The sequence below is a fragment of the Streptomyces sp. NPDC001156 genome, from assembly GCF_053598275.1.
Window position 1 is genome coordinate 1 of record NZ_JBSFJX010000056.1, and the last position, 50,742, is coordinate 50,742.

Sequence of the window (50,742 nt, forward strand, 5' to 3'; positions counted from 1 at the left end):
GGACCCTGACTCCGGCCACACCATGAAGCACGGAGGGCGGCCCCGCCACCAGCGGAACCACCCTCACAGCAAGATTTTCAGTGATCTTCTAGGCGGCAGTGCGGCGCCGAAGGAAGAGCACCGTCGGGACGGTCATGGCGAGCGGCACGATTCCGGCCACGAGCCACCCCAGGTGGAGGGCGTCGGTGAAGGCCTGCGGGAAGGCGACGGAGACCGTATGCGCCAGCGAGGCCGGGAGGTGGCTCGTGCCGCCGTGGGTGATGCCCGCCACGACATCGTCGACCCGGCCGGCCGGAACCCCGGCCGAGGCCAGCCGGTCGTGCAGGAGGTGCGGGAAACGGGTGGTGACCAGGGTGCCGAGGACGCTGGGACCGAGGACGCTGCCGAGCTGGCGGAACATGTTGACCGACGCGGCCGCCATGCCGGCCTGCAGCGGCGGCACGCTGTTGACCGCCGCGGCCGTCGACGGCGCCACCAGCAGGGCCGAGCCCACCCCGGCGACGAACAGGCCCGGCCACATCGCGCCGTACCCGCTGAAGGGCCCGGCCGCCAGAAGCGCGAAGGCTCCCCCGCCCATGAGGACGAGGCCCGCGGTGAGCGTGGCGCCGATGCCGAGCCATCGCACCACGCGGGCGGCGAACGCGCTGATGACGATGTAGGCGGCGAACATCGGGAGCAGCTTCACCCCGGTCATCAGGGCGTTTTCGTGGGCGACCCGCTCCAGATAGAGAACGGTGAGCAGCGAGATGCCGACGAAGGACAGCATGGTGATGGCGCCGATGCTCATCACGGTCGTGAACGAGGCGCTCCTGAACAGTCGCAGCTCCAGCATGGGATCGCGGTGGCGAAGCTCGACCCGTACGAAGGCCGCCAGCGAGACGGCGAAGACCACGTACGCGGCGATGATCACGGGCTTCCCGTAGCCGGTGGCGCCGCCCTCGATGATCGAGTACGTCGCCGACGCGACCGCCAGGGTGCCGAGCACCACGCCCGCCGAGTCGAACCGGCGCGTCGGATGCTTGCTCTCGCTCACCAGCAGCGGGGTGAGGACGAGGGTGATCAGGCCGATGACGACGTCGGTGAGGAACACCGCGTGCCACGACACCTGATCCAGCAGCACGCCCGCCACCAGCGGTCCGACGGCCAGCCCGAGGCCGGCGCAACTGGCCCAGACGCTGATGGCCCCGGTGCGCTCATGGGGATCGGTGAACGTGTGGCTCACGATCGACAGGCTCGAGGGCAGTACGGCCGCAGCGCCGACGCCCATCAGGGCCTGGGCGGCGATGAGCAGGCCGGCGTTCCCCGCCAGGAAGGCGATGAAGCTTCCCAGTGTGAACAGCGAAACGCCCGCCCAGAACACCCGTCGCCGCCCGACGAGGTCGCTCAGGGTGCCGGCGGACAGCACCAGGCTGACCACGGCGAGGCTGAAGGCGCTGCTCACCCAGACCACGGTGCTGGGCGATATATGGAGGTCGTCCTGGAGCGGTGTCAGCGCGGAGATCGTCGAGGACACGTTGACGAAGGTCATCATCACGCCGAGGCAGAGGACCAGGAGAGCCCACCACCTCCGTCTGTTCGAGGCGGTGGGCGGCACAGAGCGCTGTGCTGCAAGGGCATTATCCTGGCTAGTGGAGACCATAGTCAGAACGTAGCATGCTGGCTATACCAATGCGCAGTCAGAGGAGCGTGATCGACATGAAGGAATCCACGGGAGAGCCGGAGCCCGGCTTCGAGGCCGTGATCACGCGATCCGGCCGGTTCGCCGACCGTGGCGCCTGGAGCGCCGAGGGCTGGTGCCATATGGAGAGCGCACTGGAACTGGTCGGCACCCGTTCCGCGATGATCCTGATGCGCGAGATCTACTACGGCGGCCGACGCTTCGACGAACTCGCCCGGCACACCGGCCTGACCGAAGCCGTCACCTCCCAGCGCCTCAAGCGCCTCGTCGACGCCGGCCTGCTGCAACGGCACCCCTACCGGGAGCCCGGCCAACGGACCAGGTACGAATACGTCCTCACCGATCTGGGCCGGTCACTGTTCCCGGTGTTCGTCGCACTGATGGATTGGGGCGCACGCGTGGGCAGGGAAGGCGGCGTCGAACTCGTCCACGCCGACTGCGGAAGCCCGCTCAACGCCGTGGTGCAGTGCACGAAGGGCCATCACGTGGGACTACCGGACACAGTCGCCCGTATCGCATCGGACGGAAAACGCCAGAGTCTCTCGCAACCTGACGCCCCGTCCGAGCCTGCGTCCTGACCGACACGTGGTGGGTCCCGACTGGAGCACCCATGGTGCGGTGGAGCTTTCCCCGCCTCACCAAGGCCCGCGCACGGAGCGGGCCCGCGCCGCCTCTGCGGCGCGGCCTGTCTTCCGTCTTCGCCCCGGCTGGGCCGTGCCTGGCGGCACGCTGTGTGCGGCGGACAGAGCAAGTCACAGGCGCCGCCGAGCAGTTGTGGCTGGCCAGGCGCGAATGGGCCCCGACGGGGAGATCACTGATGCGGGCAGCAGCTCGGGACGCTGCCACCTCCACGTGGAGATCGAGGCCCTCCGCGTCGACCCGCTCTTCCCTGACTGTCAGGCGCAATCCCTCCAGCCGGACGACGCGGCCTCGAACGCGGCACGGTCCTGCAGACCCACCTCCCGCAGGGCCGCACCGCCGCAGCCGGAGGGAATCGCGCAGCAGATGCACCCGCCGGGACCAGTCCTCGGCGTGGACCCGCCCCGCGATGACGAAGCCTTCGAACCGCACGGCGTCGACGGCGTCGGGCTCCACTCCACCGTCGACCGGTGGCCGCCTGTCGGACTCTCGACGTCAGGACCGGAGAGCATCGACCGGCTCCATACGGGAGGCCCGCAGTGACGGGTAGAGGCCGGCCAGGAGTCCGACGAGGGCTCCGGCGACCGGGGCCCCGAAGGCAAGACGGACGTCCAGGACCGGAGTCCAGTCCCTGACGGCGGAGACGGCCACCACGACGACCATGCCCAGGACGGCACCGACGACGCCGCCGAGGAGTCCGATGGTCGTCGACTCCACCAGGAACTGGCCGGCGACCTGCCGTCGCGAGGCGCCGAGGGCGCGGCGCAAACCGATCTCCCCGATCCGCTCCATGACGGTCACCAGCGTCACATTGGCGATGCCGATGGCGCCGACCACCAGCGACACCAGTCCCAGCACCAGGAACAGGCCGTTGACGTCGCCCTGTACTCCCTTGCGTGCCTTGGTGGATCTCGGCAAGATCAAGCGTCTCCTTCAACACGGCGTTGATCAGGAGTGGTGGCACATGGAGGAGGGCCGCATCACGGATGCTTGGCGGAATTCCGAGGCTGACTAACACCTCAACCTCGCGGTGCCCCTTGCGTGCCCGATCAGATGGCGGGTGGCAGCGCATGACGGCAATAGAGCCGTAGGCTCGAGGACCTTGGCGGTAAGAGGGGGCAGCCCCGAGCCCTTGCAACCACCGACCGCGCTTGTTGTCCAGCCCGGTTGGCGACCGGCTCAGTGTCCCGGTGTTCCCAAGATGCTGGTGCCCGCAAGGATGCAGGCCGTCACATAGCTGACCAGGGCGGGTATGCCGAACGACGCCATCATCATCCAGAATGCCCAAAACCTGTGCACTCCTTCGGGGAGGCGGGAGCGCGGCTCCAGACCAAGACCGGTGCGGGCATGACGGGTTACCGCGATCGCGCAACCAGGACGTGATTCCGTACGCCGGATGGCCTGGCGAACCTGCGTACTGACCGGATGTTTGTTGTCGACGGTAAGACGGACCTGCTTCTCGTCCCGCATATGCAGTTCGTCGATGTAACCGACGCGAGCAATCGCGGTGTAGCGGCGCACGCTGACCATGCTGTCCAAACGAAGCGTGCGCACCCCGGTCATGGTCCTGGCGGAGACGAAGTACCGACCGTCTTGGACGACTATGGACGGTCGACCCGCGAATCCGTACCAGATCGCGAGCAGGATGGGGCCGGCAATGGCTCCAGCCAAGGTAGAGATTCCCGTGTATGTGCCCTTGAGCACGTGGGATCGGATCAGCCCCGCGTCAACAAACACGATCGCCGCCCAAAGGGACGACACGACCCACGACCCGCGCAGCATCCGTCGCCGCGCATACGACGCCTTTACGGGACCGGGGGCTCCTCGGGAACCCAGCCGCCGCTGGGTGCGCCGTGCCCTTCGAGCGGGCCGACGCAGCTCACGCGTCAGGTCTGCCATCGGATCCGCACCGTCACCATCCCGCGCCGCCACCGGCCGATCATATGCCCGAACGATCCCGTGTTCGCCGAATATCCGCTGTCTCGTCATGACCGTGCCGGGCTGAGCCAGGCGTGCAGACCTAAGCGGTAGTGGTGTTGACGGTTCGGGTCGAAGAGGCCACGTGCCTACTGCTCTCCTCATGCGGGTGTGAGGCTCCCATGGACTGCCCCGTGATGGACCCTGATCGACCGGGCATCGTCAGGTACCTGACTAAGTGTTAGCCCTGAGACTCAGAGGCCCGGTGTGCGCGAAGCCGCATGATGGTCTGTATGACCCACGATTCAGGCAGCGCCCCAATGGAGAACACCCAAATCACGGCCGTGACCGATGGTGTCGCGCAGGTCTACACGTGGGAGGAGGACGCACGGATCGAGGTACGAAACCTCGGTGGTGAGGTCGTCATCGAGGCGAATGCCGCAGGTCTCAGGACGCTCGCCGGCCATCTGCTCGTGCTCGCCAAGAACGACGTTCCCGACGGAAGCCACCTGCACCTTGAGGACAGCAACGGTCTGGAGGACGGGTCCGTCGGCTTGGTTGTGGAACGCAGCGACGCCGAATGACGCACACCGTGCAGCTAGCAGCGCGTGCCCCCGACTGACCCTGTCGAAGCATGTCGAAGTAGCCCAACCAAGCCCGCGATCACAGTAATTGGCGCAGGTCACGTGAGTACAGCAGCGCAAGTATCCAGGCGCCTTCCAAACGCTTGGCCGCTGGTTCGAGTCCTGCCGGGGGCTCCACTGAGGGCCCTCCCTCCGAGAGGGCCCTTTTGCTGGTCAGAACAGGTAACACTCCGATGCGGCGAAGCCCAGGCACTTCCCCGACGCTCAAAGGAAGGCTCCAGGGCCGTGCGGCTGTCACTGGCTTCCTGCGGGTGGCTGCGGTGGATACGCGGGCGAGTTCTCGTCTGCGAGGATCAGCCGACCTCGAGCCGCTCAGGCAGATCCCCAGATCGCCATCCGCCCCCTCAAGGCTTTGGGACGGCACCGGCCCCACGTGAGAGCCACGGCGGGCGGCAGTTCATCCCTTCGGCGCCGGGGGCCCGACCCATGGGGCCGCAAGCGAGTTACGGCCCTGAGTGGAGACCTAGGGCCGAAGGCATTGCAGTTCCGTTCTGGTCCACGGCCGCGCGCACGAACCGAGCAGCCAAGCTTTGGGGCGGAAACCTTCGAGTCGAGTGCCTGACGTTGGACCACTGGCGCAATGCCGAGCTTCCTGACCTGGCCGACGAACAATTGCTCGTCGGGATCAACTGGTCAGGCCCGCGATTGGTCGGATGGAGCTTCACCGTCCCCGAGGTGATCAATCCCCTCACCCGCGCGCTCGGCGAATCTTCCCCCGGGCCAGCATCGGCCTTCGGTTAGGCGAGCGACCCGTGCGTGCCCCCTCCGTGCCCGATCGTCGGAGAAGAGCGGAAAACGACGGGAAACCACGGCGTCGTAGCCGTTACCCAACGTCCTTGATCGCCATCGGGCCAATGAGGCACCACCACGTTCGCTTGATCAAGCAGTTCCTCCACAGCATTCGCTGCGGAGGAACTGGCGATGTCGATGATCTCCGCCCAAGAGGCCGGCTCGTAACGCGCCAGTTTCGACAGGCCAAAGAGAACCGCCCATCAAGCCAAGAGCGGGTCAACGGGACCAGCCATGCTGCCGAGCGCCGGGAAGGCATAGGCATCGCTCGGACCGCGGTGCAACGTCGCCCGCTTGAGAGCCTCAAGGCGCCTGTCGGGCGTTGAAGCGCCACGTCGGCCATTTGTCACGCATGCGGTCGAGTCTGGGATGCAAGGGGGGCGCGGCTGTGGCCTGCGCATCCCGGGAGGTCGGGCCGCCGCCCTGCCGGATCTGCGGTGCCCGCGTGTTCCACCCCTCCCGCGGACCTGCGGCGGCCGGGGTGGACCGCGTTGGCATCAGCCCCGGCTGCAGTCCTGTCACAGATCGGAGCCCTGCCCTGTCGACCACCCAAAAGGTACAAATCTAAACGACTTGATCTCAGTAGGACCCGGCCGAGGTCGTCCACGTCCTGCCAGGACACATGCTGCTCCAGTCGCCCACCCCGCCGTGGTCCTGGTCGACGCAGCCGACCCGCGTGAGAACGAGTCAGCCAGGTGAGGACAAAAACTCGATGACCAGCACTGACAGGGTGACCCTTGGTAAGCGATCGACCACGAGCGATATATCCGAGTCGGCGGTCGCGATGCTCGACGAGCGTGGCACGGTGATCGCCTGGACGCAGGCCGCCGAGCAGCTTCTCGGGTACTCCGCCAGGGACGTGGTGGGCCGGTCCGCCGCACTCGTGCTGCCGCCTTCCGAGGAAACGCCGACGATATCGGCGTTCATCGAGCAGTACCGTGCCCACAATGACTGGTTGGGCACGATGACGGTGCGCCACCGCGATGGCCGCATGCTCGACATCAACCACCGGATCTCGATGTTGGGGGGGCAGGACGGAACATTCCGGTGGCTTGTGTCCGTCACCGACATCGGCACGCTCTCCCGGGAAACGAGAAACGGATCGGTGCGGGAGTCGCTCCTCACCCACGCGCCGATCGGCATCGTCGTTCGCGACCCGAAGCTGCGCTGCGTCTGGGCGAACGACACGATGGAGAGCCACGACGGCATCTCCCGTGACCGGCGGCTCGGCCGGCGAATCACCGATGCACAGCCCGGCTTCGAGGCCGAAGCCCTGGAAGCGGTGATGCGGCAGGCGCTGCGGAACGGCACCACGGCGGTCCACGAGTACCGGGCGTGGCCGACGGAAGATCCGCGCCGGGAGCACGCATTCTCGGTCTCGTACTTCTGCCTCCAGGACGCGGACGGCAAGACACTGGGGGTGTGCGGCATCAGCGTGGATGTCACCGGCAGTCAGCGGGCGCGCGAGCGCCTTGCCATCCTCAGCCAGGCCGCCACGCGTATCGGCAGCACCCTGGACGTCATGCGGACCGGGCAGGAACTGGCCGACCTTGCCGTGCCCCTGCTGGCCGACTTCGCCTACGTCGACCTGGGGGAGTCCGTCCCGTTCGGCGAAGAGCCCTCGACCCGAATCGACACGATGAGCGGTCGCCCTTCCGTTTTCCTCCGTGCCGGACAGGCCTCGATCCACCCAGGAGTCCCAGAGTCGGCGTTTGCGCGAGGGGAGACGGTTTTCGTTCCCCCGACCTCGCCGCTCGCCGGCGTTCTGGGCACGGGGAGGTCCCATCTGGAACCGGTGCTGGACGCCTCTCCTGGGACATGGGTCGACCACGACCCGGCGCGGGCGCAAAAGATACGTGAGTACGGGGCGCACTCCGTGATGGTCGTGCCCATCATTGCGCGGCGCTCCGTCCTGGGTATCGCGGTGTTCGTCCGCACCGAGGACCCCGTTCCGTTTCACGAGGATGACCTGCTGCTCGCCGAGCAGCTCGTCACCCGGGCCGCGCTGTCCTTGGACAACGCCCGCCAATACACGCGCGAACACACCACGGCCCTCGCCCTGCAACGCAACCTGCTCCCCCACCGCTTGACGGGCGGCGCGGCGGTCGAGGCGGCCTGGCGCTACCTGCCGGCCGACACGGAAGCCGGTGTCGGAGGCGACTGGTTCGACGTGATCCCGCTGTCCGGCGCCCGGGTGGCCCTCGTCGTCGGCGATGTCGTCGGACACGGCATCAACGCCGCCGCCACCATGGGCAGGCTCCGCACCGCCGTACGCACGCTCGCCGACCTGGAGATGCCCCCCGACGAACTGCTGACCCACCTCGACGACACCTTCCAGCGACTGGCCGAGGCGGACGTCGACGCCGCGGACCAGGCCCCCACGGTGGTAGGCGCCACCTGTCTGTACGCCGTCTACGACCCGGCCACCCGGAAGTGCACCATGGCACGGGCCGGGCACCCCCCACCCGCCATCATCGACCCGCAGGGACAGGTCACCTTCCCCGACCTGCCCACCGGAAGCCCACTCGGCATCGGCCTGGGCATCCCCTTCGAGGCCGTGGAACTGGAACTGGCCGAGGGAAGCCTCCTCGCCCTCTACACCGACGGCCTGATCGAAACCCGCGACCACGACATCGACGTGGGAATGCACCGCCTGGCCACCGCCCTGGCACAACCCAGTCACTCCCTGGAAGACCTGTGCACCCGAGCGACAGAGACCCGCCCGCGGCAGGCACCATCCGACGACGTCACCCTGCTTCTGGTGCGGACCCGCTCCCTCAGCCCCGCCCAGGTCGCCTCCTGGACGCTGCCGAACGACCAAACTGCTGTCCGCAGCGCCCGGCACATGGCAGCCCGCCAGCTCACCGAATGGGGCCTGGAAGGTCCCCAGGACCCCACACAACGGATCGTCAGCGAACTGGTCACCAACGCCGTCCGCCACAGCACCGGCCCGATCGGACTGCGTTTGATCCACCACCAAGCCCTGACCTGCGAAGTATTCGACACCGACGCCAGCTCCCCGCGTCTGAGTCACGCGCGCGCCATCGACGAAAACGGCCGCGGCCTCTTCCTGGTCACCCAGCTGTCCCGCAGATGGGGCGCCCGCCCAGCGTCGGGCGGCAAAGTCATCTGGGCCGAACAAGACCTGGACTCCGCACCCTCACTCGCACGGGCCTCCGGCACACCCTCCGCGCGCAAGAAGTAACCGAGCCATCCCCCTCCGTCGCGAGCATCCGGCATGCACGCTCCTGCCTACGGGCCGCACCGCGCAGGCTGCGCCGACGCGCGCCCACACGTGGACAGTGCCGGTGGGGATGAGTCGATCACCGCGTAGCGCGGCCCGATCAAGAGCATGCCTCCGGCGGGGGATCGGCCGGCACCGGGATGGAGAGGGCGCCGTTCCCGGGTGCGGGTCCATAGTGACGTGCGCGGGGCTCCCATCCCGTCCACCGTCGCGTTGAGCTTCGCCCCCGCACCCTGCCTACGGCTGGAAGTACTCCGACATCAGGCGGCTGACCCATTCCGGCTGCTTGATGTTCACGGGGCAGAACTCCGCCATCGTCGGCTTCAGGTCGATGACCGGGGTGCCCGAGACCGCGTCGAGGCCCACCACCGTCAATTCGCGGCTGTGGACGGATTCAATGGCGCAGGACGTCACTCCGATGCGGTTCGGTCTGCGGGGGCCGCGGCCGGCGAATACGCCGACGGGCGGGAGGTCGGAGCGGCCGCGGTAGGGGCGGGGTTCGCGGTAATCGTCTTGTTCCGGGAACTGGTCGAAGACGAAGAGGACCTCCACGTGGGAGAAGCCCTCCAGACCCTGGAGGCACGCCTCGCCGAAGCGCTCGTCGATGGTGATCGTGCTGCGGACGGCACCCCAGTTGTCCGTGTGCTGGACATCCGTCCGGTCGTTCCGGACCGTACCTATCGGTGTGATCTCGAAGCTCGGCATGGCTAGAGCCTATCCACGCCATGCCGCGCCCATACAAGCGCCGAGGCCACCGGCACTGAGGCTGTGTGACGCGCAGGAGGAGATCCGTCAGGGCCAAACGACGCGTACCCATACGCGGCGCGCCACCGCTTCGCGAGAAGCTTGTCAGTTCCATTGGACGGCAAAAAAGCAAAGGCAAGGAGAGCCATCTCCTTGCCACTCTCAACGTATAGCGCCCTGGGGGGCTTGCCGCAAGACCCGGGTCACGGCGCACAATCGTCGGCCGAGCCCACAGCCTGCGGAAACGGGGGCACAACGTGCGTGTGTTGTCGTCGACGTATGGGGTTGCGGGCGCTCGCCGCGGAGGTGCGGGGTGCGCGCCGCCCGAGAGGGCTGAGCGGTCGGCCGACTCATCGATGGGAAGGCAACCAGAGATGTGGACGCGCCCGACAAGAGGTTCGACAGAGTTGGAGGCGCCGGTGATTCGATCGGCCACCGCAGGGCAACGGGGCATGGCTGCCTCGGAGGTATCGCAATGATCAAGCAGTACGTGTTGGGTCTTCAAGAGGTTGACGAGACGCAGGTCACCGTCGTCGGCGGCAAGGGCGCGCACCTGGGCGGGCTGTCGCGGATCGAAGGCATCCGCGTGCCAGGGGGCCTTTGCGTGACGACGGACGCCTTCCGGCGGATCATGGCGGAAGCGCCGTCGATCGACGGTCGGCTCGATCAGCTGTCGCGCTTGGACCCGGACGACCGGGAGGCAATCCGCACGCTCAGCGCGCAGATTCGCCGGACCATCGAAGAGATTGCCATCCCGGGCGATCTCGCGGCGGCGATCACCCGCGCGCTCGCCCGGCTCGGCGAGCAAGCCGCCTATGCCGTCCGATCCAGCGCGACGGCAGAGGACCTGCCGACGGCCTCCTTCGCCGGCCAGCAGGACACGTACCTGAACGTCGTGGGGCCGACGGCGATCCTCCAGCACGTCAGCCGATGCTGGGCCTCCCTGTTCACCGAGCGGGCCGTGACCTACCGTCAGCGGAACGGCATCGACCACCGTACGGTTCACATGGCCGTGGTCGTGCAGCAGATGGTCTTCCCGCATGCGGCCGGCATCCTGTTCACGGCCGACCCTGTCACGGGCAACCGGAAGGTCGCCACCGTGGACGCCGGCTTCGGCCTCGGCGAGGCCCTCGTCTCCGGCCTGGTGAACCCGGACGTCTTCAAGGTGCGACACGGCGAAGTCGTCGCCAAGGCGATCGCCGCCAAACGGCGTGCCGTTCACGCCCTGCCGGCCGGCGGTACGCAGGAAGTGGCGATCGACTCGCAGCAGCAGGAGCAGCCGGCGTTGACGGATGCGCAGGTCGTGCAACTCGTGCAGCTCGGGCGGCGGATCGAAGCGCACTTCGGCCGCCCGCAGGACATCGAGTGGTGCCTGGTCGATGATGGCTTCCGGATCGTCCAGAGCCGGCCGATCACGACGTTGTTCCCCATTCCCGAGGCCGGCGACCAGGAGAATCACGTCTACGTCTCCGTAGGCCATGGGCAGATGATGACCGACCCCATGAAGCCCCTGGGGCTCTCCATGTGGCAGCTGACGGCCATGGTGCCGATGCACGAGGCGGGCGGGAGGCTGTTCGTCGACGTCACCCGGCGCCTGGCCTCGCCGGCGGGCCGCGCCGGCCTCCTGGACGCCATGGGGAGAGGCGATCCGCTGGTCAGGGACGCTCTGGAGACCGTCCTCGACCGCGACGATTTCGTCCCGTCGCTCCCGGACGCGGGTCCCGGCGGGCCGCCGGCCAGAGGCGCGTTCGCCACGGTCGAGACCGATCCGGCCATCGTCACCGGGCTGATCGAGCGCAGTCAGGCGTCCATCGCCGCCCTGGAGCGCGACATCCGGACGAAGACCGGACCGGCGCTGTTCGACTTCCTGCTGGATGCCTTCGAGGAGCACAAGCGGGTCCTCGGTGATCCGCTGAACATTCAGGCGATCATGGCGGGGATGGAGGCCACGTGGTGGCTCAACGACAAGCTGCAGGAGTGGCTGGGCGAGAAGAACGCGGCTGACACGCTCACGCTGTCCGCCCCCGACAACGTCACCTCGGAGATGGGACTGGCGCTGCTCGACGTCGCGGACGTGATCCGCCCGCAGCCGGAGGTGGTGGCGTTCCTACAGGGCGTCGAGGACGAGGACTTCCTGGACGAGCTGGCGAAGCTCGCGGGCGGGACCGAAGCGCGCGACGCCATAGAGGCCTACCTCGACCGGTATGGCATGCGCTGCGTCGGCGAGATCGACATCACAAGGCCACGTTGGCGCGAGCGCCCCACCACGCTCGTGCCCGTGATCCTCGACAACGTCAGGAACTTCGAGCCGGGCGCCGCCGAGCGGCGCTTCGAGCAAGGAAGGCAGAAGGCGCAGAAGAAGGAACAGGACGTGCTGTCCCGCTTGCGGGCCCTGCCGGACGGGGACCGGAAAGCCGACGAGACCAAGCAGATGATCGATCGGGTCAGAACCTTCATCGGGTACCGGGAATACCCGAAGTACGGCATCATCAGCCGCTACTTCGTCTACAAGCAGGCCCTGCTGGCGGAGGCCGAGCGCCTCGTACAGGCCGACGTGCTGCCTGAGAAGGAGGACATCTTCTACCTCACGTTCCAGGAACTCCACGAGGTCGTGCGCTCGAACCAGGTGGATGCCCAGCTCATTCGGCAGCGCAAGGACGTGTTCCGGTCGTACCACGCGCTCACACCGCCCCGGGTGCTCACATCGGATGGTGAGGCCCTGACCGGGGCGTACCGGCGCGACGACGTGCCGGCCGGCGCCCTGATCGGCCTACCGGTTTCCGCCGGGACCATCGAGGGACGGGCCCGCGTCATCCTTGACATGGCGGAGGCCGATCTCGAAGCGGGCGACATCCTGGTCACGACCTTCACGGACCCCAGCTGGTCGCCGCTGTTCGTCGGAGTCGCGGGCCTGGTGACGGAGGTGGGCGGCCTGATGACCCATGGCGCGGTGATCGCCCGGGAGTACGGCCTGCCGGCCGTCGTGGGCGTGGAGCAGGCCACCCGGCTGATCCGGGACGGGCAGCGGATCCGCGTGCACGGAACCGACGGGTACGTCGAGATCCTGCCTTGACCGACCACACACCGAGAAGCCGCATCCGTAGCTTCCGACTGAACAACGCTCTCGGGGCGAAGCAGTCGCATGCCACAGCCGTGCCACATCGTGCGGTCAACCACGGTCCACGACGGCTCGCCGCAGTTGAGATGCGCCGTTCGCCTGGGTTGCCGCTCCAGCCGGACTGACCTGGAGTTCCACGCCGCCGATCACGTCCGGCCTTGCAAGGCGGTTGTCTCCCTCACCGCACGAGCGCCCTCCCGGGCCGTCCTGGGGCCGTGGAAGGGCGCTCGATGGTGACCGACCTCGACAACTGCTGACAGCTCAGCGGCACAGGCCAGAGCGGTGATCGATGAGGCGGCCGCACGTCACGGCCGCCGATGGTCAGTTGTGGCTGTGCAGGATCTCGTTCAGGCCGCCCCACACCGCGTTGTTCGGGCGGGCCTCCACAGCGCCGGTGACCGAGTTGCGCCGGAAAAGGATGTTGGAGGCGCCGCTGAGTTCGCGGGCCTTGACGATCTGGCCGTCGGGCATGGTGATCCGGGTGCCCGCGGTGACGTACAGGCCGGCCTCGACGACGCACTCGTCGCCGAGCGCGATGCCGACACCCGCCTCGGCGCCGATCAGGCAGCGCTCGCCGATGGCGATGATGACGTTGCCGCCGCCGGAGAGCGTGCCCATCGTGGAGGCGCCGCCGCCGATGTCCGAGCCGTCGCCGACCACGACGCCCGCCGAGATGCGGCCCTCGACCATCGAGGTGCCGAGAGTGCCCGCGTTGAAGTTCACGAAGCCTTCGTGCATGACCGTCGTGCCCTCGGCGAGGTGCGCGCCCAGCCGGACCCGGTCCGCGTCGGCGATACGGACGCCCTTGGGCGCGACGTAGTCCGTCATGCGCGGGAACTTGTCGATCGAGGTCACCTGGAGGTGCAGACCCTCGGCGCGGGCGTTCAGCCGCACCGTCTCGACGTCGTCCACGGCGACCGGGCCGAGCGAGGTCCAGGCGACGTTGGCGAGGAAGCCGAAGATGCCTTCGAGGCTCTGGCCGTGCGGCTTGACCAGGCGGTGCGAGAGCAGGTGGAGGCGCAGGTAGACATCGTGCGCGTCGATCGGCTTCTCGTCGAGGGAGGCGATGACCGTGCGGACCGCGACCACCTCGACACCGCGGCGGGGGTCGGGGCCGATGGCCTTCGCGGCACCTTCGCCGAGCAGCTCCACGGCACGCTCGACGGACAGCCGCTCGGTGCCGGAGGGGCCGGGCTCGGCAGCCAGTTCAGGCGCGGGGAACCAGGTGTCGAGAACGGTGCCGTCGGCGGCGACCGTGGCGAGTCCGGCGGCCACGGCACCGGTGGTACGGGGAGCAGTCGTGTCGGTCATAGGGGAAACCTAACGTGGCGGGGCCTGCGCGGGCGAACCGGTGAGCGAGCGTCTCGGCAGGCGGGCCCGGGTACGGCGCAGCACGGCGAACGCCGGGTCAGGCGATCACCCGTGCCAGCGCCTCCCGCGCGTACCGCTCGTCGTACGGCGCCCCCGTCAGCAGCACCTGGAGGCAGATCCCGTCCATCAGCGCGAGCAGGGCCCGTGCGGTGACCGGGTCGGTGCGCCGGGCGAGCCGCTCGGCGGTCTCCTCCGTCCACTCGGCGGCGACGGGACGCAGCGCGGGCCTGCGCAGGGCAGCGAGGTAGAGCTCGTACTCCAGCTCGACGCCCGTGCGGTCGCCGCCCAGCCACTCTCCAAGGGCCCGGGCGAGGTCGGCCGCCAGATCGCCCTCCCCGTCCTCCAGGCCACTGGTGGCGAGCACCTTGGCGAAGCCCTCGTTCGTCTGCCGCAGCGCGGCGACCATGAGTTCGTCGAGGGTCTTGAAGTGGTAGGTCGTGGAGCCCAGCGGCACATCGGCCTCGGCGGCCACGGAGCGGTGGCTCAGTCCGGCGATGCCGTTACGGGCCACGACCCGGATGGCCGCGTCGATGATCCGCTGGCGCCGCTCGGGGTCGTACCGGCGGGCCATCAGTGCGCGCCTCCCAGGTTCAGAACCACCACCCCGCCGATGATCAGCACGATCCCGGCGATCTTCGCGAGTCCCAGCCCCTCGCCGAACAGCACCAGCCCGAGGGCGGCGATGGTCGCGGTGCCGATCCCAGCCCAGATCGCATAGGCCGTACCGATCGACACGGTCTTCAGGGTCTGCGCGAGCAAGGCGAAGGAGAGGACATAGCCGAGGAGGGTCACCAGCGAGGGCCAGAGCCGGCTGAAGCCTTCGCTGTACTTCATGGCGGTCGTGGCGACGACTTCCGCGGCTATGGCCCCGGACAGGAAGGCGTATCCCATATGTACGAGTGTACGCATCGATGCGTACGGCTGTACACACATCGGCGGCCCGGCCTTCGAAGCCCCCCGCCGACCGGCCCACTGCGTCCACGCCCGCCACGACCTGGAGATCGGTGCGTTCGGTCAACTACCCGGACCGCTACCGGCATGTGAGCGGCGACTGCGTGAAGCTCGACCCGATTGGCTCCGCCTCCGCCCGGCGGGACGCCACCTTCAAGCTGGTCGAGGGCCTGGCCGACGCCTCCTGCTACGCCTTCGCCACGGCCGACGGGACCTATCTGCGACACCGCGCATTCCTGCTGCGCGCCGAGCAGAGCGACGGCTCCGCGCTGTTCGAGCAGGACGCCACCTTCTGCCCGCGCTCGTCCTCGTACTCTGGCGCCGTCATGCTGGAGTCCGTCAACTTCCCCGGGCGCTTTCCGCGCCACCAGGACTTCCAGCTCAAGCTGGACCCGTACCAGGACTCCGGCCTCTACCGGGCCGACTCGGCGTTCCGGCTGGTGGCCGGAGCGGCCTGAGCACGAGAAGTACGAAAGCGGCGGCACCCGTCGGGTGCCGCCGCTTTCGTCTGCCGGGAAAGCCGGCGGGTCTCAGACGTTGAACCCGAGCGCCCGGAGCTGCTCGCGGCCGTCGTCCGTGATCTTGTCGGGGCCCCACGGCGGCATCCAGACCCAGTTGATCCGCAGCTCGCTGACGAGACCGTCCGTGGCGGACTTGGCCTGGTCCTCGATGACGTCCGTCAGCGGGCAGGCCGCCGACGTCAGGGTCATGTCCACGGTGGCGATGTTCGCCGACTCGTCGATGTGGATGCCGTAGATCAGGCCGAGGTTGACGACGTCGATGCCCAGCTCGGGGTCGACGACGTCCATCAGGGCCTCGCGGAGCTCCTCCTCCGAGACCGGCTTCATCTCCACGGTGTCGCTCATGCCGTCTTCCTTTCGGCGTCGGCTCCGCCCAGCGCCTGGGCCGTCGCGTCCTTCCACGCCATCCAGCTCAGGAGGGCGCACTTCACCCGCGCCGGGTATTTGGAGACACCGGCGAACGCCACCGCGTCCTCCAGCACCTCCTCCATCGCGTCGTCGGGCTCGATCCGGCCCTTGGACTGCATCAGCTCCAGGAAGGTCTCCTGGATCTTCTGCGCCTCGGCCAGTTCCCTGCCGACGAGCAGTTCGTTCAGTACGGAGGCCGAGGCCTGGCTGATGGAGCAGCCCTGGCCCTCGTACGAGACGTCCTTGATCGTCGTGCCGTCGTACTTCACACGCAGCGTGATCTCGTCGCCGCAGGTCGGATTGACGTGGTGCACCTCGGCGTCGCCATCCCGCAGACCGCGCCCGTGCGGGTGCTTGTAGTGGTCCAGGATGACTTCCTGGTACATCGAATCCAGCTTCACGGTTTCAGCACGCCCTTCAGCCGAAGAAGTTCCGTACGTGCTCCAGCCCCTCGACCAGTGCGTCGATCTCGGCCGGCGTGGAGTACAGATAGAACGACGCCCGCGTGGTCGCAGGAATTCCGTACCGCAGGCAGACGGGGCGGGCGCAGTGGTGGCCGACCCGGACCGCGATGCCCTGCTCGTCGAGGACCTGGCCCACGTCGTGGGGGTGAATGTCACCGAGCGTGAAGGAGATCGCCGCGCCCCGGTCCTCGGCCGTGGTGGGGCCGATGATCTTCAGATCGGGGACCTCGCTCAGCCGCTGCACCGCGTACTCGGTGAGCGCGTGCTCATGGGCGAGGATCTTGTCCATGCCGATCGCGCTCAGGTAGTCGATCGCCGCGCCGAGGCCGACCGCCTGCGCGATCGGCGGGGTGCCCGCCTCGAACTTGTGCGGCGCCGGAGCGTACGTCGACGAGTGCATCGACACGGTCTCGATCATCTCGCCGCCGCCCAGGAACGGAGGCAGGTCCTCCAGCAGCTCCTGGCGGCCCCACAGCACGCCGATGCCCGTCGGGCCGCACATCTTGTGGCCGGTGAAGGCCACGAAGTCGGCCTGCAAAGCCTGGACGTCCAGCGGCATGTGCGGTGCGGCCTGGGAGGCGTCGATGCAGACGAGTGCGCCGACCTCCTGGGCGCGGCGGACTATCGCCTCGACCGGGTTGACCGTGCCCAGGATGTTGGACACCAGCACAAAGGAGACGATCTTCGTCTTCTCGGTGATGATCTCGTCGATGTTCGACAGGTCGAGCCGGCCGTCGTCCGTGAGGCCGAACCACTTCAGTTTCGCGCCGGTGCGCTGCGACAGCAGCTGCCACGGAACGATGTTGGAGTGGTGCTCCATCTCCGTGATGACGATCTCGGTGTCGTGGTCGACCCGGTAGGGCTCGTCGGCCCAGCCCAGCATGTTCGCCACGAGGTTGAGCGACTCGGAGGCGTTCTTGGTGAAGATCACCTCGTCGCGGCTCGGCGCGTTGATGAACGCGGCGACCTTGTCGCGCGCGCCCTCGTACAGCGCCGTGGCCTCCTCGGCGAGCACATGCACACCGCGGTGGACGTTGGCGTTGTAGCGCTCGTAGTACTCGGCGAGGACGTCGAGCACCTGGCGCGGCTTCTGCGAGGTCGCCGCGTTGTCCAGGTACACGAGCTTCTTGCCGTCGTGGACCAGCCGGTCCAGGACGGGGAAGTCCTTGCGGATCGCCTCGGTGTCGAGGAGGCCCGGCAGCTGTGTCACGCGGATACGCCACCCTTCGTGTACGCCTCGTAGCCCTCGTCCTCCAGCTTGTCGGCGAGCTCGGCACCGCCGGACTCGACGATCCGCCCGCCGGAGAAGACGTGGACGAAGTCGGGCTTGATGTAGCGCAGGATGCGCGTGTAGTGCGTGATCAGCAGCGTGCCGACCTCGCCGGTCTCGCGGACGCGGTTGACGCCCTCGGAGACGATGCGCAGCGCGTCGACGTCCAGGCCGGAGTCCGTCTCGTCGAGGATCGCGATCTTCGGCTTGAGCAGCTCCAGCTGGAGGATCTCGTGGCGCTTCTTCTCACCGCCGGAGAAGCCCTCGTTCACGTTGCGCTCGGCGAAGGAGGGGTCCATGTTGAGACGCTCCATGGTCTCCTTGACCTCCTTCACCCAGGTGCGCAGCTTGGGGGCCTCGCCGCGGATCGCGGTGGCGGAGGTGCGCAGGAAGTTGGAGACGGAGACGCCGGGGACCTCGACGGGGTACTGCATCGCGAGGAACAGGCCGGCGCGGGCGCGCTCGTCGACGGGCATCGCGAGGACGTCCTCGCCGTCGAGCAGAACGGTGCCGCTGGTGATCGTGTACTTGGGGTGACCCGCGAGCGAGTAGGCGAGGGTCGACTTGCCCGAGCCGTTGGGGCCCATGATGGCGTGCGTCTCGCCCTGCTTCACGGTGAGGTCGACGCCCTTGAGGATCTCCTTCGTGGCGTTGTCGGCCTCGACGGTGACGTGCAGGTCTCGGATTTCAAGCGTTGCCATGGGTGCCTCAGGACTCCTGGGTGAGGGAGACGAGCACGTCGTCCCCTTCGATCTTTACGGGGTAAACGGGGACGGGGCGCGTCGCGGGAAGTGCGTCGGGCTTTCCGGAACGGAGGTCGAAGCGCGAGCCGTGCAGCCAGCACTCGATGTGACAGTCGTCGACCTCGCCCTCGGCGAGGGAGACGTTCGCGTGCGAGCAGATGTCGTTGATCGCGAACACCTCGCCCTCGGTCTTGACGACCGAGACCGGCGTGCCGTCGAGTTCCACCCTCTTCGGGGTGTCCTCCTCCAGCTCGCTCAGCCCGCAGACGCGTACGAACTTCGACGGTTCAGTCATGCGACCGACGCCTCCAGCTCCTCTTCGATCTTGGCGATCAGGCGCTCCTCGATGTCCTTGACGCCGATCTGCTGGACCAGCTCGGCGAAGAAGCCGCGGACCACCAGGCGGCGGGCGTCGTGCTCCGGGATACCGCGGGCCATCAGGTAGAAGAGCTGCTCGTCGTCGAAGCGGCCGGTCGCGGAGGCGTGGCCGGCGCCGACGATCTCGCCGGTCTCGATCTCCAGGTTCGGGACCGAGTCGACGCGGGCGCCGTCCGTGAGGACCAGGTTGCGGTTCATCTCGTAGGTGTCCGTGCCCTCGGCCTTGGCCTCGATGAGCACGTCGCCGATCCACACCGCGTGCGCGTCGTCGCCCTGCAGCGCGCCCTTGTAGGCGACGTTCGACTTGCAGTGCGGGGTGTTGTGGTCGACGAAGAGCCGGTGCTCCTGGTGCTGGCCCTTGTCGGTGAAGTACAGGCCGTACAGCTCCGCCTCACCGCCGGTGCCGGCATAGTTCACGCGCGGGTGCAGACGCACCACGTCGCCGCCGAAGGTCACGACCACGGACTTGAAGCTCGCGTCCCGGCCGACCAGCGCGTTGTGCTGGGCCGCGTGGACCGCCGTGTCGTCCCAGTCCTGGACCGAGACGACGGTCAGCTTGGCGCCGTCGCCCAGGACGTATTCCACGTTCGCGGCGAGGACCGCGTCACCGGTGTGATCGATGACGACGACGGCCTCGGCGAAGGCGCCCAGCTCGATCACCTGGTGACCGAAGGCCACCCCGCCCTCGCCGTGCACGGCGATCCGGACGGGCTCGGTGAGCACCGTGTTCTTGGGGACGGTGACCACGCCGGCCGTCTCGAACGCCGAGTAGGCCTGCGCGGCCACCCGGTCCACCGGGGTGCCCGCCCTGCCGAGCCGGGCATCGTCCCGGCCGACGCTCTCGACGGTGACGCCCTCGGGAGCCTCGACGCTCACCTTCACACCGGCGCCGTTCGTCACCGCGGTGCCGTCGTGCAGGCCGCGCAGCCGCTCCAGCGGCGTGAACCGCCACTCCTCCTCACGGCCGTGCGGCACCGGGAAGTCCGCCACGTCGAAGGACGGCGGCGCACTCATACGGGTGGCGACGGTCGACTCCGCGGCGACCGCGATCGAGCCGGTGGTGGTGCTGCCTACCGGTGGGGGTCCCCCCGCGCGAGCGGCGCCGAGCGTGGGGGAGTTCTGGGCCTCAGCCATGGCTGTCGTTGTGCTCTCTTCCTAAGTCAGTGGTGACCCGCGGCCCGCCGCGGAAAGGCGGGCCGCCTGCTGCGGACGAGGACGGCCGTCAGCCGACCGCGCCTTCCATCTGCAGCTCGATCAGCCGGTTGAGCTCCAGCGCGTACTCCATCGGCAGTTCCTTGGCGATCGGCTCGACGAAGCCGCGCACGATCATCGCCATCGCCTCGAACTCGGAGAGGCCGCGGCTCATCAGGTAGAAGAGCTGGTCCTCGGAGACCTTGGAGACGGTCGCCTCGTGGCCCATGGACACGTCGTCCTCGCGGACGTCCACGTAGGGGTAGGTGTCCGAGCGGGAGATGGTGTCGACGAGCAGCGCGTCACAGAGCACGTTGGACTTGGAACCCGCGGCGCCCTCGCCGATCTCGACCAGGCCGCGGTAGGAGGTACGGCCGCCGCCGCGCGCCACCGACTTGGAGACGATGTTGGACGAGGTGTTCGGCGCCATGTGGACCATCTTGGAGCCGGCGTCCTGGTGCTGGCCCTCGCCCGCGAAGGCGATGGACAGGGTCTCGCCCTTGGCGTGCTCGCCCATCAGGTAGACGGCGGGGTACTTCATCGTCACCTTGGAGCCGATGTTGCCGTCGATCCACTCCATGGTCGCGCCCTCGTAGGCCACGGCGCGCTTGGTGACCAGGTTGTAGACGTTGTTGGACCAGTTCTGGATGGTCGTGTAGCGGCAGCGAGCGTTCTTCTTGACGATGATCTCGACGACCGCGGAGTGCAGCGAGTCCGACTTGTAGATCGGGGCCGTGCAGCCCTCGACGTAGTGCACGTAGGCACCCTCGTCGACGATGATCAGGGTCCGCTCGAACTGGCCCATGTTCTCCGTGTTGATGCGGAAGTAGGCCTGGAGCGGGATCTCCACGTGCACGCCCGGCGGCACGTAGATGAAGGAGCCGCCGGACCACACGGCGGTGTTCAGCGAGGCGAACTTGTTGTCACCGGCCGGGATGACGGTCCCGAAGTACTCCTTGAAGAGCTCCGGGTGCTCCTTCAGCGCGGTGTCGGTGTCGAGGAAGATGACGCCCTGCTCCTCCAGGTCCTCACGGATCTGGTGGTAGACGACCTCCGACTCGTACTGGGCCGCGACACCGGCCACGAGGCGCTGCTTCTCCGCCTCCGGGATGCCGAGCTTGTCGTACGTGTTCCTGATGTCCTCGGGCAGGTCCTCCCAGGACTCCGCCTGCTTCTCCGTGGAGCGCACGAAGTACTTGATGTTGTCGAAGTCGATGCCCGACAGGTCCGAGCCCCAGTTCGGCATGGGCTTCTTCTCGAAGAGCCGCAGACCCTTGAGGCGCAGCTTGGTCATCCACTCCGGCTCGGACTTCTTCGCCGAGATGTCGCGGACGACGTCTTCGCTCAGACCGCGCTTCGCCGCGGCACCGGCCTCGTCGGAGTCGGCCCAGCCGTATTCGTAGTTGCCCAGGCCCTCGAGTTCGGGGTGAGCAGTCTCCGTGGGGAGAGTCATGCGGGGTTCCTCCCGGCCGTGCTGGCAGATGCGTTGTGGGTGGTCTTGGAAATCTTTGTGGCTTCGGCTGCCGGGGGCGCGTGGGGCGCTCTCGGGATGAACGTCGTACAGACACCGTCGCCGTGCGCGATCGTCGCCAGTCGCTGGACGTGCGTGCCGAGCAGCTCGGAGAAGATCTCCGTCTCGACCTCGCACAGTTGCGGGAACTGTTCCGCGACGTGGGCGACCGGGCAGTGGTGCTGGCAGAGCTGTTCGCCGACCGGGGCGCTGCGCGCCGTAGCAGCGTACCCGTCCGCACTCAAGGCCTTGGCCAGCGCTTCGGTGCGCTGTGCCGGGCCAGCGGCCTCGATGGCCTCCCGGTAGGCGGTGGCCTGCTCGGCGATCCTGGCGCGGGCGAAGGCCACGACGGCCTCGTCCCCGCCGAACCGCTCCTTGATGAAGCGCAGGGCGTCCGCGGCGAGCTTGTCGTACGACTGGTCGAACGCGTCACGGCCGCAGTCCGTGAGCGCGAAGACCTTGGCGGGGCGACCACGCGTACGCGCGCCGTACACGCGCTGCTCACGGGCCACCACGACGTCGTCGGCGACGAGCGTGTCCAGGTGCCGCCGTACGGCCGCCTGGGTGAGCTGCAGCCTCCCGGCGAGCTCGGTGACGGTCGACGGCCCGTGGTCCAGGATGGACCGCGCGACCCGGTTGCGTGTCGAGCGATCCGACCGCAACCCAGCCGCGAGCTCCTCCTGCGGGGCCCCCGTGGGGGTCTCCCGAGCTTCGCCGACGTTTTTCACAACGCCATTGTTGCGTAATTCCTCAGAGCCTGACAAGCGCCGTCCGACCGGGCACCGGTGCCGTGCATCACTTAGGGATACCTAAGGTGACCTGCGTGAACGATCCCTGATCGATCAAAACGGGTGGCGTCCGCCGCGGCTGTCGGCAAGACTCCCGGACCATGCCCACACCCCCTCCCACCGGCCCTCTTGTCACCCGGGACACCGTCTGCACGCAGCTGCGCGCGCTCGGGGTCACCCCTGGCGAGACCCTCCTCGTGCACTCCTCGCTCAGCTCCCTCGGCTGGGTCTGCGGTGGCGCCCTCGCGGTGGTCCAGGGACTTCTGGACGTGCTCGGTCCCGAGGGCACGCTCGTGGTCCCCACCCAGACGGGTGACCTCTCGGACCCCGCGCTGTGGAGCAGGCCACCGGTGCCGGAGGAGTGGTGGGAGACGATCCGCGCCGCCATGCCCGCGTACGACCCGCTGGTCACGCCGTCACGCGGGGTCGGAGTGATACCGGAGACCGTCCGCACCTGGCCCGGTGCCTCGCGCAGCGCCCATCCGCAGACCTCGTTCGCGGCGATCGGCCCGCGCGCCCGGACGATCCTGGACGGACACGCTCGCGACTGCCGGCTCGGTGAGAAGAGCCCGCTGGCCCGGCTGGAGGCGATGGGCGCCCGTGTCCTGCTGCTCGGCGCGGGCTACAGCACCTGCACCAGCTTCCACCTGGCCGAGTACCGGATACCCGCGCCCCGGGTGCGGGTGGGCCGGCCGGGCCCGGCCGGCTGGGAGGTGGTGACCGAGGTGGCGATCAGCTCGGACCGGTTCGACGAGCTCGGCCGCGATTTCGAGCGGGACCGTACGGTCGTCCGGGGGAAGGTGGGTGCGGCCGGGGTACGGCTGTTCCCCGTGGCGGACGCGGTGGCCTATGCGGAGCGATGGCTGCCGTTGCACCGGCCGCGCGAGGAGTAGTTTCCGGACGCCCTCATGCGGCCTCCGACCGGATTCCGGACCCCCTCGTCTCGCGCCTGGGGCGCCTACCTAGACTCTGGACCCATGCGAAGTGAGCCGGTCGTCCAGGTCCAGTCCCTGGTGAAGCGCTACGGCGCAAAGACCGCGGTGGACGGCCTCGACCTGGTGGCCCGGGCGGGCATCACCGCGGTACTGGGGCCCAACGGGGCGGGCAAGACGACCACGGTGGAGACCTGCGAGGGGTACCGGAAGCCGGATTCCGGCGCGGTACGCGTCCTGGGTCTCGACCCGGTCCGTGAAGCCTCCGCGCTGCGTCCCCGCATAGGTGTCATGCTCCAGTCCGGCGGCGTCTACCCGGGCGCCCGCGCCGACGAGATGCTGCGCCATGTCGCCAAGCTGCACGCCGATCCGCTGGACGTGGACGGGCTCATGGAGCGCCTTGGGCTCGGCGGCTGCGGACGCACGGCGTACCGGCGGCTGTCGGGCGGACAGCAGCAGCGGCTGGCGCTCGCCATGGCCGTCGTCGGCCGTCCCGAGCTCGTGTTCCTGGACGAGCCGACCGCCGGTCTCGACCCCCAGGCGCGCCGGGCCACCTGGGACCTCGTGCGCGATCTGCGCGCCGACGGGGTCTCCGTGATCCTGACGACGCACTACATGGACGAGGCCGAGCAGCTCGCCGACGATGTCGCGATCATCGACGGGGGCCGGGTCATCGCACAGGGCTCCCCGGAGGAGCTGTGCCGTGGCGGCGCCGAGAACACCCTGCGTTTCACCGGCCGCCCGGGCCTCGACGTGGGGTCGCTGCTGAAGGCGCTCCCGGCGGACTGCACGGCCGGGGAGCTGACGCCGGGCGCGTACCGGGTCGTGGGCAAGGTCGATCCGCAACTGCTGGCCACGGTCACGTCCTGGTGCGCCCAGCACGGGGTGATGCCGGACCGGATCTCCGTCGAACGGCATACCCTCGAAGACGTTTTCCTCGAGCTGACCGGCAGGGAGCTGCGCTCGTGACCACCGTCGGTATCCACGCGCCGAAGCCCGGCGCCGCGCCGCTGCCCCGCATGATCGCGGCGCAGGCCGCGCTCGAGACGAAGATGCTGCTCCGCAACGGTGAGCAGCTGCTGCTGACGGTGGTCATCCCGACGCTGCTGCTCGTCCTCTTCAGTTCCGTCGACGTCGTCGACACCGGCGCCGGCAAGGCCGTCGACTTCCTGACGCCGGGCATACTGGCGCTCGCCGTGATGTCGACGGCGTTCACGGGACAGGCCATCGCGACCGGGTTCGAGCGCCGGTACGGCGTGCTGAAGCGGCTCGCCTCCTCACCGCTCCCCCGCTGGGGCCTGATGACGGCGAAGACGGCCTCCGTCCTGGTCACCGAGGTCCTCCAGGTGGTCCTGCTGACGGTGATCGCCTTCGCGCTGGGCTGGTCGCCGCACGGCAACCCGCTCGCGGTGCTTCTCCTGCTGGTGCTGGGCACGGCGGCCTTCTCCGGACTCGGGCTGCTGATGGCCGGAACGCTCAAGGCCGAGGCCACGCTGGCCGCCGCCAACCTGGTATTCCTGCTGCTGCTCGTGGGCGGCGGCGTCATCGTGCCGCTGGACAAGTTCCCCTCCGGTGCCGAGCACGTGCTCGATCTGCTGCCGATCTCCGCGCTCTCGGACGGTCTGCGGAGCGTCCTTCAGCACGGGGCCGGTACGCCCTGGGGCGACCTGGGCGTGCTGGCGGTGTGGGCCGTCGTGGGCCTGGCCGCGGCCGGAAAGTTCTTCCGCTGGGAGTGACCCCGGCTTCCCCAGGACATCGGGAGACATCGCGGCCGGCGGCTCCCTGCGCGCCCTCCCGGCTACTCGCGGGACTCCCGTGGGCCGACCCCTCGTGAAACCGTGCACAAGCGGCCCCCTACCATGAGGGCGTGCCAAACGTGACTCGCGCCGACGCCGTGGCGGCCGTGCGCAACCCGATCGCCTTCATCGCCGCACGCTGGACTCCGGGACCCCGGACGGTTCAGCGTGCGGCGCTCTCCGCGCTCGTCATGTCGGTGGTCATCGTCGTCACCGGCGGCGCCGTGCGCCTGACGGGCTCCGGACTCGGCTGTCCGACCTGGCCTCAGTGCACGGACAACTCGCTGACCACGACCGGCGCCATGGGCATCCACGGCGTCATCGAGTTCAGCAACCGCATGCTGACCTACGTACTGTGCGCGGCGGTCGGCTGGGCGATCGTCGCCGCCCGCTCGCAGAAGCCGTGGCGGCGCGGCCTCACCCGGCTGGGCTGGGCGCAGTTCTGGATCGTGATGAGCAACGCGATCCTCGGCGGCATCGTGGTCCTCGTGGGCCTCAACCCGTACACCGTCGCCGCCCACTTCCTGCTCTCCACCGCGCTGATCACCGTGGCCACGCTCATGTGGCAGCGCACCCGCGAGGGCGACGCGGCCCCGCGCCCGCTGGTCGGCAAGGCCGTGCAGCAGCTGGTGTGGTTCCTGGTCGTCGCCTCGGTGCTGCTGATCGCTGTGGGCACCGTGGTCACCGGCGCGGGCCCGCACGCCGGTGACTCCCGGGAAGTCGAGCGCATCCCCGTCGACTGGGAGACCATCGCCAAACTGCACGCGGTGCTCGCCTGGATCGTGGTGACGCTCACCTTCGCCCTGTGGTTCGTCCTCAAGGCGGTCGACGCGCCCTCGAACCCGCTGCACCGCACCCGGGACCTGTTCCTGATCCTGCTGGGCCAGGGAGTCATCGGCTACATCCAGTACTTCACCCACCTTCCGGAGATCCTGGTGGGCCTGCACATGTTCGGCGCCTGCCTGGTGTGGATCGGCGTGCTCAGGGTGCTGCTGGCGTTGCGCGAACGCCCCGAGGCGACAGCGGGCCTCCCGGGGCCCTCGGCGGAGTCGGCCCTGACGGCCGCATGACGCCCGGCCGGAGCCCTGCGGCTCCGGCGCGAGGCCGCAGGCCTCACTTCAGCCCGTACACCCGCAGTGCGTTGCCCGCGGCGATCATCCCCGCCACCCGCTGAGCGTCCTCCAGCGACCAGGCGCCCTCGGCGACCCAGTCCCCCAGCAGCCGGGAGAGCGCCTCACGGAACAGCTGGGCCCCGACCACATGGAGTTCGGGCAGTCCGTGCGCGCCGCTGGAGAAGAGGAGCTTGCCGAAGGGCGCCAGCTCCAGGATCTCGGCGAGCACGTCGGCGGCACGGGCGCCCGTGCGGATGAGCGCCGCGCCCAGGTCCGCGTACACGTGCGGGAACACCCCCGCGAGATGCGCCGCGTGCCGGTGGTACGGATAGCCGTGCAGCAGGACGAGGTCCGTGCCGAGCCCGGCCGTGGCGCGTACGAAGTCGGTGAGCAGGACCGGGTCGGTACGGTCGATCCGCAGGCCCAGTTCACCGAGGCCCGCGTGCAGTTGCAGGGGCCGGCCCGAGGCGACCGCACTCCACAGCAGATGGCGCAGCAGAACGGGGTCGGACAGGGTGCCACCGGCCCGGCGGCCGGCGAGCCAGCGGCCCGCCGCGCCACGCACCTCGCCCGGCCCCGGCGGCTCGGGCGCCAGGGCCAGACCGTGCCGGACTCCCGCCACCGAGGTGAACGCCACCGCGTGCGCCGCCGCCCCGTGGATGGACTCGGCGAGATTGGCGAGGAACGACTCCACCGTTCCCGAGGTGTCGGCCACCTGTTCGGCGAGCAGCTCGAGACGGACGATCTCATGTGCCTCGGCCGCTCCCGCCGAGGCCATCTCGGCAGGCCCGGTGAGATCGCCGGGCAGCCCGGTGTCGACGAGATAGGTGGTGATACCGCTGCCCCGCAGCAGTCTGCGCCCCGACTCCAGGACGCCGAGCTCCCGGCGCCGGGCGAGGTAGCGGGCGGGCGGGCAATGCGGCTCCAGACCGAGCAGCGGCGGACACCAGCGGCGGACGGCGAAACCCGTCTGGGTGTCGAACAGGGTGGTGCCGGCCGCCGGCGGCCCCTCCGTACGGGCCAGCTGGGCCTCGAAGGTGCCGAGGCCCAGCTCGGTACGGAGCACGCCGTGGCAGTACTGGTCCACCAAGGACGATGTTTCGATCACCCGGACTCCCCGCGTCTGGACCGGTCCTCTTCAGGTCCTAACGGGTGAACCCGGTCTCAGGTGTTGCTCGGACCGCCCAGCTGGATCCCCGCCATGCGCTTCCACTCGTACGGGCCGGTCTTCACCTTGGCCGCGAACTCGCCGTCGAAGGCCTCGTGCACGGTGATTCCGGCCTTCTGCACGGCCTTCTCGGCGATGTCGTACGTCGGTGCGACAAGGTCACCCCAGCCGCCGTCCTCGCCCACGAGCACGATCCTGGCGCCGCGCTGCCCGATGTACGCCACCTGTCCCTCGGCGCCGCCGTGCGCCTTGGCGAAGGCGTCGATCTCCTTGGCGAGCCGGGTCGCCCTGCGCTCGGCCCTGGCGGCCTGCTTGGCGTCCGTGCCCTCGTCAACCTGCTGCGTGTCTGCCATGGCCAGGATGCTACCGACGGGTAGATCGAACGGCGACGGGAGGGGTGCGTGGCCTTGACCACGCACCCCTCCCGTCGGTCGTGCAGATGACGTCTGCCGCGGCGGCTACCGGAGGAAGGGGTCCACCGCCACGGCAACGAAGAGCAGCGAGACGTAGGTGATGCTCCAGTGAAACAGGCGCATCTCCTTCAGCTTCACGCCCATCGCCTCCGACCTCGCCCGGTTCTGCAGCGCGTGCGCCTCCCACAGCCACCAGCCGCCGGCCGCGAGGGCGACCGTCGTGTAGAACCAGCCCGTGTAGCCGAGCGGGGTGAGCAGCAGGGAGACCACGACCATCACCCAGCTGTAGATGACGATCTGCCGGGCGACCACCTTGTTGGAGGCGATGACCGGCAGCATCGGCACACCCACGCGCGCGTAGTCGTCCTTGACCTTCATGGACAGCGGCCAGTAGTGCGGCGGCGTCCAGAAGAACATGACGAGGAAGAGGATGACCGGCGCCCACGACAGCGAGTTCGTGACGGACGACCAGCCGATGAGGACGGGCAGGCAGCCGGCGATGCCGCCCCACACGATGTTCTGTGAGGTACGTCGTTTGAGGATCATCGTGTAGACGACGACGTAGAAGAGCAGCGCACCGAGCGACAGCCAGGCGGACAGCCAGTTGACGGTGAAACCGAACAGCAGCGTCGAGACGACCGCCAGCGTGATGCCGAAGGCGAGGCACTCACGGGGGCTGACCATGCCGGTGACCAGCGGGCGCTGCGAGGTGCGATCCATCAGCGCGTCGATGTCCCGGTCGATGTACATGTTGAGCGCGTTGGCACCACCCGCGGAGAGGTAGCCGCCGATGCAGGTGAGCAGCACCAGCCTCAGGCTCGGTACACCCTGCTGGGCGAGGAACATCACCGGTACGGTGGTGATCAGGAGCAGCTCGATGATCCGCGGCTTGGTGAGCGCCACGAAGGCCTTGACCCGGGCCCCAAACGGCCGTTGGCCCTGGCTGCTGCTCGTCCCGAGCTCCCGCGCAGCCTTGAGGGCGTGGGCGGTGCCCCCACCCGTTGGACGGGATTCGACGGCCGTCACGTACACCCCTGACAGAGACATCCCAGCGAGCCTGGGGCCGTGAATTCCCGGTAAAGGCTCGCGCGTACTCACGCAACTTTAGACGTTGCCCACAGCCCGCCCTTCGCGGGGGTGGGTCGTGTTGGAAGCGGCCGGCGCGACCTGGGAAATGCGACTGGACACGAGCCGAACCTCGCTCGATTGAGCAGTCGGATGAGCGGCTCCGTATTCACTTGCCGACCGGGGATCGGCCGGTCGGGAGGCGGATGACGGCGACTCCCGGCAGTCTGGAATGACTCGAAAAGACGCACGTACCTACGGGGGTAGGCTCAGCAACGGCCGGTGGGCGTCCAGTGCACCGGCATTCGACATGTGGAGAGGAGCCCTGACCCAGGGTGAGCACCAAGCCGACCACAACAGACCTCGAGTGGACCGAGTTGGACCAGCGGGCCGTCGACACCGCCCGCGTCCTGGCCGCCGATGCCGTACAGAAGGTCGGCAACGGCCATCCCGGTACGGCGATGAGCCTGGCTCCGGCCGCCTACACCCTCTTCCAGAAGGTGATGCGCCACGACCCGGCGGATCCCCAGTGGGTGGGCCGTGACCGCTTCGTCCTGTCCGCCGGCCACACGTCCCTGACTCTCTACACGCAGCTCTACATGGCCGGTTTCGGCCTGGAGCTGAACGATCTGGAGTCCTTCCGCACCTGGGGCTCGAAGACCCCCGGCCACCCGGAGTACGGGCACACCAAGGGTGTGGAGACGACGACCGGCCCGCTGGGCCAGGGTGTCGCCAACGCGGTGGGCATGGCCATGGCCTCGCGTTACGAGCGCGGTCTGTTCGACCCGGAAGCGGCGCCCGGCACTTCCCCCTTCGACCACTTCATCTATTGCATCGCCGGTGACGGCTGCCTCCAGGAGGGCATCTCCGCCGAGGCGTCCTCGCTCGCCGGTCACCAGGAGCTCGGCAATCTCATCCTGCTGTGGGACGACAACCACATCTCGATCGAGGGCGACACCGAGACCGCGGTCTCCGAGGACACGGCTCGGCGCTACGAGGCCTACGGCTGGCACGTGCAGCGCGTGGCGCCCAAGCCGGACGGCGACCTGGACCCGAACGCCATCTACGACGCGATCGAGGCGGCCAAGAAGGTCACGGACCGGCCCTCCTTCATCGCGATGCGCTCGATCATCGCCTGGCCGGCTCCGCACGCACAGAACACCGAGGCCGCACACGGCTCGGCCCTCGGCGAGGACGAGGTCGCGGCCACCAAGCGCGTCCTCGGCTTCGACCCGGACAAGAGCTTCCAGGTTGCCGACGAGGTCATCGAGCACACCCGCAAGGCCCTCGATCGCGGCCGTGCGGCGAAGGCCGACTGGGAGAAGTCCTTCCAGGAGTGGCGCTCGGGCAACCCGGAGCGCGCCGCCGAGTTCGACCGCATGAGCGAGGGCGAGCTGCCTACCGGCTGGGAGGAGAAGCTCCCGGTCTTCGAGGCGGGCAAGGCGGTCGCCACGCGCGCCGCGTCCGGCAAGGTGCTGCAGGCCCTCGGCGCGATCATCCCGGAACTGTGGGGCGGCTCCGCCGACCTGGCCGGCTCGAACAACACCACCATCGACAAGAACAGCTCGTTCCTGCCGGCGGACAATCCGCTGCCGGGGGCGAACCCCTATGGCCGCACGATCCACTTCGGTATCCGCGAGCACTCGATGGCCGCGGAGATGAACGGCATCACGCTGCACGGCAACACCCGCGTCTACGGCGGCACCTTCCTGGTGTTCTCCGACTACATGCGCAACGCGGTGCGTCTGTCGGCCCTGATGCACCTGCCGGTGACGTACGTGTGGACCCACGACTCCATCGGCCTGGGCGAGGACGGCCCGACCCACCAGCCCGTCGAGCACCTGGCCTCGCTGCGCGCCATCCCGGGCCTGAACGTCGTGCGCCCGGCCGACGCCAACGAGACCACCATCGCCTGGCGCGAGATCCTCAAGCGCTGGACCAAGGAGTTCGGCAAGGGTGCCCCGCACGGTCTCGCGCTGACCCGCCAGGGCGTGCCGACCTACGAGCCCAACGAGGACACCGTCCGCGGTGGTTATGTGATGTTCGAGGCCGACGGTGGCGAGCCGCAGGTGATCCTGATCGCCACCGGCTCCGAGGTGCACATCGCCGTCGAGGCCCGCGAGCAGCTCCAGGCCGACGGAATCCCGACGCGGGTCGTGTCGATGCCGTCGGTGGAGTGGTTCGAGGAGCAGGACCAGGGGTACCGGGACAGCGTCCTGCCGCCGTCGGTGAAGGCCCGGGTCGCGGTCGAGGCCGGGATCGGGCTCACCTGGCACAGGTTCGTCGGGGATGCGGGTCGCATCGTTTCCCTGGAGCACTTCGGTGCTTCGGCCGACGGCAAGGTGCTCTTCCGGGAGTTCGGGTTCACTGCCGAGAACGTTGCATCCGCCGCTCGGGAATCGATCGCCGCAGCCCAGCGCTGACGCTGATATACGACACGTAGGAGATGCATTTTCCATGACAGACGCACTCAAGCGCCTCTCCGAAGAAGGCGTCGCGATCTGGCTGGACGACCTGTCGCGCAAGCGGATCACGTCCGGCAACCTCGCCGAACTGATCGACCAGCAGCACGTCGTGGGCGTCACCACCAACCCGACGATCTTCCAGAAGGCGATCTCGTCGGGCGACGGCTACGAGCAGCAGCTCGCCGACCTCGCCGCCCGCAAGGTCACCGTCGAAGAGGCGATCCGCATGATCACCACGGCGGACGTCCGGGACGCCGCCGACATCCTGCGTCCGGTGTTCGACGCCACGCAGGGCCAGGACGGCCGGGTGTCGATCGAGGTCGACCCGCGCCTCGCGCACAACACCCGGGCGACCGTCGCCGAGGCCAGGCAGCTCGCCTGGCTGGTCGACCGTCCGAACACGTTCATCAAGATCCCGGCCACCGAGGCGGGTCTCCCGGCGATCACCGAGACCATCGGCAACGGCATCAGCGTCAACGTCACGCTGATCTTCTCGCTGGACCGCTACCGCAAGGTCATGGACGCCTACCTGGCCGGTCTGGAGAAGGCCAAGGAGCGCGGCCTGGACCTGTCCAAGATCCACTCCGTGGCGTCCTTCTTCGTGTCCCGGGTGGACACGGAGACCGACAAGCGGCTCGACGGCATCGGCACGCCGGAGGCGAAGGCGCTGCGCGGCAAGGCGGCCATCGCCAACGCGCGACTCGCCTACGAGGCCTACGAAGAGGTGTTCAGCAGCGACCGCTGGCTGGCCCTGGACAAGGCGCGGGCCAACCAGCAGCGCCCGCTGTGGGCCTCCACCGGCGTCAAGGACCCCGCGTACAAGGACACCATGTACGTGGTGGACCTGGTGGCGCCGAACACGGTGAACACCATGCCGGAGGCCACCCTGCTGGCCGTCGAGGACCACGGCGAGATCGATGGGAACACCGTCGCCGGCACCTACGACCAGGCGCGCGCGGACCTCGACGCGATCGAGAGGCTCGGCATCTCGTACGACGAGGTGGTCCAGCTCCTGGAGGACGAGGGCGTCGACAAGTTCGAGGGTTCCTGGAACGACCTGCTCAAGTCGACCGAGGCGGAGCTGCAGCGCCTCGCCCCTTCGGAGGGCTGAGACCTTGACATCCGTACACGGAGCGAACCCGCTTCGTGACGCCGCGGACCGACGGCTCCCGCGTATCGCGGGGCCGTCGGGCCTGGTCATTTTCGGCGTTACGGGCGATTTGTCACGTAAAAAGCTCATGCCTGCCGTTTACGACCTTGCCAACCGCGGCCTGCTGCCGCCGGGCTTCTCGCTCGTCGGCTTCGCCCGCCGCGAGTGGCACCACGAGGACTTCGCCAAGGAGGTCCACGACGCCGTCAAGGACCACGCCCGTACGCCGTTCCGCGAGGAGGTCTGGCAGCAGCTCATCCAGGGGATGCGCTTCGTCCAGGGCACCTTCGACGACGACGACGCGTTCGAGCGGCTGCGCTCCACCATCGAGGAGCTGGACAAGGCGCAGGGCACAGGCGGCAACTTCGCCTTCTACCTCTCGGTGCCACCCAAGTCCTTCCCGGTGGTCATCCAGCAGCTGAAGAAGCACGGCCTGGCCGACCAGACCGGCGGCTCCTGGCGGCGCGCGGTCATCGAGAAGCCCTTCGGCCACGACCTGAAGTCGGCGGAGGAACTCAACGCGATCGTGCATGAGGTCTTCGCCTCCGACCAGGTCTTCCGCATCGACCACTACCTGGGCAAGGAGACCGTCCAGAACATCCTGGCGCTGCGCTTCGCCAACACGATGTTCGAGCCCATATGGAACCGGTCCTTCGTGGACCATGTGCAGATCACGATGGCCGAGGACATCGGCATCGGCGGCCGCGCCGGCTACTACGACGGCATCGGCGCCGCCCGTGACGTCATCCAGAACCACCTGCTGCAGCTGCTGGCCCTCACGGCCATGGAGGAGCCCGCCTCCTTCGACGCGGACGCGCTCGCGGCCGAGAAGACCAAGGTGCTCGGGGCCGTCCGGCTGCCCCGGGACCTGGGCCGGGACACTGTGTTCGCGCAGTACTCGGCCGGCTGGCAGGGCGGCGAGAAGGCGGTCGGCTACCTCCAGGAGGAGGGCATCGACCCCAAGTCGAAGACCGACACCTATGCCGCGATCAAGGTGGGGATCGACAACCGCCGCTGGGCGGGCGTCCCCTTCTATCTGCGCACCGGCAAGCGCCTGGGCCGCCGGGTCACCGAGATCGCGGTCGTCTTCCAGCGCGCCCCGCACTCCCCCTTCGACACCACCGCCACCGAGGAGCTGGGCCAGAACGCGGTCGTCATCCGCGTCCAGCCCGACGAGGGCGTCACCGTCCGCTTCGGCTCCAAGGTGCCGGGCACCTCGATGGAGATCCGGGATGTGTCCATGGACTTCGCCTACGGCGAGTCCTTCACCGAGTCCAGCCCCGAGGCGTACGAGCGCCTGATCCTGGACGTCCTGCTCGGGGACTCGAACCTCTTTCCGCGTACAGAGGAGGTCGAGCGGTCCTGGGAGATCCTCGACCCGATCGAGCAGTACTGGGACAAGCACGGTAAGCCCGCGCGGTACCTGGCCGGAACGTGGGGGCCCGCCGAGGCGGACGAGATGCTCGAACGAGACGGACGGAGCTGGCGCCGGCCATGAAGATGGACCTCACGGACACCACTGCCAGCAAGATAAACAAGGCGCTGGTGCAGGGCCGCCGCGCCATCGGCACGCCCGCGGTCGGCATGGTGCTCACCCTGGTCATCGTCACCGACGAGGAGAACGCCTACGACGCCCTGAAGGCCGCGAACGAGGCCTCGCGCGAGCACCCCTCGCGCACCCTCGTGGTCATCAAGCGCGTCTCACGTTCCCCGCGCGACCGCACGACCTCGCGCCTGGACGCCGAGGTGTGGGTGGGCGCGGACGCGGGCACCGGCGAGACGGTGGTGCTGCGGCTGTACGGCGAGGTGGTGAACCACGCCCAGTCCGTGGTGCTGCCGCTGCTGCTGCCAGACGCGCCGGTCGTCGTCTGGTGGCCGGTGAACGCACCGCTCGACCCGGCCAGCGACCCCCTCGGCGCGCTCGCCCAGCGCCGGGTCACGGACACGTACACGGCCGAGGCGCCGGTGCGGGAGCTGAGCGCGCGCGCCGACGCCTACACGCCCGGCGACACCGACCTGTCGTGGACCCGCATCACGCCCTGGCGCTCGATGCTGGCCGCGGCCCTCGACCAGGTCGCCTGCGACGTCAAGGGCGCCGAGGTGGAGGGCGAGGAGTTCAACCCGAGTTGTGAGCTGCTCGCGATGTGGCTCGCCGACCGGCTGAGCGTCCCCGTCAAGCGCTCCCTCTCCTCCGGCCCCGGCCTCACCGCCGTCCGGATGGACACGAGCTGCGGCCCGATCGTGCTCGACCGGGCGGACGGCTCGCTCGCGACCCTCTCCATCCACGGGCAGCCGGACCGCGCGGTGGCGCTCAAGCGCCGCGACACGGCCGAGCTGATCGCGGAAGAGCTGCGCAGGCTCGACCCCGACGACACCTACGCCTCGGCGCTGCGGTACGGCGTCGACCGGCTGGGTGCCGGGGCGGAGCCCGCCGCGGCCGCGACCGAGGCGGCCGGCGGCAAGGCGGCCGACGAGACCGCGGCTCCGGCAGAAGTCGCGAAACCGGCACCGGCCGCGGCGCAGGAGCCGGCGGCGGAACACACCGGCAAGACGGGCGGGAAGCACCCGGCGAAGAAGGCGGCGAAGTGAGCACCCCACAACTCGTCGTACACCGCGACAAGGAGCTGATGGCCCAGGCCGCAGCGGCCCGGCTGATCACCAAGGTCGTGGACGCACAGGCCTCCCGCGGCTCCGCCTCGGTCGTGCTGACCGGCGGGCGCAACGGCAACGGCCTGCTGGCCGCGCTCGCCGCCGCTCCCGCCCGGGACGCCGTCGACTGGGGCCGGATCGACCTGTGGTGGGGCGACGAGCGGTTCCTGCCCGAGGGCGACCCCGAGCGGAACTACACCCAGGCCCGCGAGGCGCTACTCGACGCGGTGCCGCTGGACCCGAAGCGCGTGCACGCCATGCCCGCGTCGGACGGCCTGTACGGCAACGACGTGGACGCCGCGGCCGAGGCGTACGGGGCGGAGCTGGCGCGGGCAGCAGGCCCCGAGAACCACGGTGCGGTGCCCACCTTCGACGTCCTGATGCTGGGCGTCGGCCCGGACACGCACGTGGCCTCGCTCTTCCCGGAGATGCCCGCGGTGCGGGAGACCGAGCGGACGGTCGTCGGCGTGCACGGCTCGCCGAAGCCGCCGCCGACGCGGATCTCGCTCACGCTCCCGGCGATCCGGTCGGCCCGCGAGGTCTGGCTGCTGGCGGCGGGTGAGGACAAGGCGCAGGCGGTCGCCATCGCGCTGTCCGGGGCAGGGGAGATCCAGGCTCCCGCGGCGGGCGCGCGCGGCAGGTCACGCACCCTGTGGTTGCTGGACGCGGCGGCGGCCTCCCAACTGCCGAGGTCGCTGTATCCGCCGGCGTCGGCCTGAGCGACGCATCTCGTCACCGAAGCCGGACGCCGGACGGGCTGGGTTCAGCCCGTCCGGCGTCCGGCTTTTCCGGGGGTCGGCTACTTGACTGATCCGGCCATGACCCCCTGCACGAAGTGCCGCTGGAACGCGAAGAACACCGCCACCGGCACGATCAGCGACAGAAACGCGCCGGGCGCCAGCACATCGATGTTGCTGCCGAACTGCCGTATCTGGGACTGGAGTTCCACGGTCAGCGGCTGCGAGGAGCTGTCGGCGAACAGCAGTGCCACCAGCATGTCGTTCCACACCCACAGGAACTGGAAGATGGCGAGGCTGGCGAGGGCGGGCCGCCCCACCGGGAGCACGAGCCGGGTGAAGATGCGCCACTCGCTGCCGCCGTCCATCCGCGCCGCCTCCAGCATCTCCTTCGGTATCTCCGCGAAGTAGTTCCGCAGCAGGAACACGGCGAAGGGAAGCCCGTACGCCACGTGGAAGAGGACGACGCCCGGAATCGTGCCGAACAGCCCCAGCTGCCCGAAGAGTTTGGCGACCGGCAGCAGACCGATCTGCACCGGCACCACGAGCAGCGCGACCACCAGCAGGAAGATCGGCTCGCGCGCCGGGAAGTCCAGCCATGCGAAGGCGTATCCGGCGAGCGCCGCGAGCACGACGACCAATGCGGTGGCCGGCACCGAGATCAGCACCGTGTTCCAGAACGCCTGCGTCATCCCGGCGTTCTTCAGCAGCGCCGAGTAGTTGTCGAAGGACAGCTGCCCGGGGCCGGCCAGGGCCGTCCACCAGCCGCCCTTCGCCGTGTCCTCGGCCGACCGGAGCGACGAGACGAACAGTCCCGCCAGCGGGGTGAGCCAGATCAGGCCGATCACCACGAGGAAGGCCTGCACCAGCCCGTTGCCGAGGCCGCGTCTGACCGCGTTCATCGCTGACTCCTTCGGAAACGGCGGACATTGAAGACCATCGCGGGAATCACCAGCAACAGGAGCAGCACGCCGAGCGCGCTGCCGAGCCCCTGGTTGTTGCCGCCGCCGAAGGAGACCAGCCACATCTGCGTCGCCAGCACGGTCGCGTCCTCCTGCACCGGCCCCGGCGCGATGATGTAGACGAGGTCGAAGACCTTCATCACATTGATCACCAGGGTCACGAAGACCACGGTCAGCACGGGTGCCAGCAGCGGAACGGTGATCCGCCGGAAGATCTGCCACTCGTTCGCCCCGTCCATCCGGGCCGCCTCCAGCGCGTCCCGGGGCAGTGTGGCGAGGCCCGCTCCGATCAGCACCATCGCGAAGCCGGTCCAGATCCACAGATACGCCCCGATGATCGCCGGCGTCACCAGCGTCGGCCCGAGCCAGGAGACACCCTGGTAGGGCGGTGCGAAGTTCGATCCCGGCAGTGTCACCGTGTACGAGCCGGAGTCCAGTCCGGAGAAGCGGAAGGAACCGTCGGACGCGGTCGTCGTGGTCGCCACGGTCCGCCCGTCGCGCACCGCCTCGACCTTCATCTGTGGCAGGCCGCTCTCCCCGCGGTCGACCACTCCCTGCTTCCCGCCCCCACCGGGTGTGAAGTCCAGGTAGACGACCCCGCGCACCTCGTCCGCGGCGGCCTTCTGCGCGGCCGCCCCGTACGCGGGCGCCGCTCCCGCGGGCAGGTCCTTGGGCAGTACCCCGACCAGGCCGAGGGCCACCGAGTCGCCCGGCAAGACGCCGGCGCTCGTGCGGTACGAGCCGTCGCGACCTGCCGTGAGCCCCTGTCCGGTGCGGGCGCGTGCCGTCGGATAGGACGACGTTCCCTGGAAGGCGTCGTGGACCGAGACCACGGCGGCGTTCAGCACGCCCTTGTTGGGATCCTCGTCGTAGGCGAGGCGGAAGATGATGCCCGCGGCGAGGAAGGACACTGCCATCGGCATGAACAGCAGCAGTTTGAACGCCGTCGCCCAGCGGACCTTCTCCACCAGGACCGCCAGGATCAGACCGAGCCCGGTCAGCAGCGCGGGGGCGACGACCACCCAGATGGTGGTGTTCCGGATGGCCTTGAGCGTCGCCGGGTCACGGAACATCTCCGCGTAATTGTCGCCGCCCACGAAGCGGGTGCCGGAGGCGTCGAAGAAGCTGCGTCCGACCGAGAACAGCACCGGGTAGACGACGAGGGCGCCGAGCAGCAGCAGCGCGGGGAAGACGAAGAGCAGGGCGACGATCCGCCCGCGCCGTCGCGTCCGCCGCGCACGGGCGGCGGACGCGACGGGCGGGGAACCCGCGTCTCTCGAGAGTGCGGTGGCGGTCATGTCCGCTCAGCCCTGGTACGCCTTGGCCGCCGCGTCCTCGAGCTGCGCCGCGGTCGCCTTCGGGTCGGACGGGTCGCGCAGGAAGTCCTGCAGCAGCTTCCACTCGCCGGCGCCCTTGGTGCCGCCGAAGGCCGCCGGGGCTTGGTCGGACATGTCGAAGCGGACCGAATCGCCCGCGGCGACCAGGGACTTGGCCGTCTCGCGGGTGACGTCGTCACCGTAGGAGGCGAGGTCCAGCTTCTTGTTCGGGGACAGGAAGCCGCCCGCCTTCGCCCACACGGCCGCCGCCTCCGGAGTCGCCAGGTACTCCATGAGCTTCATGCCGGCCTTGGCGTTCTTGCCGTCCTTGAGCACGACCGCCGCGTCACCACCGCTGACCACGGGCGCCGTACCGCCGTCGACCGCCGGGAACGGGAAGAAGTCGGCGTCCTTGCCGATGGTCTTGCCGAACTGGTCGTGGGCGACACCGGCGACGAAGTCGCCCTCGTAGACCATGCCCGCCTCGGGCTTGGGACCGAAGACTTTCTCGACGGAGCCCGGGAAGTCGGTGTTGAGTGCCTCCTTCTGGCCGCCCGCTATCAGCTGCTTGTCCTTGAAGAGCTTGCCGAGCGTGGTGAGCGCCTTGACCACGCTCTCGTCGGTCCACTTCAGCTTGTGGGCGGCGAGCGCGTCGTACTTCTCGGGTCCGGCCTGGGAGAGGTAGATGTTCTCGAACCAGTCGGTGAGCGTCCAGCCGTCCTGACCTGCGACCGCGAAGGCAGCGAGGCCCGAGTCGGAGACCGTGTGCCCGGTCTTCAGCAGCTCGTCGTACGTCTTCGGCGCCTCGACACCCGCCTGTGTGAACGCGTCCGGGCTGTACCAGATCGTCGATTTGTGGGCGGCCTTGAAGTAGAGGCCGTAGAGGGTGCCGTCGACGCTGCCGTAGTTCTTCCACACCGTCGCGAAGTCGGCGTCGACGGTCTGCTCGGCGGTCTTGGACAGCGGCTGGAGCCAGCCCTTCTGCGCGAACTGCTGGAGCACGCCGACCTGCGGGACCATCACGACGTCGGGCGCGTTGCCGCCCTCGATCTTGCTGCCGACCACGGTGGAGACGTTGTCGCCGGTGGAGACGAACTGCGTCTTGGCGCCGGTCTTCGCGGAGAACGCGTCCAACACCTTCTGGAAGTTCTTCTGCTCGCTGCCGGACCAGACACCGGCCACAGTGACCGTCTGGCCGTTCAGCTCCTTGTCGCCGCCGCCTGCGGCAACGGGCCCGCCGCCGCAGGCGGTGGCGCCGAGCGCCAGGGCGAGGGCGGTGCAGCCGGAGAGCAGAGTGGTGCGTCGTCGCATCATCGTTGATGTCCCTTCGGGGAAGTGGGAATGGCGGGGTTGTGGTGTGGGGCTCAGAGGTCGGTGCCGTCGCTGATCCACCAGGCGGCCGTGGACCCGGGGAGCACACCGGGCGCACAGGGGCCGCTGGCGAGCAGCGGGGTTCCGGAGACGGGGGCCGGCGTGGGTGCCGTACCGAAGTTGACGGCGCAGACGAGGTCGTCGCCGCGCACGAAGCCGAGGACACCCGGCGGTGTCTCCAGCCAGCGCAGGGCGCCCTCGCCCAGCTGGGAGAGCGCGGCGCGCAGTTGGAGCCCGTCGCGGTACAGGTGCCAGAAGGAGCGGGTGTCGGCGAGGGCCCGGTCCGTGGCGTGCTCGGCGAACCAGTCGGGCTGGGGCAGCCAGGGCCGCGCGCCCTCGGCGCCTGAGGTGAAGCCGAACGGGGAGGCCTGGCCCGACCACGGCAGGGGCACCCGGCACCCGTCCCGGATACGGGCGCGGCTTCCGGTGCGGCGGAAGATCGGGTCGGTGAGCACGTCGTCCGGCAGGTCGACGACCTCGGGCAGGCCCAGTTCCTCGCCCTGGTAGATGTACGCGGCGCCGGGCAGGGCCAGCATCAGCAGTGCCGCGGCGCGCGCCCGGGCGGCGCCCACGCCGCCGCCCTCGGTGGCCGGTTCTCCGTAGCGGGTGACGGTCCGGACCTGGTCGTGGTTGTTGAGGACCCAGGTGACCGTGGATCCGGTGCCCGCGATGTCCTGCATGGCCTCGGATATGACCTTGCGGAAGGCGTCCGCGTTCCAGGGGGCGCTGAGCAGATCGAAGAAGAACGCCTGGTGCAGCTCGTCCGGGCGGACGTACTGGGCGTGCTCGCGGGCGGTCGGTACGGAGACCTCGCCGACCAGAAGGCGTTCGCGGCCGTCGCGTGCCGTGTACTCCTCGCACACCGCACGCCAGTGCCGCCACACGTCGTGCACCTCGGGCTGGTTCCAAGCGAGCGGGTTGACCGAGTCGCGGGTGCGGGCGTCGGCCTCGGGGTCGGGCGAGTCCGGCAGGCCGGGGTGTTTGAAGAGGCCGGCGGCGACGTCGATACGGAAGCCGTCCACGCCCCGGTCCAGCCAGAAACGCAGAACCCGGTCGAACTCCGCGGCGACCTCGGGGTCGCGCCAGTTCCAGTCGGGCTGTTCGGGGGTGAACATGTGCAGGTACCACTGGCCGGGCCGGCCGTCCGCCTCGGTCACCCGAGTCCAGGCGGGACCGCCGAACATGGCGTGCCAGTTGTTGGGCGGCTCGCCGCCGTCGGCGCCGCGGCCGTCGGCGAAGTGGAAGCGGGCGCGGGCCGGGCTGCCGGGCGTCGCGGTCACCGCCTCGCGGAACCACCGGTGCTCGCTGGAGCAGTGGTTGGGGACGATGTCCAGGAGCACCTTGATGCCGAGCCGCCGGGCGGCCGCCGTCAGCAGATCGAACTCGGCGAGGTCGCCGAAGAGCGGGTCGACGTCGCAGTAGTCGGCCACGTCGTAGCCGTGGTCGTGCTGGGGCGAGGGGTAGAAGGGGCTCAGCCAGATCCCGTCGACGCCGAGTTTCTTCAGGTACGGCAGCCCGGCCCGGACGCCGGCCAGATCGCCTATGCCGTCTCCGGTGCTGTCCAGGAAGCTGCGGACGTACACCTGGTAGATCACTGCGTCCCGCCACCAGAGGTAGGTGTCGATGTACTGGGAACTCACCCCGTTGACCTGTCTGTGCGTGCTGAGGCGACCCGAAGTGGGGTCGACGGTTATGCATGCATGTTAGGTAGCCGTGTCATAAGGGTGTCAACGAACCTGCGGAAGCCGTTGGGAAGTTGGCCCTTCAAATCCGCATTTATCGACCTAGAGAGAGCCAAGGTGAGATCGTGGCGTTACCTAACAAGTAACTAGCGGGCGACTAGCGGTGGGAAATGGCGGCCAGCTCCCGCGCCAGCCGTCGCACCGCGCTCTCGGGCGTCTCCTGCCCCGTCAGCGCGTCGTGCACCACCGCCTGCACGACCAGGCTCACCTGGTCGTAGCGCGGGCTCTTGGGACGCGGAGCGGCGGCCATGACGCTCGCCCGCAGGGTCGGCAGATAGGGGAACTGCCGTATCAGCACGGGGTCGTCGTAGAGCGCGGCACGCACCGGCGGGAGCGCGCCGCAGGTGAGGACCTGGCGCTGGACGCGCTCGCTGGTGAGGTACGCGATCAGACGCGCGGCGGACTCGGGGTGCCGCGCATGTGCGCTGACCGCCAGATTGGAGCCGCCCAGGACACTGGTGCCCGGGCCGTTCGGTCCCGGCAGCGGTACGGCGCCTATCTTCCCGGCGACCTCGGACCCCTTGGCCGAGGCGACGACGTACGCGTAGGGCCAGTTGCGCAGGAAGAGCAGCCGGCCGTCCTGGAACGCCTGCTTGGACTCCTCCTCCTTGTACGTCAGCGACTGTTTCGGTATCCATCCCTCGCGCACACCCCGGGCGAGGAAGCCGATACCCTCGCGCGCAGCGGCCGAGTTCACCGTGACGCGCTCGCCCTCGTCGCCGAGTATCGTGCCGCCCGCGGAGTACACCGCCTCGGCCGCGTTGACGGTGAGGCCCTCGTACGGCAGGAACTGCCCCGCGTAGCCGCCTAGTCCGTACTTCGGGGCGATGGTCTTCGCGTCCCGCTCCAGCTCGGCCCAGGTCCGCGGCGGCGCCACGCCCTCCTTGGCGAGGACGTCCTTGCGGTACAGGAGGAGACCCGCGTTGGTGACGTACGGGACCGCGTACAGCCGTCCGTCGTAGGTGGCGGTGTCCACGACCGGCGGCAGGAAGGTCTTCAGCGGGAAGCGGTCGCGCGGCAGCGGGCGGATCCAGCCGGCCGCCGCGAACTCCGAGGTCCAGGCGACATCGATGTTGAGGACGTCGAACCGGCTGCGGTCGCCGCCGCGCAGGTCGGTGGTCATCTGCGCATGGGTCTCGTCGGCGGAGTCCGGCAGTTCGACGAGAGTGACCCGTTCACCGGGGTGGGCGCGATTCCAGCCCTCGAGCAGCGGCCCGAGATAGCCGGTCAGGTCTCCCGCGGTGGCCAGGGTGATCGGTCCGCGACTGCCCGCGATCCCGTCGTCGGCCCGGGCGCCCGAGGCGACGCAGCCGGCCATGACCACGGCCAGAACGAGGAGGCCCCTACCGGCGGTGCGCATCCACCGCATAGGTTCCTCCCTGTGCACCGGCACCGGGCGTCGTCGCCCGGGGTCAGAGGCCATGTATACCTGTTAGGTATGGGCGATACTAGGGTCTGGAGCACAATACGAGGACCCGAGGAGGAGAGCACGAGTGCGCCTGCCCCTCCTGGCTCTCCTCGCACGCGGCCCCGCCCACGGCTACGAGCTCAAGCAGGACCTTGAGCAACTGCTGGGCTCCGCGTACCCTCAGCCGAACGTCGGCCAGATCTACGTCACCCTCGGCCGCCTCGAGAAGTCGGGACTGATCGAGGGCGAGGAGGTCGAGCAGTCGAGTCGGCCCAACAAGAAGATCTACCACCTCACCGACGCCGGGCGGGAGGCGCTGCGCGCCTGGTACGAGGAGACGGCGGACGAACCGCGGGTGAGGGACGAGTTCTTCATGAAACTGGCACTCGCACCGCAGACCGGTCTCGCCGATCAGATCGCCCTGATCAACAAGCAGCGGCGCCAGTACCTCAACACCATGCGCAGCCTGTCGAAACTCGCCGCTGCCGAAGACCGCGACAACCGGATGGCCCATCTGCTGATCGAGGGCGCGATGCTGCATCTGCAGGCCGACCTCGACTGGCTGGAGCGGTGCCAGGAGGAACTGGAGGAGCAGGAGTGAGCGAGCGCCCCACTCCTCTGCTGCGGGCCGAGGGCCTCGTCAAGACCCACTACGGTGAGGGCGCGCCCGCGCACGCCGTGCGCGGGGTCGATCTGAGGGTGACGCGGGGCGAGTTCGTGGCCGTCACCGGCCCGTCCGGGGCCGGGAAGTCGACGCTGCTGCACCTGCTGGGCGGACTGCAGCGGCCGGACGCCGGCAGCATCTGGCTGGACGGCGAGTGCACGGACTCCTACAGCGAGGCCCGCTGGGCCGTGGAGCGCAGAAGGCGCATCGGGATCGTCTTCCAGTTCTTCAACCTGGTGTCCAATCTGTCGGTCGCGGACAACGTCGAACTGCCCGCACTGCTCGCTGGTGCGTCACCGAAGCAGGCACGCGCCGAGCGAGAGGAACTGCTCTCCGAACTGGGCCTCGCGGGCAAGGAGCGCAGCATGCCGGGCGAGTTGTCCGGCGGCGAGCAGCAGCGGGTCGCGCTGGCCCGTGCCCTGGTCAACCATCCGCCGCTGCTCCTCGCCGACGAGCCCGCGGGCAGCCTCGACAGCAAGGGCACCCGCGAGGTGATGCGGCTGCTCTCCCGTTTCCACCAGCGCGGCCAAACCATCGTGCTCGTCACCCATGACGCCCGGCTGGCCAGCGCGGCCGACCGGGTGATCAGCTTCTTCGACGGCCGGATCGCGGACGACGCGGAACTGGACGGCACACCGTCACGCCGGACGGGAACATCCGGTGTGCTGGAGCTCAGGGACTGATCCGCGGTGCACGACGACCCGAGGGCTACTCCGTCCGCCCCACCCGAGCCGGAAGGCTGACACCGTGCGAGCCACCCTGCGCTGGGCGCACTCCGATCTGCGGACGCATCGCGGCGAAGCCCTGTTCATCGTGCTGGCCACCGCCGGCGTCGTCGCCTCCCTGCTGCTGGCCGCGTCGCTCTTCGGGTATGCCACCAACCCCTGGCAGCGGGTCTTCACCCAGGCACGCGGCGCGCATGTGTGGATCCACACCGGCCGCGGCGCGGACACGGCCGAGCTGGCCGGTCTGGACGGCGTCCAGACCGTCGCGGGTCCCTACCCCACCGAGGCCACGACCCTCGTCGCCCGCGGCACCCGCGCCGCCGTCGAACTGCGCGGCACACCGCGGCTGCCGTCCGTGGGCCGGCCGCTGATCACCTCGGGCCACTGGCTGAGCCCCGCGCAGCCCGACGGTGTGGTGCTAGAGAGCCGGCTCGCCCGGGCGCTGCTCGCCGAGCCCGGCGACACCCTGACCGTGGCGGGCACGGCCCGGAAACTCACCGTCGTCGGCGTCGCGGACAGCGCCGAACCCCGTTACAGCCCAGGCGAGCAGCCGGGGCTCGTCTGGGCACCGCCGGCCGCCGTGCGCGAACCCTCCGGCCAGGTCACCGGACTGCGCCTGGCCGATCCCGAGGACACGGACTACGCCGTCCAACGCGCCGTCACCGTGCTGGGCGCCGGTGCGGTCAGCGAGGTCTCCACCTGGCAGCAGGCCCGGGCCGAGGCGCAGGGCGACAACCGGCTGCTGGGTCAGGTGCTCGGCCTGTTCGGGCTCGGCGCGCTCGTGGCGGCGGGCTTCGCCGTGCACGGGGCGATCGGCACCCGCATCCGCGGGCATCTGCGGGACATAGCGGTGCTCAAGGCGATCGGCTTCACACCCGGCCAGGTCGTCCGGATCTTCCTGCTCCAGCACATCGCGTACGCGCTGCTCGGCGCCGTGGCGGCGGCCGCCCTCACCCAGGGGCTGGGCAGCCGGATCCCGGGGCGTCTCGGCGACGCGGTCGGTGTGTGGCAGGGGCTGCCCGACCACACCGTCGCCCTGTTCGCGGTGCCCGTGGCCGCTGTGCTGTTCATCGCCGCCACCACCTGGCTCGCGGCCTGGCGGTCCGGCCGGGTGCCTCCGGTGCCCGTGCCCCGGCCCGCGGCACCGGCCGGTGGCCGCCTGACGGGCGTGGCGCGCGGGGCCCTCGGACTGCGGCTGCCGCCGGCTCTGGTCCTCGGCTGGCACAAGGCGTTCACCCGCCGTCCCCGGTCGCTGGCCACGATCGCGCGGCTGGCGCTGCCACTGCTGCTGATGGTGGTGGCGATGAGCGCATGGACCACCATCGACCGCTTCCACAGCAGACCCGGGGAGGTCGGCCTCGCGGCGGCGCTCACGGTCCGCCCCGACAGCAGTCTCGACGACGCGTCAGCCCGTTCCCTCCTGCAGCGCAATCCGCAGGTGGCCGACGCCTACCCGGGCGTCCAGGTCGCGGCGCTGGTACCGGGCCAGACGGCCACGATCGCGCTGCGGGGGCTGGGCACCCACACCGAGCCGTACCCGTTCGCCCTGGCCGAGGGCCGTCCGGCGCTGGGCCGTGACGAGGCGGTGGCCGGGCAGGGTCTGCTCGACCTGCTGGACGTGCGCGTGGGCGACTGGGTGCGGATGACGGTGGGCGACCAGCCCCAGATCCTGCACATCGTGGGCCGCAGCATCGAGCCGGAGAACGCCGGGCGGGTCATCTCCACCTCGCTGGACACCCTGCGCGAGAACGACCCCCGGCTACACCCCACGCTCTACCAGATCCGGCTCCGCCCCGGCGCCGACCCGCACGAGGTCGCCGGCGAACTGGCCGCGTCGGCCCCCGGGCACCTCGACGTGCACCCCGTGACGAATCCGGCGGACGGCCTCGGGCCACTGCGCGGAGTCGTCGCCGGACTGATCGCCGTCCTCGCACTGATCGGAATGGTCGAACTGCTGAGCGCGATCGGCGGCACCGTCCGCGAGAGCGAGCGGGACCTGCTGGCGCTCAAGGCCATCGGCCTGTCCCCGCGGCAGATCACCGCGATCACCGTCACCGCCACCGCCTGCACCGCCCTGGCCGCGGTGTGCGTCGGCACGGCGTTGGGGATTCCCCTCGCCCACTGGCTGATCGACGTACAGGGCAGATCCAGCGGTATGGGCGCCGGGCTGGCCGAGGGTCCCTCCCCTGCCCTTCTGCTGGCGTTCGGGGCCGCCGCCGTGCTGGGCGCCGCGGCCCTCGCGGCCCTGCCGGCAGCCCGGGCGGCACGCCGCCGCCTCGCGGACACCTTGAGCGCGGTGGCCTGAGCGGCGGCTGCGGAGAGGGCGGTCCGGCCGCCCCCTCCGCTCCCCTGGCTCCTAACGGCCGTGCAGCTCGCGGTACTTGGCGACAAGGGCCTTGGTGGACTCGTCCAGGCCCGGCACCTCGGCGCCCTCGGTCAGCGCGGGCTCGACGCGCTTGGCGAGGACCTTGCCCAGCTCCACACCCCACTGGTCGAAGGAGTCGATGTTCCAGATCGCACCCTGGACGAACACCTTGTGCTCGTAGAGCGCGACGAGCTGGCCGAGCACCGACGGGGTCAGGTCGGTGGCGAGGATGGTGGAGGTCGGGTGGTTGCCGTGGAACGTCTTGTGCGCCACCAGCTCCTCGGGCACGCCCTCGGCGCGGACCTCGTCGGCGGTCTTACCGAAGGCCAGCGCCTGCGTCTGGGCGAAGAAATTGGCCATGAGCAGGTCGTGCTGGGCCTTGAGCTCGTCCCCCAGCTCCCCGACCGGGTTGGCGAAGCCGATGAAGTCGGCCGGGATCAGCTTGGTGCCCTGGTGGATGAGCTGGTAATAGGCGTGCTGGCCGTTGGTGCCCGGCGTCCCCCACACGACCGGCCCGGTCTGCCACTCCACCTCGCGTCCCTCGCGGTCCACGGACTTGCCGTTGGACTCCATGTCCAGCTGCTGGAGGTAGGCGGTGAACTTGGACAGGTAGTGCGAGTACGGCAGGACCGCATGCGACTGGGCGTCGTGGAAGTTGCCGTACCAGATGCCGAGCAGACCCAGCAGCAGCGGGACGTTGGACTGGGCGGGCGCGGTGCGGAAGTGCTCGTCGACGGTGTGGAAGCCGTCGAGCATCTCGCGGAACTGCTCCGGGCCGAGGGCGATCATCAGCGACAGGCCGATCGCCGAGTCGTACGAGTAGCGGCCGCCGACCCAGTCCCAGAACTCGAACATGTTGTCGACGTCGATACCGAACTCGGCGACCTTCCCGGAGTTCGTCGACAGGGCCACGAAGTGCTTCGCGACCGCCTCCTGACCGGCCTTCAGACCAGTGAGCAGCCAGTTGCGGGCCGAGGTGGCGTTGGTGACCGTCTCGATCGTGGTGAACGTCTTGGAGGCGACGATGAACAGCGTCTCCGCCGGATCCAGGTCCCGCGTGGCCTCGTGCAGATCGGCACCGTCCACGTTGGAGACGAACCGGAAGGTCAGCGAGCGGTCGGTGAAGGCGCGCAGCGCCTCGTACGCCATCGCCGGGCCGAGGTCCGAGCCGCCGATGCCGATGTTCACGACGTTGCGGATCCGCTTGCCGGTGTGGCCGGTCCACTCGCCCGAGCGGATCCGGTTCGCGAAGGCGGCCATCTTGTCGAGGACCGCGTGGACCTTCGGCACCACGTTCTCGCCGTCGACCTCGATCACCGCGTCTCGCGGCGCGCGCAGCGCGATGTGCAGGACCGCCCGGTTCTCGGTGACGTTGATCTTCTCACCGCGGAACATGGCGTCCCTGAGACCGAAGACGTCCCGCCCGGCGGCCAGCTCGCGCAGCAGCCGCAGCGTCTCGTCGGTGACCAGGTGCTTGGAGTAGTCGACGTGCAGATCGCCGACGTCGAGGGTGTAGCCGCTGCCGCGCCCGGGGTCCGCCGCGAACAGGTCCCGCAGGCCCACCTCGCCGAGCTCCTCGCGGTGCTTGGCCAGAGCGGTCCACTCGGGCGTCTGGTTGAGCCTGGTACGGCTGTCTGCGTTCATCTCGGACTTCAGCCTTCTTCCTTGCGTGTGCTGCTGCGTACCTCACCCCGCTGCCGGTCCCAACCTAATTGATCAGGGCGCCGAGTGACCGGTGGTCGCGCCGTCCTGTGGCGCAACAACAGGTACGTCCGGATTGCGCCCAGTTGTCAACGAGGTCACGACGAGTCCGAAGAGCAGGGCACCGAGGGTGCGCCGGAAGCCGAGGCCGTACGGAAGAGGGATCCGGCACGGCGCGCCGAGGCGTCCGGTGCGCCGTGCTGAGCGGCGAAGCCTCCGGCGGGTCATCCTGCCGAGTACGCCGTCTCGCGGCCAGGTGTGCCGCGGCGGCCCTGTCCAGCGGGCGGCTCATGTGCGTGCGGGGCCACGACCGGCCGACAGCACCCTAAGACCGACCCCGGACGTGGCCGCAGGCCGTGACGCGGGGCTCGTCCGTGAGCCGAGCGGCATGCCGGGGCAGGGCGTGTCCTCGGACCGGGGGCCACCGCGACGTCCCACAGCCGTCCACACCCCCGCGCGCCGCGCAGGCGCACGCAGAGTGGCCCCCTCACCCGTCATCACGTGTCCCCGTCACGTTGCGCCGATGCGCAAACCGTGGAGGGCGCCGCTGACAACGGGCCGTGAGGCGAACGGCACCGGTGGACGGAAACGGCTCCGGCCGGGCACCCTTCGATGCCCGGCCATGGGACTGCGAGCCCGAGCCACGTCGAGGGCCCGGGGACCGGTCCCTAGATCTCGCCCCGCAGTTTGGCGAGCGCCTCGGCGAGGATCGCCTCGCCGTCCGCATCGCTGCGCCGTTCCCTTACGTACGCGAGATGCGTCTTGTAGGGCTCGGTGCGCGGCGGGTCCGGCGGGTTGTCCCGGTCTTGACCAGCCGGAAAGCCGCAGCGCGGGCAGTCCCAGTTGTCGGGAACCTGCGCGTCGCTGGCGAAGCTCGGCTGCGTCTCGTGCCCGTTGGAGCACCAGAAGGAGATGCGCAGACGCGGCGCGGACTCACCGCGCTCGGCCTCGCCCATCGGCCCCGCCCCGACCCGGCTTCCTCGGATCGCGTTGCCACTTGCCACGGTCGTAACTCCCTGCGTGATGGTGCCGCGAAGCGAGTCGGCGTTTCGCCTCGTTGCGAGCGCCTCAGTCTACGTAAGGCCCAACGCGCGTCCAGTGATGGGAGTTACCCCCGCCCCTAGACGCAAGCCCCATGATAGGCCGCGTCCGAAGACCCGTACCGAACATGGGGCGTTACGTGCTTTTTGTGTGGTCTGTCTTTATGCGCGACTTGCAGGCGTCCGCAGACGCTAGCCCTTGACCTTCATCAGGACGCCGAGCACAACGATGCACGCGAACCAGAGAAGACCGATCACGATGGTGATCCGGTCGAGGTTGCGCTCGGCGACCGAGGAGCCGCCGACGGAGGACTGCATGCCACCACCGAACATGTCGGAGAGGCCGCCGCCCTTCCCCTTGTGCATCAGCACCAGCAGCATCAGCAGCAGGCTGAAGATGATCAGGGCGATCGAGAACCCCAAAACCACGGCTGGACCAACTTCCTCGGACTTGGATGGACGACGGGGCCGAAGCTCTTATTGAAACTTCACGTTCCGAATAACAGCCTCGGCCCCGCAAGGGTACGACGGATCGCCCCTACGTCATACTCACGACTTTTCCGCTCGCCCCGGGGCCCGGCTCACTGGTCGCGGAAGCGGACGATCTTGACGAACTCGTCGGCGTCCAGCGAGGCACCACCGACCAGAGCGCCGTCAATGTCCGGCTTTGACATGATTTCGGCCACATTGCCGGACTTGACCGAGCCGCCGTACTGGATGCGCACCTTGTCGGCCACGTCCTGTGAGTACAGCTCCGCGATCTTGCCACGGATCGCCGCGCAGACCTCCTGCGCGTCCTCGGCGCCGCAGACCTTGCCGGTACCGATGGCCCAGACAGGCTCGTAGGCGATCACGATCGACTCGGTCTGCTCGGCCGGCAGGCCCTTCAGACCGCCCTCGACCTGCGACAGCATGTGCGCGACGTGGTTGCCCGCCTCGCGAACGCCCAGCTCCTCACCGACGCACAGGATCGGGGTCAGACCGTACTTGAAGGCCGCCTTGGCCTTCGCGTTCACGATCTCGTCGGTCTCGTGGTGGTACTGGCGGCGCTCGGAGTGGCCGACCACCACGTAGGTGCACTTGAGCTTGGCCAGCATGGCACCGGAGATCTCGCCGGTGTAGGCCCCGGAGTCGTGCGCCGAGAGGTCTTGGGCACCGTACTTGATCTTGAGCTTGTCCCCGTCCACCAGGGTCTGCACGGAGCGCAGGTCGGTGAAGGGCGGCAGGACGGCGACCTCGACGGCCTCGTAGTCCTTGTCCGCGAGGGCGAAGGCGAGCTTCTGGACGTGGGCGATGGCCTCGAGGTGGTTGAGGTTCATCTTCCAGTTGCCCGCCATCAGCGGCATGCGCTCGGCGGAAATTGCGTCAGCCATCGAGGTTCAGTCCTCCAGTGCGGCGAGGCCGGGGAGCGTCTTGCCCTCGAGGTACTCGAGGGAGGCGCCACCGCCGGTCGAGATGTGTCCGAATGCCGACTCGTCGAAGCCCAGGGTGCGGACGGCGGCTGCGCCACACCGTGGCGGCTCGCTTCGCCGGGCTATCCACCAGGGATCTCGTGGCGGCCGCGAACGCGGCCGGCATGCCCTGCGACGTATC

At 69.3% G+C, this 50,742-nt stretch carries 45 protein-coding genes and 1 pseudogene; 17 read left to right on the forward strand and 29 right to left on the reverse strand.

Annotated features, from left to right (window positions below; genetic code table 11):
- Positions 1-88 precede the first annotated feature (88 nt).
- Positions 89-1,639: an MFS transporter gene (locus ACWDA7_RS24850; RefSeq protein WP_450606404.1), complete on the reverse strand. Its 1,551-nt coding sequence runs from the start codon at positions 1,637-1,639 to the stop codon at positions 89-91.
- Between the two features lie 56 nt (positions 1,640-1,695).
- Here ACWDA7_RS24850 and ACWDA7_RS24855 point away from each other — a divergent pair, with 56 nt between their 5' ends.
- Positions 1,696-2,256 carry a winged helix-turn-helix transcriptional regulator gene (locus tag ACWDA7_RS24855; protein ID WP_450606405.1) on the forward strand — a complete coding sequence of 187 codons (561 nt, stop codon included), beginning with the start codon at positions 1,696-1,698 and terminating at the stop codon, positions 2,254-2,256.
- A 556-nt stretch (positions 2,257-2,812) separates the two neighbouring features.
- Here the strand turns inward: ACWDA7_RS24855 and ACWDA7_RS24860 are convergent.
- Both ACWDA7_RS24860 and ACWDA7_RS24865 read right to left on the reverse strand, forming a co-directional pair.
- The gene (locus tag ACWDA7_RS24860; RefSeq protein WP_450606406.1) at positions 2,813-3,241 is read right to left on the reverse strand and encodes an ABC transporter permease; all 429 of its coding nucleotides are present in this window, start codon (positions 3,239-3,241) and stop codon (positions 2,813-2,815) included.
- Between the two features lie 255 nt (positions 3,242-3,496).
- Positions 3,497-4,216 (reverse strand): hypothetical protein, encoded by a 720-nt coding sequence (locus ACWDA7_RS24865; protein ID WP_450606407.1) that lies wholly within the window; start codon positions 4,214-4,216, stop codon positions 3,497-3,499.
- 338 nt (positions 4,217-4,554) lie between these two features.
- Between ACWDA7_RS24865 and ACWDA7_RS24870 the strand changes: the two genes are divergently transcribed.
- Entirely contained in the window at positions 4,555-4,818 is a 264-nt protein-coding gene (locus tag ACWDA7_RS24870) for an Imm32 family immunity protein (protein ID WP_450606408.1), read from the forward strand.
- A gap of 797 nt (positions 4,819-5,615) precedes the next feature.
- Here ACWDA7_RS24870 and ACWDA7_RS24875 read toward each other — a convergent pair.
- A pseudogene (locus ACWDA7_RS24875) lies at positions 5,616-5,858 on the reverse strand (hypothetical protein); the annotation flags it as partial.
- A 521-nt stretch (positions 5,859-6,379) separates the two neighbouring features.
- On the opposite strand from ACWDA7_RS24875, the gene ACWDA7_RS24880 reads away from it, so the two are divergent.
- Positions 6,380-8,872, forward strand: coding sequence for a SpoIIE family protein phosphatase (locus tag ACWDA7_RS24880; protein ID WP_450606409.1), 2,493 nt, complete (start codon positions 6,380-6,382; stop codon positions 8,870-8,872).
- A gap of 276 nt (positions 8,873-9,148) precedes the next feature.
- On the opposite strand, the gene ACWDA7_RS24885 is transcribed toward ACWDA7_RS24880, so the two are convergent.
- Complete coding sequence (locus ACWDA7_RS24885) at positions 9,149-9,616, reverse strand: SAM-dependent methyltransferase (RefSeq protein WP_450606410.1); 468 nt, start codon at positions 9,614-9,616, stop codon at positions 9,149-9,151.
- A 514-nt stretch (positions 9,617-10,130) separates the two neighbouring features.
- On the opposite strand from ACWDA7_RS24885, the gene rph reads away from it, so the two are divergent.
- Entirely contained in the window at positions 10,131-12,728 is a 2,598-nt protein-coding gene (gene rph, locus ACWDA7_RS24890) for a rifamycin-inactivating phosphotransferase (protein WP_450606411.1), read from the forward strand.
- 366 nt (positions 12,729-13,094) lie between these two features.
- On the opposite strand, the gene dapD is transcribed toward rph, so the two are convergent.
- The 3 genes from dapD to ACWDA7_RS24905 form a co-directional block, all read right to left on the reverse strand.
- Positions 13,095-14,084, reverse strand: coding sequence for a 2,3,4,5-tetrahydropyridine-2,6-dicarboxylate N-succinyltransferase (dapD, locus tag ACWDA7_RS24895; RefSeq protein WP_359392437.1), 990 nt, complete (start codon positions 14,082-14,084; stop codon positions 13,095-13,097).
- A gap of 97 nt (positions 14,085-14,181) precedes the next feature.
- A complete protein-coding gene (locus ACWDA7_RS24900) occupies positions 14,182-14,715 on the reverse strand; it encodes a TetR family transcriptional regulator (protein WP_432926373.1) in 534 nt (177 codons plus the stop codon).
- A complete protein-coding gene (locus ACWDA7_RS24905) occupies positions 14,715-15,035 on the reverse strand; it encodes a DMT family transporter (protein ID WP_450606412.1) in 321 nt (106 codons plus the stop codon). The genes ACWDA7_RS24900 and ACWDA7_RS24905 overlap by 1 nt, the downstream gene beginning before the upstream one ends.
- A gap of 20 nt (positions 15,036-15,055) precedes the next feature.
- On the opposite strand from ACWDA7_RS24905, the gene ACWDA7_RS24910 reads away from it, so the two are divergent.
- Positions 15,056-15,553, forward strand: a complete 498-nt coding sequence (locus ACWDA7_RS24910; RefSeq protein ID WP_450606413.1) for an AbfB domain-containing protein — start codon at positions 15,056-15,058, stop codon at positions 15,551-15,553.
- 72 nt (positions 15,554-15,625) lie between these two features.
- Here ACWDA7_RS24910 and ACWDA7_RS24915 read toward each other — a convergent pair whose 3' ends face one another.
- The 8 genes from ACWDA7_RS24915 to ACWDA7_RS24950 form a co-directional block, all read right to left on the reverse strand.
- Complete coding sequence (locus tag ACWDA7_RS24915) at positions 15,626-15,961, reverse strand: metal-sulfur cluster assembly factor (RefSeq protein ID WP_402417707.1); 336 nt, start codon at positions 15,959-15,961, stop codon at positions 15,626-15,628.
- Positions 15,958-16,425, reverse strand: a complete 468-nt coding sequence (gene sufU, locus ACWDA7_RS24920; protein ID WP_359392429.1) for a Fe-S cluster assembly sulfur transfer protein SufU — start codon at positions 16,423-16,425, stop codon at positions 15,958-15,960. The genes ACWDA7_RS24915 and sufU overlap by 4 nt, the downstream gene beginning before the upstream one ends.
- Positions 16,426-16,441: 16 nt before the next feature.
- On the reverse strand, positions 16,442-17,698 hold the full coding sequence (locus tag ACWDA7_RS24925) for a cysteine desulfurase (protein WP_450606414.1): 1,257 nt from the start codon (positions 17,696-17,698) through the stop codon (positions 16,442-16,444).
- Complete coding sequence (gene sufC / locus ACWDA7_RS24930) at positions 17,695-18,459, reverse strand: Fe-S cluster assembly ATPase SufC (RefSeq protein ID WP_359392425.1); 765 nt, start codon at positions 18,457-18,459, stop codon at positions 17,695-17,697. The genes ACWDA7_RS24925 and sufC overlap by 4 nt, the downstream gene beginning before the upstream one ends.
- A 7-nt stretch (positions 18,460-18,466) precedes the next feature.
- On the reverse strand, positions 18,467-18,796 hold the full coding sequence (locus tag ACWDA7_RS24935; RefSeq protein ID WP_432926381.1) for a Rieske 2Fe-2S domain-containing protein: 330 nt from the start codon (positions 18,794-18,796) through the stop codon (positions 18,467-18,469).
- Positions 18,793-20,013, reverse strand: a complete 1,221-nt coding sequence (gene sufD, locus ACWDA7_RS24940; protein WP_450606415.1) for a Fe-S cluster assembly protein SufD — start codon at positions 20,011-20,013, stop codon at positions 18,793-18,795. The genes ACWDA7_RS24935 and sufD overlap by 4 nt, the downstream gene beginning before the upstream one ends.
- A gap of 88 nt (positions 20,014-20,101) precedes the next feature.
- The gene (sufB, locus tag ACWDA7_RS24945; protein ID WP_450606416.1) at positions 20,102-21,523 is read right to left on the reverse strand and encodes a Fe-S cluster assembly protein SufB; all 1,422 of its coding nucleotides are present in this window, start codon (positions 21,521-21,523) and stop codon (positions 20,102-20,104) included.
- Complete coding sequence (locus ACWDA7_RS24950; RefSeq protein WP_450606417.1) at positions 21,520-22,308, reverse strand: helix-turn-helix transcriptional regulator; 789 nt, start codon at positions 22,306-22,308, stop codon at positions 21,520-21,522. The genes sufB and ACWDA7_RS24950 overlap by 4 nt, the downstream gene beginning before the upstream one ends.
- A 161-nt stretch (positions 22,309-22,469) precedes the next feature.
- On the opposite strand from ACWDA7_RS24950, the gene ACWDA7_RS24955 reads away from it, so the two are divergent.
- The 4 genes from ACWDA7_RS24955 (at position 22,470) to ACWDA7_RS24970 (ending at position 26,166) form a co-directional block, all read left to right on the forward strand.
- On the forward strand, positions 22,470-23,261 hold the full coding sequence (locus ACWDA7_RS24955) for an aminoglycoside N(3)-acetyltransferase (RefSeq protein WP_450606418.1): 792 nt from the start codon (positions 22,470-22,472) through the stop codon (positions 23,259-23,261).
- Between the two features lie 84 nt (positions 23,262-23,345).
- The gene (locus ACWDA7_RS24960; protein ID WP_359392415.1) at positions 23,346-24,269 is read left to right on the forward strand and encodes an ABC transporter ATP-binding protein; all 924 of its coding nucleotides are present in this window, start codon (positions 23,346-23,348) and stop codon (positions 24,267-24,269) included.
- Between the two features lie 50 nt (positions 24,270-24,319).
- Positions 24,320-25,036 (forward strand): ABC transporter permease, encoded by a 717-nt coding sequence (locus ACWDA7_RS24965; RefSeq protein WP_432939066.1) that lies wholly within the window; start codon positions 24,320-24,322, stop codon positions 25,034-25,036.
- A gap of 140 nt (positions 25,037-25,176) precedes the next feature.
- On the forward strand, positions 25,177-26,166 hold the full coding sequence (locus ACWDA7_RS24970; protein ID WP_450606432.1) for a COX15/CtaA family protein: 990 nt from the start codon (positions 25,177-25,179) through the stop codon (positions 26,164-26,166).
- 43 nt (positions 26,167-26,209) lie between these two features.
- Here the strand turns inward: ACWDA7_RS24970 and ACWDA7_RS24975 are convergent, their stop codons facing one another.
- The 3 genes from ACWDA7_RS24975 to ACWDA7_RS24985 all read right to left on the reverse strand — a co-directional run bounded on the left by ACWDA7_RS24975 (position 26,210) and on the right by ACWDA7_RS24985 (position 28,821).
- On the reverse strand, positions 26,210-27,316 hold the full coding sequence (locus tag ACWDA7_RS24975; protein WP_450606419.1) for an amidohydrolase family protein: 1,107 nt from the start codon (positions 27,314-27,316) through the stop codon (positions 26,210-26,212).
- A gap of 56 nt (positions 27,317-27,372) precedes the next feature.
- Positions 27,373-27,729 carry a hypothetical protein gene (locus ACWDA7_RS24980; protein WP_432926389.1) on the reverse strand — a complete coding sequence of 119 codons (357 nt, stop codon included), beginning with the start codon at positions 27,727-27,729 and terminating at the stop codon, positions 27,373-27,375.
- Between the two features lie 105 nt (positions 27,730-27,834).
- Positions 27,835-28,821 carry a heme o synthase gene (locus ACWDA7_RS24985; protein WP_450606433.1) on the reverse strand — a complete coding sequence of 329 codons (987 nt, stop codon included), beginning with the start codon at positions 28,819-28,821 and terminating at the stop codon, positions 27,835-27,837.
- A 368-nt stretch (positions 28,822-29,189) separates the two neighbouring features.
- On the opposite strand from ACWDA7_RS24985, the gene tkt reads away from it, so the two are divergent.
- The 5 genes from tkt to pgl are packed head-to-tail and all read left to right on the forward strand — an operon-like array spanning position 29,190 to position 35,837.
- The gene (gene tkt / locus ACWDA7_RS24990; protein WP_450606420.1) at positions 29,190-31,277 is read left to right on the forward strand and encodes a transketolase; all 2,088 of its coding nucleotides are present in this window, start codon (positions 29,190-29,192) and stop codon (positions 31,275-31,277) included.
- Between the two features lie 34 nt (positions 31,278-31,311).
- Positions 31,312-32,430: a transaldolase gene (gene tal, locus ACWDA7_RS24995; protein ID WP_450606421.1), complete on the forward strand. Its 1,119-nt coding sequence runs from the start codon at positions 31,312-31,314 to the stop codon at positions 32,428-32,430.
- Between the two features lie 4 nt (positions 32,431-32,434).
- On the forward strand, positions 32,435-33,967 hold the full coding sequence (gene zwf / locus ACWDA7_RS25000) for a glucose-6-phosphate dehydrogenase (protein ID WP_450606422.1): 1,533 nt from the start codon (positions 32,435-32,437) through the stop codon (positions 33,965-33,967).
- A complete protein-coding gene (gene opcA, locus ACWDA7_RS25005) occupies positions 33,964-35,058 on the forward strand; it encodes a glucose-6-phosphate dehydrogenase assembly protein OpcA (RefSeq protein ID WP_450606423.1) in 1,095 nt (364 codons plus the stop codon). The genes zwf and opcA overlap by 4 nt, the downstream gene beginning before the upstream one ends.
- Complete coding sequence (gene pgl, locus ACWDA7_RS25010; protein WP_450606424.1) at positions 35,055-35,837, forward strand: 6-phosphogluconolactonase; 783 nt, start codon at positions 35,055-35,057, stop codon at positions 35,835-35,837. The genes opcA and pgl overlap by 4 nt, the downstream gene beginning before the upstream one ends.
- Positions 35,838-35,917: 80 nt before the next feature.
- Here pgl and ACWDA7_RS25015 read toward each other — a convergent pair whose 3' ends face one another.
- From ACWDA7_RS25015 to ACWDA7_RS25035, 5 genes are all read right to left on the reverse strand, one after another.
- Entirely contained in the window at positions 35,918-36,757 is an 840-nt protein-coding gene (locus ACWDA7_RS25015) for a carbohydrate ABC transporter permease (protein ID WP_359392395.1), read from the reverse strand.
- Positions 36,754-38,115 (reverse strand): ABC transporter permease subunit, encoded by a 1,362-nt coding sequence (locus ACWDA7_RS25020; protein ID WP_450606425.1) that lies wholly within the window; start codon positions 38,113-38,115, stop codon positions 36,754-36,756. The genes ACWDA7_RS25015 and ACWDA7_RS25020 overlap by 4 nt, the downstream gene beginning before the upstream one ends.
- A gap of 6 nt (positions 38,116-38,121) precedes the next feature.
- Positions 38,122-39,447: an ABC transporter substrate-binding protein gene (locus ACWDA7_RS25025; protein WP_450606426.1), complete on the reverse strand. Its 1,326-nt coding sequence runs from the start codon at positions 39,445-39,447 to the stop codon at positions 38,122-38,124.
- A gap of 50 nt (positions 39,448-39,497) precedes the next feature.
- A complete protein-coding gene (locus tag ACWDA7_RS25030; protein ID WP_450606427.1) occupies positions 39,498-41,144 on the reverse strand; it encodes a glycoside hydrolase family 13 protein in 1,647 nt (548 codons plus the stop codon).
- Between the two features lie 199 nt (positions 41,145-41,343).
- The gene (locus tag ACWDA7_RS25035) at positions 41,344-42,615 is read right to left on the reverse strand and encodes an ABC transporter substrate-binding protein (RefSeq protein WP_450606428.1); all 1,272 of its coding nucleotides are present in this window, start codon (positions 42,613-42,615) and stop codon (positions 41,344-41,346) included.
- A gap of 124 nt (positions 42,616-42,739) precedes the next feature.
- Here ACWDA7_RS25035 and ACWDA7_RS25040 point away from each other — a divergent pair, with 124 nt between their 5' ends.
- The 3 genes from ACWDA7_RS25040 (at position 42,740) to ACWDA7_RS25050 (ending at position 46,348) form a co-directional block, all read left to right on the forward strand.
- Positions 42,740-43,255, forward strand: coding sequence for a PadR family transcriptional regulator (locus ACWDA7_RS25040; protein ID WP_359392385.1), 516 nt, complete (start codon positions 42,740-42,742; stop codon positions 43,253-43,255).
- On the forward strand, positions 43,252-44,001 hold the full coding sequence (locus ACWDA7_RS25045; protein WP_359392383.1) for an ABC transporter ATP-binding protein: 750 nt from the start codon (positions 43,252-43,254) through the stop codon (positions 43,999-44,001). The genes ACWDA7_RS25040 and ACWDA7_RS25045 overlap by 4 nt, the downstream gene beginning before the upstream one ends.
- 64 nt (positions 44,002-44,065) lie before the next feature.
- Complete coding sequence (locus ACWDA7_RS25050; protein ID WP_450606429.1) at positions 44,066-46,348, forward strand: FtsX-like permease family protein; 2,283 nt, start codon at positions 44,066-44,068, stop codon at positions 46,346-46,348.
- Between the two features lie 51 nt (positions 46,349-46,399).
- On the opposite strand, the gene pgi is transcribed toward ACWDA7_RS25050, so the two are convergent.
- The 5 genes from pgi to pgk all read right to left on the reverse strand — a co-directional run.
- Positions 46,400-48,052 carry a glucose-6-phosphate isomerase gene (pgi, locus tag ACWDA7_RS25055; protein WP_450606430.1) on the reverse strand — a complete coding sequence of 551 codons (1,653 nt, stop codon included), beginning with the start codon at positions 48,050-48,052 and terminating at the stop codon, positions 46,400-46,402.
- Positions 48,053-48,777: 725 nt separating this feature from the next.
- On the reverse strand, positions 48,778-49,113 hold the full coding sequence (locus ACWDA7_RS25060) for an RNA polymerase-binding protein RbpA (protein ID WP_078947476.1): 336 nt from the start codon (positions 49,111-49,113) through the stop codon (positions 48,778-48,780).
- Positions 49,114-49,341: 228 nt separating this feature from the next.
- Complete coding sequence (secG, locus tag ACWDA7_RS25065) at positions 49,342-49,578, reverse strand: preprotein translocase subunit SecG (protein ID WP_359392376.1); 237 nt, start codon at positions 49,576-49,578, stop codon at positions 49,342-49,344.
- Positions 49,579-49,730: 152 nt separating this feature from the next.
- Positions 49,731-50,486: a triose-phosphate isomerase gene (gene tpiA, locus ACWDA7_RS25070; protein WP_450606434.1), complete on the reverse strand. Its 756-nt coding sequence runs from the start codon at positions 50,484-50,486 to the stop codon at positions 49,731-49,733.
- A 42-nt stretch (positions 50,487-50,528) separates the two neighbouring features.
- On the reverse strand, positions 50,529-50,742 hold a 214-nt coding region (pgk, locus tag ACWDA7_RS25075), incomplete at its 5' end, for a phosphoglycerate kinase (RefSeq protein WP_450606431.1).

Excerpts from the sequence above, each read along its gene's own strand:
- ACWDA7_RS24880 (WP_450606409.1), top strand. The coding sequence starts at position 6,380 with ATGACCAGCACTGACAGGGTGACCCTTGGTAAGCGATCGACCACGAGC.
- ACWDA7_RS24855 (WP_450606405.1), top strand. The coding sequence starts at position 1,696 with ATGAAGGAATCCACGGGAGAGCCGGAGCCCGGCTTCGAGGCCGTGATC.
- ACWDA7_RS24935 (WP_432926381.1), bottom strand. The coding sequence starts at position 18,796 with ATGACTGAACCGTCGAAGTTCGTACGCGTCTGCGGGCTGAGCGAGCTG.
- ACWDA7_RS24885 (WP_450606410.1), bottom strand. The coding sequence starts at position 9,616 with ATGCCGAGCTTCGAGATCACACCGATAGGTACGGTCCGGAACGACCGG.
- ACWDA7_RS24905 (WP_450606412.1), bottom strand. The coding sequence starts at position 15,035 with ATGGGATACGCCTTCCTGTCCGGGGCCATAGCCGCGGAAGTCGTCGCC.
- sufD (WP_450606415.1), bottom strand. The coding sequence starts at position 20,013 with ATGGCTGAGGCCCAGAACTCCCCCACGCTCGGCGCCGCTCGCGCGGGG.
- ACWDA7_RS24955 (WP_450606418.1), top strand. The coding sequence starts at position 22,470 with ATGCCCACACCCCCTCCCACCGGCCCTCTTGTCACCCGGGACACCGTC.
- ACWDA7_RS24900 (WP_432926373.1), bottom strand. The coding sequence starts at position 14,715 with ATGGCCCGCCGGTACGACCCCGAGCGGCGCCAGCGGATCATCGACGCG.
- pgi (WP_450606430.1), bottom strand. The coding sequence starts at position 48,052 with ATGAACGCAGACAGCCGTACCAGGCTCAACCAGACGCCCGAGTGGACC.
- dapD (WP_359392437.1), bottom strand. The coding sequence starts at position 14,084 with ATGACCGACACGACTGCTCCCCGTACCACCGGTGCCGTGGCCGCCGGA.
- ACWDA7_RS24965 (WP_432939066.1), top strand. The coding sequence starts at position 24,320 with ATGATCGCGGCGCAGGCCGCGCTCGAGACGAAGATGCTGCTCCGCAAC.
- ACWDA7_RS25015 (WP_359392395.1), bottom strand. The coding sequence starts at position 36,757 with ATGAACGCGGTCAGACGCGGCCTCGGCAACGGGCTGGTGCAGGCCTTC.
- ACWDA7_RS25025 (WP_450606426.1), bottom strand. The coding sequence starts at position 39,447 with ATGATGCGACGACGCACCACTCTGCTCTCCGGCTGCACCGCCCTCGCC.
- sufB (WP_450606416.1), bottom strand. The coding sequence starts at position 21,523 with ATGACTCTCCCCACGGAGACTGCTCACCCCGAACTCGAGGGCCTGGGC.
- opcA (WP_450606423.1), top strand. The coding sequence starts at position 33,964 with ATGAAGATGGACCTCACGGACACCACTGCCAGCAAGATAAACAAGGCG.
- ACWDA7_RS24910 (WP_450606413.1), top strand. The coding sequence starts at position 15,056 with ATGCGTACGGCTGTACACACATCGGCGGCCCGGCCTTCGAAGCCCCCC.
- ACWDA7_RS25020 (WP_450606425.1), bottom strand. The coding sequence starts at position 38,115 with ATGACCGCCACCGCACTCTCGAGAGACGCGGGTTCCCCGCCCGTCGCG.
- sufC (WP_359392425.1), bottom strand. The coding sequence starts at position 18,459 with ATGGCAACGCTTGAAATCCGAGACCTGCACGTCACCGTCGAGGCCGAC.
- ACWDA7_RS24980 (WP_432926389.1), bottom strand. The coding sequence starts at position 27,729 with ATGGCAGACACGCAGCAGGTTGACGAGGGCACGGACGCCAAGCAGGCC.
- tal (WP_450606421.1), top strand. The coding sequence starts at position 31,312 with ATGACAGACGCACTCAAGCGCCTCTCCGAAGAAGGCGTCGCGATCTGG.
- ACWDA7_RS24915 (WP_402417707.1), bottom strand. The coding sequence starts at position 15,961 with ATGAGCGACACCGTGGAGATGAAGCCGGTCTCGGAGGAGGAGCTCCGC.
- ACWDA7_RS24850 (WP_450606404.1), bottom strand. The coding sequence starts at position 1,639 with ATGGTCTCCACTAGCCAGGATAATGCCCTTGCAGCACAGCGCTCTGTG.
- ACWDA7_RS24865 (WP_450606407.1), bottom strand. The coding sequence starts at position 4,216 with ATGGCAGACCTGACGCGTGAGCTGCGTCGGCCCGCTCGAAGGGCACGG.
- ACWDA7_RS24960 (WP_359392415.1), top strand. The coding sequence starts at position 23,346 with ATGCGAAGTGAGCCGGTCGTCCAGGTCCAGTCCCTGGTGAAGCGCTAC.
- ACWDA7_RS24870 (WP_450606408.1), top strand. The coding sequence starts at position 4,555 with ATGGAGAACACCCAAATCACGGCCGTGACCGATGGTGTCGCGCAGGTC.
- rph (WP_450606411.1), top strand. The coding sequence starts at position 10,131 with ATGATCAAGCAGTACGTGTTGGGTCTTCAAGAGGTTGACGAGACGCAG.
- tpiA (WP_450606434.1), bottom strand. The coding sequence starts at position 50,486 with ATGGCGGGCAACTGGAAGATGAACCTCAACCACCTCGAGGCCATCGCC.
- ACWDA7_RS25035 (WP_450606428.1), bottom strand. The coding sequence starts at position 42,615 with ATGCGGTGGATGCGCACCGCCGGTAGGGGCCTCCTCGTTCTGGCCGTG.